At 66.0% G+C, this 44,970-nt stretch carries 44 protein-coding genes, 1 pseudogene and 1 riboswitch; of the genes and pseudogenes, 25 read left to right on the top strand and 20 right to left on the bottom strand.

What is annotated here, in order from left to right; translation table 11 throughout:
* The 3 genes from ACLQI9_RS22195 to ACLQI9_RS22205 form a co-directional block, all read left to right on the top strand.
* Positions 1-1,218: AMP-binding protein (locus ACLQI9_RS22195; protein WP_442392212.1), on the top strand; the 1,218-nt coding region annotated here is incomplete at its 5' end.
* Positions 1,219-1,244: 26 nt separating this feature from the next.
* Positions 1,245-1,844: a fatty-acid--CoA ligase gene (locus ACLQI9_RS22200; RefSeq protein ID WP_442384736.1), complete on the top strand. Its 600-nt coding sequence runs from the start codon at positions 1,245-1,247 to the stop codon at positions 1,842-1,844.
* 12 nt (positions 1,845-1,856) lie between these two features.
* Positions 1,857-2,042, top strand: coding sequence for a (2Fe-2S)-binding protein (locus ACLQI9_RS22205; protein ID WP_325677464.1), 186 nt, complete (start codon positions 1,857-1,859; stop codon positions 2,040-2,042).
* Between the two features lie 12 nt (positions 2,043-2,054).
* Here ACLQI9_RS22205 and ACLQI9_RS22210 read toward each other — a convergent pair whose 3' ends face one another.
* A complete protein-coding gene (locus ACLQI9_RS22210; protein ID WP_442392213.1) occupies positions 2,055-3,737 on the bottom strand; it encodes an alpha-keto acid decarboxylase family protein in 1,683 nt (560 codons plus the stop codon).
* Positions 3,738-3,805: 68 nt separating this feature from the next.
* Here ACLQI9_RS22210 and ACLQI9_RS22215 point away from each other — a divergent pair, with 68 nt between their 5' ends.
* From ACLQI9_RS22215 to ACLQI9_RS22225, 3 genes are read left to right on the top strand one after another with little or no spacing between them, the layout of a single operon-like run.
* Complete coding sequence (locus ACLQI9_RS22215) at positions 3,806-4,252, top strand: SRPBCC family protein (protein WP_442384665.1); 447 nt, start codon at positions 3,806-3,808, stop codon at positions 4,250-4,252.
* Positions 4,249-5,322 (top strand): CaiB/BaiF CoA transferase family protein, encoded by a 1,074-nt coding sequence (locus ACLQI9_RS22220; protein WP_442392214.1) that lies wholly within the window; start codon positions 4,249-4,251, stop codon positions 5,320-5,322. The genes ACLQI9_RS22215 and ACLQI9_RS22220 overlap by 4 nt, the downstream gene beginning before the upstream one ends.
* A 39-nt stretch (positions 5,323-5,361) precedes the next feature.
* Positions 5,362-5,808, top strand: coding sequence for an SRPBCC family protein (locus tag ACLQI9_RS22225; RefSeq protein WP_442384667.1), 447 nt, complete (start codon positions 5,362-5,364; stop codon positions 5,806-5,808).
* A 41-nt stretch (positions 5,809-5,849) separates the two neighbouring features.
* On the opposite strand, the gene ACLQI9_RS22230 is transcribed toward ACLQI9_RS22225, so the two are convergent.
* Positions 5,850-7,286: a wax ester/triacylglycerol synthase family O-acyltransferase gene (locus ACLQI9_RS22230; protein ID WP_442384669.1), complete on the bottom strand. Its 1,437-nt coding sequence runs from the start codon at positions 7,284-7,286 to the stop codon at positions 5,850-5,852.
* 63 nt (positions 7,287-7,349) lie between these two features.
* Between ACLQI9_RS22230 and ACLQI9_RS22235 the strand changes: the two genes are divergently transcribed.
* Positions 7,350-7,805: an SRPBCC family protein gene (locus tag ACLQI9_RS22235; RefSeq protein ID WP_442384671.1), complete on the top strand. Its 456-nt coding sequence runs from the start codon at positions 7,350-7,352 to the stop codon at positions 7,803-7,805.
* Here ACLQI9_RS22235 and ACLQI9_RS22240 read toward each other — a convergent pair.
* Positions 7,771-8,979, bottom strand: a complete 1,209-nt coding sequence (locus ACLQI9_RS22240; RefSeq protein ID WP_442384672.1) for a pyridoxal phosphate-dependent aminotransferase — start codon at positions 8,977-8,979, stop codon at positions 7,771-7,773. The two genes, ACLQI9_RS22235 and ACLQI9_RS22240, sit on opposite strands and share 35 nt — an antisense overlap.
* A 195-nt stretch (positions 8,980-9,174) precedes the next feature.
* On the opposite strand from ACLQI9_RS22240, the gene ACLQI9_RS22245 reads away from it, so the two are divergent.
* Positions 9,175-10,386 (top strand): acetyl-CoA C-acetyltransferase, encoded by a 1,212-nt coding sequence (locus ACLQI9_RS22245; RefSeq protein ID WP_442384674.1) that lies wholly within the window; start codon positions 9,175-9,177, stop codon positions 10,384-10,386.
* A 4-nt stretch (positions 10,387-10,390) separates the two neighbouring features.
* The gene (locus ACLQI9_RS22250; protein WP_442384676.1) at positions 10,391-12,535 is read left to right on the top strand and encodes a 3-hydroxyacyl-CoA dehydrogenase NAD-binding domain-containing protein; all 2,145 of its coding nucleotides are present in this window, start codon (positions 10,391-10,393) and stop codon (positions 12,533-12,535) included.
* Here the strand turns inward: ACLQI9_RS22250 and ACLQI9_RS22255 are convergent.
* The 3 genes from ACLQI9_RS22255 to ACLQI9_RS22265 all read right to left on the bottom strand — a co-directional run bounded on the left by ACLQI9_RS22255 (position 12,532) and on the right by ACLQI9_RS22265 (position 15,127).
* Positions 12,532-13,176, bottom strand: a complete 645-nt coding sequence (locus ACLQI9_RS22255; RefSeq protein WP_442384678.1) for a class I SAM-dependent methyltransferase — start codon at positions 13,174-13,176, stop codon at positions 12,532-12,534. The genes ACLQI9_RS22250 and ACLQI9_RS22255 overlap by 4 nt on opposite strands.
* A 105-nt stretch (positions 13,177-13,281) precedes the next feature.
* Complete coding sequence (locus ACLQI9_RS22260) at positions 13,282-13,899, bottom strand: class I SAM-dependent methyltransferase (RefSeq protein ID WP_442384738.1); 618 nt, start codon at positions 13,897-13,899, stop codon at positions 13,282-13,284.
* Between the two features lie 4 nt (positions 13,900-13,903).
* The gene (locus tag ACLQI9_RS22265) at positions 13,904-15,127 is read right to left on the bottom strand and encodes an FAD-dependent monooxygenase (RefSeq protein WP_442384680.1); all 1,224 of its coding nucleotides are present in this window, start codon (positions 15,125-15,127) and stop codon (positions 13,904-13,906) included.
* Between the two features lie 80 nt (positions 15,128-15,207).
* On the opposite strand from ACLQI9_RS22265, the gene ACLQI9_RS22270 reads away from it, so the two are divergent.
* Together ACLQI9_RS22270 and ACLQI9_RS22275 are read left to right on the top strand one after the other, a co-directional pair.
* Positions 15,208-15,762 carry a TetR/AcrR family transcriptional regulator gene (locus tag ACLQI9_RS22270; protein ID WP_442384682.1) on the top strand — a complete coding sequence of 185 codons (555 nt, stop codon included), beginning with the start codon at positions 15,208-15,210 and terminating at the stop codon, positions 15,760-15,762.
* Positions 15,763-15,773: 11 nt separating this feature from the next.
* Positions 15,774-16,763 (top strand): LLM class F420-dependent oxidoreductase, encoded by a 990-nt coding sequence (locus ACLQI9_RS22275; protein WP_442384684.1) that lies wholly within the window; start codon positions 15,774-15,776, stop codon positions 16,761-16,763.
* Between the two features lie 6 nt (positions 16,764-16,769).
* Here the strand turns inward: ACLQI9_RS22275 and ACLQI9_RS22280 are convergent, their stop codons facing one another.
* A complete protein-coding gene (locus ACLQI9_RS22280; RefSeq protein ID WP_442384686.1) occupies positions 16,770-17,063 on the bottom strand; it encodes a putative quinol monooxygenase in 294 nt (97 codons plus the stop codon).
* 131 nt (positions 17,064-17,194) lie between these two features.
* On the opposite strand from ACLQI9_RS22280, the gene ACLQI9_RS22285 reads away from it, so the two are divergent.
* The gene (locus ACLQI9_RS22285; RefSeq protein WP_442384688.1) at positions 17,195-17,608 is read left to right on the top strand and encodes a Zn-ribbon domain-containing OB-fold protein; all 414 of its coding nucleotides are present in this window, start codon (positions 17,195-17,197) and stop codon (positions 17,606-17,608) included.
* Positions 17,609-17,686: 78 nt separating this feature from the next.
* Positions 17,687-18,832, top strand: coding sequence for a thiolase family protein (locus ACLQI9_RS22290; RefSeq protein WP_442384740.1), 1,146 nt, complete (start codon positions 17,687-17,689; stop codon positions 18,830-18,832).
* Positions 18,833-18,846: 14 nt separating this feature from the next.
* Here ACLQI9_RS22290 and ACLQI9_RS22295 read toward each other — a convergent pair whose 3' ends face one another.
* Positions 18,847-20,496, bottom strand: coding sequence for a DNA repair helicase XPB (locus tag ACLQI9_RS22295; protein ID WP_442384690.1), 1,650 nt, complete (start codon positions 20,494-20,496; stop codon positions 18,847-18,849).
* 30 nt (positions 20,497-20,526) lie between these two features.
* Positions 20,527-22,791: a helicase-associated domain-containing protein gene (locus ACLQI9_RS22300; RefSeq protein ID WP_442384692.1), complete on the bottom strand. Its 2,265-nt coding sequence runs from the start codon at positions 22,789-22,791 to the stop codon at positions 20,527-20,529.
* Between the two features lie 110 nt (positions 22,792-22,901).
* Between ACLQI9_RS22300 and ACLQI9_RS22305 the strand changes: the two genes are divergently transcribed.
* Positions 22,902-23,102, top strand: a complete 201-nt coding sequence (locus tag ACLQI9_RS22305; RefSeq protein WP_442384694.1) for a hypothetical protein — start codon at positions 22,902-22,904, stop codon at positions 23,100-23,102.
* A gap of 48 nt (positions 23,103-23,150) precedes the next feature.
* Here ACLQI9_RS22305 and ACLQI9_RS22310 read toward each other — a convergent pair whose 3' ends face one another.
* Together ACLQI9_RS22310 and ACLQI9_RS22315 are read right to left on the bottom strand one after the other, a co-directional pair.
* Positions 23,151-24,266 (bottom strand): transglycosylase family protein, encoded by a 1,116-nt coding sequence (locus ACLQI9_RS22310; RefSeq protein WP_442392215.1) that lies wholly within the window; start codon positions 24,264-24,266, stop codon positions 23,151-23,153.
* A 9-nt stretch (positions 24,267-24,275) separates the two neighbouring features.
* Positions 24,276-24,482, bottom strand: a riboswitch (cyclic di-AMP (ydaO/yuaA leader).
* A gap of 308 nt (positions 24,483-24,790) precedes the next feature.
* A complete protein-coding gene (locus ACLQI9_RS22315) occupies positions 24,791-25,201 on the bottom strand; it encodes a YccF domain-containing protein (RefSeq protein WP_442384698.1) in 411 nt (136 codons plus the stop codon).
* Between the two features lie 153 nt (positions 25,202-25,354).
* Here ACLQI9_RS22315 and ACLQI9_RS22320 point away from each other — a divergent pair, with 153 nt between their 5' ends.
* From ACLQI9_RS22320 to ACLQI9_RS22330, 3 genes are all read left to right on the top strand, one after another.
* Complete coding sequence (locus ACLQI9_RS22320; protein WP_442384700.1) at positions 25,355-25,762, top strand: cold-shock protein; 408 nt, start codon at positions 25,355-25,357, stop codon at positions 25,760-25,762.
* A 135-nt stretch (positions 25,763-25,897) separates the two neighbouring features.
* Positions 25,898-27,835: an acyl-CoA dehydrogenase family protein gene (locus ACLQI9_RS22325; protein WP_442384702.1), complete on the top strand. Its 1,938-nt coding sequence runs from the start codon at positions 25,898-25,900 to the stop codon at positions 27,833-27,835.
* Positions 27,836-27,846: 11 nt separating this feature from the next.
* On the top strand, positions 27,847-28,851 hold the full coding sequence (locus ACLQI9_RS22330) for a glutathione S-transferase family protein (protein WP_442384704.1): 1,005 nt from the start codon (positions 27,847-27,849) through the stop codon (positions 28,849-28,851).
* A gap of 16 nt (positions 28,852-28,867) precedes the next feature.
* On the opposite strand, the gene ACLQI9_RS22335 is transcribed toward ACLQI9_RS22330, so the two are convergent.
* Both ACLQI9_RS22335 and ACLQI9_RS22340 read right to left on the bottom strand, forming a co-directional pair.
* Positions 28,868-29,377 (bottom strand): DUF2771 domain-containing protein, encoded by a 510-nt coding sequence (locus ACLQI9_RS22335; protein ID WP_442384706.1) that lies wholly within the window; start codon positions 29,375-29,377, stop codon positions 28,868-28,870.
* Entirely contained in the window at positions 29,368-31,041 is a 1,674-nt protein-coding gene (locus ACLQI9_RS22340) for an MFS transporter (protein WP_442384708.1), read from the bottom strand. Before ACLQI9_RS22340 ends, ACLQI9_RS22335 begins: the two co-directional genes overlap by 10 nt.
* A gap of 106 nt (positions 31,042-31,147) precedes the next feature.
* Between ACLQI9_RS22340 and ACLQI9_RS22345 the strand changes: the two genes are divergently transcribed.
* Positions 31,148-31,939 carry a DUF3027 domain-containing protein gene (locus ACLQI9_RS22345; RefSeq protein WP_442384710.1) on the top strand — a complete coding sequence of 264 codons (792 nt, stop codon included), beginning with the start codon at positions 31,148-31,150 and terminating at the stop codon, positions 31,937-31,939.
* On the opposite strand, the gene ACLQI9_RS22350 is transcribed toward ACLQI9_RS22345, so the two are convergent.
* A complete protein-coding gene (locus tag ACLQI9_RS22350; RefSeq protein WP_442384712.1) occupies positions 31,936-32,391 on the bottom strand; it encodes an SRPBCC family protein in 456 nt (151 codons plus the stop codon). The genes ACLQI9_RS22345 and ACLQI9_RS22350 overlap by 4 nt on opposite strands.
* Positions 32,392-32,419: 28 nt before the next feature.
* Positions 32,420-32,701 (bottom strand): DUF2530 domain-containing protein, encoded by a 282-nt coding sequence (locus ACLQI9_RS22355; protein ID WP_442384714.1) that lies wholly within the window; start codon positions 32,699-32,701, stop codon positions 32,420-32,422.
* A 323-nt stretch (positions 32,702-33,024) separates the two neighbouring features.
* Between ACLQI9_RS22355 and ACLQI9_RS22360 the strand changes: the two genes are divergently transcribed.
* The 3 genes from ACLQI9_RS22360 to ACLQI9_RS22370 are packed head-to-tail and all read left to right on the top strand — an operon-like array spanning position 33,025 to position 34,528.
* Positions 33,025-33,408 (top strand): MarR family transcriptional regulator, encoded by a 384-nt coding sequence (locus ACLQI9_RS22360; RefSeq protein WP_442392219.1) that lies wholly within the window; start codon positions 33,025-33,027, stop codon positions 33,406-33,408.
* A complete protein-coding gene (locus tag ACLQI9_RS22365) occupies positions 33,405-34,259 on the top strand; it encodes a TrmH family RNA methyltransferase (RefSeq protein WP_442392216.1) in 855 nt (284 codons plus the stop codon). The genes ACLQI9_RS22360 and ACLQI9_RS22365 overlap by 4 nt, the downstream gene beginning before the upstream one ends.
* Positions 34,256-34,528, top strand: a complete 273-nt coding sequence (locus ACLQI9_RS22370; RefSeq protein ID WP_442384720.1) for a DUF2537 domain-containing protein — start codon at positions 34,256-34,258, stop codon at positions 34,526-34,528. The genes ACLQI9_RS22365 and ACLQI9_RS22370 overlap by 4 nt, the downstream gene beginning before the upstream one ends.
* On the opposite strand, the gene sepH is transcribed toward ACLQI9_RS22370, so the two are convergent.
* Entirely contained in the window at positions 34,525-35,304 is a 780-nt protein-coding gene (sepH, locus tag ACLQI9_RS22375; RefSeq protein ID WP_442384722.1) for a septation protein SepH, read from the bottom strand. The two genes, ACLQI9_RS22370 and sepH, sit on opposite strands and share 4 nt — an antisense overlap.
* Before the next feature lie 321 nt (positions 35,305-35,625).
* On the opposite strand from sepH, the gene ACLQI9_RS22380 reads away from it, so the two are divergent.
* A complete protein-coding gene (locus ACLQI9_RS22380; RefSeq protein WP_442384724.1) occupies positions 35,626-36,951 on the top strand; it encodes an FAD-dependent oxidoreductase in 1,326 nt (441 codons plus the stop codon).
* 330 nt (positions 36,952-37,281) lie between these two features.
* Here ACLQI9_RS22380 and ACLQI9_RS22385 read toward each other — a convergent pair whose 3' ends face one another.
* Complete coding sequence (locus tag ACLQI9_RS22385) at positions 37,282-38,841, bottom strand: hypothetical protein (protein WP_442384728.1); 1,560 nt, start codon at positions 38,839-38,841, stop codon at positions 37,282-37,284.
* 91 nt (positions 38,842-38,932) lie between these two features.
* The gene (gene serC / locus ACLQI9_RS22390; RefSeq protein ID WP_442384742.1) at positions 38,933-40,051 is read right to left on the bottom strand and encodes a phosphoserine transaminase; all 1,119 of its coding nucleotides are present in this window, start codon (positions 40,049-40,051) and stop codon (positions 38,933-38,935) included.
* A gap of 208 nt (positions 40,052-40,259) precedes the next feature.
* On the opposite strand from serC, the gene ACLQI9_RS22395 reads away from it, so the two are divergent.
* Together ACLQI9_RS22395 and ACLQI9_RS22400 are read left to right on the top strand one after the other, a co-directional pair.
* Positions 40,260-41,309, top strand: a complete 1,050-nt coding sequence (locus ACLQI9_RS22395; protein ID WP_442384730.1) for an AurF N-oxygenase family protein — start codon at positions 40,260-40,262, stop codon at positions 41,307-41,309.
* Positions 41,310-41,322: 13 nt separating this feature from the next.
* The gene (locus ACLQI9_RS22400) at positions 41,323-43,035 is read left to right on the top strand and encodes an FAD-dependent oxidoreductase (protein WP_442392217.1); all 1,713 of its coding nucleotides are present in this window, start codon (positions 41,323-41,325) and stop codon (positions 43,033-43,035) included.
* 6 nt (positions 43,036-43,041) lie between these two features.
* Here ACLQI9_RS22400 and ACLQI9_RS22405 read toward each other — a convergent pair whose 3' ends face one another.
* Both ACLQI9_RS22405 and ACLQI9_RS22410 read right to left on the bottom strand, forming a co-directional pair.
* Positions 43,042-43,497 (bottom strand): VOC family protein, encoded by a 456-nt coding sequence (locus ACLQI9_RS22405; protein ID WP_442384342.1) that lies wholly within the window; start codon positions 43,495-43,497, stop codon positions 43,042-43,044.
* A 114-nt stretch (positions 43,498-43,611) separates the two neighbouring features.
* Positions 43,612-44,742 carry a citrate synthase 2 gene (locus ACLQI9_RS22410; RefSeq protein WP_442392218.1) on the bottom strand — a complete coding sequence of 377 codons (1,131 nt, stop codon included), beginning with the start codon at positions 44,740-44,742 and terminating at the stop codon, positions 43,612-43,614.
* On the opposite strand from ACLQI9_RS22410, the pseudogene ACLQI9_RS22415 reads away from it, so the two are divergent.
* Positions 44,741-44,970: pseudogene (locus ACLQI9_RS22415) on the top strand (hypothetical protein); the annotation flags it as partial. The gene ACLQI9_RS22410 and the pseudogene ACLQI9_RS22415 overlap by 2 nt on opposite strands.

Below are 44,970 nucleotides of genomic sequence, written 5' to 3' on the forward strand. Positions count from 1 at the left end.
GCGTTCGGGCTGATGACTGCGGGTGGCGTGCTGGTACCGGTCAACACACGGTTCAAGACGGACGAAGCGGCGGACATCATCACCCGCAGCGGAGCGAAGACCGTCCTGGTGCAGAAAGGATTCCTAGACCAGGACTACACCGCGCCGGCGGGGATACCCGCCATCGAGCTGAAATCCGACTTTCTTTCCAGTGGTTCGCCGTTCGAGCGCGCCGTGAACGGCACCGACATCTCGGACATCATCTTCACCTCGGGCACGACCGGCCGCCCGAAGGGCGCGATGATGAATCATCGCCAAACGCTGCGAATGTATGAGGAGTGGGCGACGCTCGCTGACCTACGCGAGGGTGACCGCTATCTGCAGATCAACCCGTATTTTCACACCTTCGGCTTGAAAGCGGGCCTCATTACGTCCTTCCTCCGTGGCGCGACGATGCTCCCGGTCGCGGTGTTCGAGGTGGACACAGTGGTGGAACTCATTGAGCGCGAACGCGTTACGATGCTGCCCGGTCCGCCGACGCTGTACCATTTGTTGCTGGCTGTTCGCGACAAGGCCAGGCTGTCGACGTTGCGGGCAGGCGTGACCGGTGCCGCCGACATCCCTGTCGAACTGGTTCGTCGCGTACACGGCGAACTGCCGTTCCAGACGCTGATGACCGGTTACGGGCTCACCGAGGCGGGCAACGTCACCTTGTCGCGGCCCGGCGATTCCTTCGAGGATGTGGCCACCACCGCGGGCCTGCCTTGCGAGGGGGTTGAGGTGCGCGTCGCCGAGGACGGCGAGGTGCTGGTCCGCGGCTATGGCGTGATGCAGGGCTACCTGGACGACCCGGACGCCACTGCGAAGGCGATCGACGACGAGGGCTGGCTGCACACCGGAGACTTGGGGAACTTCGATGCGGCCGGTCGGCTGCGCATCGATGGGCGTAAAAAGGACATGTTCATCGTCGGCGGGTTCAACGCCTACCCGGCTGAGATCGAGGGCTTCATGTTGGAACACCCCGCGGTTGCTCAGGTCGCGGTGATCGGTGTTCCCGATCAGCGGCTCGGCCAGGTGGGTAAGGCCTTTGTGGTGCCGAAAGTATCGGTGTCCGAGGAGGATTTGATCGCCTGGTGCCGCGATCGGATGGCTGGTTTCAAAGCCCCGCGGTATGTTGAGTTTCTCAACGAGTTGCCGCTGAACGCGACAGGCAAGGTGATGAAGGACCAACTTCGGTGAGCTCGATAGATCCGCAAGCGCATTCGATGGTCCTCGCGTCGGACTATCGCGTGCCCAACCCGGAGCGGGTCTGGCCGCTACTTCAACGCCGCAAATCGGCGCTCGCCGGTATCGGTGCGCACCAGGTACTGGTCTACACGTCGACACATGAGTACGGTCGCGTGCTGGTGACGATCCATGTGCGCAGCCGAGAGCCGATTGTGGAATTACTGCGGTCGCGAGTGTTCTTCGACTGGTTCGATGCGGTTGGCGTAGAAGACATTCCGGCGGTCTTCGCCGGTGAGATCGTCGAGCGGTTCGAGGCGTCGCCACCGTCGAGCCCGGCACCTCCCAGCGTGGTAGTCGCCGCGATCGCATCGGTCGATGACGTGTCCGTACTGACCCAGGAAGTGCGCGCGGGGCTGACCAGGTTCGCCGCGGCAGGTGTCCGAAAGACGTGGATCTTCCGGGCATTCGACGACGGGCACGAGGTGATGATCCTGCAGCATCTCGACGATGAGGATTCCGCGCGGCGCTGGATCGACCATCCCGACATCGCGGCCCCGTGGATATCCAGGGCCGGGGTGGGCGCTTACCCGCCAGTGTTTGTGGGCAAGTTCTTCGACATGATGCGGATCGACGAGTGAACGGACCACTCGGTGTTCGTCTGCCTGTGTAACGGCATCACCAGCCAGGTGGTGGCCGACGCCATCGCCAAAGGGGCATTGACGACCAATCAGATCGCCGCGGCGTGCGGGGCGGGCGCTGACTGCGGCCGATGCCGGCGCACGTTGCGCTCGCTGCTCGGCGCATCGACCGCGGATCGGGGTCGGTTGCGCGGCTGAGCGACAAGCAATTCAGCGACGCGGGCTGCCATCCGGAGATGTGGGTCGGGCCAGATCGTTCAACAGGTCCGGGGCGTCCAGGCGCGGCACGATCGCCTCGATGAGCACCATCCGGTCGCGGTGGTCAGCCGCCGCGACGAAGGCGTCGTCGAGCTCGCCGTAGGTTTGGGCCCGAAACGTGAGATGGTTGGTCACACCGAGCGCGTTGGGAATCTCGGCCCAACTCCAGCTCACGATGTCGTTGTAGGGCTCGTCTTTTCCGTGGATCATCCGTTCGACGGTGTAGCCGTCGTTGTTGACCACCACGATGACCGGCGACAGGCCTTCCCGGGAGAAGGTGCCAAGCTCCTGAACCGTCAGCTGCGCGGCCCCGTCGCCGATCAGCAACACCGGACGGCGATCTCGATGCGCGAGCCCCGCGCCGAGTGTGGCGGGCAGCGTGTATCCGATCGAACCCCATAACGGTTGGCCAATGAAGGTCACGCCGCGGGGAAGGCGGTGAGTGGCCATGCCGTAGAACGAGGTGCCCTGATCCGCAAGCACCACATTGCCGGGTGTCAATGCCTCGCAGAACCTGTCCCACAACACTTTTTGGCTGAGCGGCTCGTGGCGGTCACGGGTTTCCACGGACAGGTCGTCGGGCGTCGATACGACCGGTGGAGAGGTGATCCCACGGCGAACCATAATCGAGGTCAGCGCTTCCAGCGCGGCCTCCATCTCCAGCGGCGCGAACACCTGATTGCCGACCGTGCTCTGCTGTGCTGCGACGTCGATGGTCTTCGCCGGATCGATGCGCTGGCTGAAAAAGCCGCTCACCATGTCGGTGAACACGACTCCTGCGGTCACCAGTACCGGCGCTTCTTCGATCGCCCGGCGCACCGGTTCGGCGCTGGCCGCGCCGGCGTAGATACCCAGGAATTCCGGCGCGCTCTCGTCGACCAGGCTTTTGCCCCACATCAGCGTGGCATGGGGTACCACGTCGGCGGCCAGCAGTGCCTCGAGCTTGTCGACGGCATTCAGACGATGGACCAAGAGGTCGGCCAGCACGGTCAACCGGTGGTCTGCGATGAGTTCGGCTGCGGCTTCGGTAAACAGAGCAAGGGCCCGTGGGCTGGTACCCCCGGTATAGCGTGGCAACGGTGCGGTAGGCCGCTCGGTTTCGAAGCGCGCGACGTCGGTGGGCAGCAGAAGATATCCGGGCCGCCGCTGCTCCCGTACCTCGCTGAGCACCCGGTCGATTTCCCTGGTGGCCGTCGCTGGCATGAGATTGGCTTGGGCACAGGTGATTTCCCGGCTTACCCGGAGGAAATGCTCGAAATCGCCGTCGCCCAGCGAATGATGCAGAGCCCGGCGAGTGCCCTGCGCGTCTTTCGATGGTCCGCCGACGATGTGCACCACAGGCACATGCTCGGCGTAACTGCCCGCGATCGCATTGGCCGCCGAGAGCTCGCCGACTCCGAATGTGGTTACCACAGCTGACATTCCGCGCAGACGGCCGTATCCGTCGGCGGCATAGCCGGCATTGAGTTCGTTGGCGTTCCCGACCCACCGAATGTCGGGATGGGCGACGATGTGATCAAGGAATTCGAGGTTGTAGTCGCCGGGGACTCCGAAGACTTCGGAAACACCGAGCTCTACCAGGCGGTCGAGCAGGTAGTCACCGACGGTATACGCGTATTCACGGGCAGCGGTCACGACGACGACGGTACGCGTCTGCGGTCGAAAACGCCCTCCCCGCGGCGCGACCTCGCTATCGTCCGGACATGGCAATCAACGAAACCCGCGAGATAGTCATCGAGGCGACCCCGGCGGAGATCCTCGATGTCATTGCCGATCTAGAGTCGATGACCGAGTGGTCGCCGCCGCACCAGAGCTCTGAAGTTCTCGAGAGAGACACGGACGGACGACCCATCAAGGCCAAGATGAAGGTGAAGGCGGCCGGGATCACCGACGAACAGGTCGTGGCCTACGCGTGGAGTGATAACAAAGTGAGTTGGACGTTGGTCAGCTCTGCGCAGCAGCGTTCGCAGGATGCCTCGTACACGTTGATACCGGACGGCGACCGCACCAAGGTGAAGTTTCAGATCAGCGTCGACCCAGTGGTACCGCTGCCCGGCTTCGTCCTGAAACGCGCCATCAAAGGGACGATCGACGCAGGGACCGAGGGCTTGCGCCAACGGGTGCTGAGCATGGGTAAGGGCCGGGCTTGACCGGGCCGCTGGCCGGCGTGCGAGTTATCGAACTTGGTGGCATCGGACCGGGCCCACACGCCGCGATGGTGCTCGCGGATCTGGGCGCCGACGTAGTTCGGGTTCGCCGTCCCGGCGGACTGACGATGCCCGCCGAGGACCGCGACCTGCTGCACCGCGGAAAGCGAATCGTCGACCTGGACGTCAAGACGGATCCGCAGGCACTACTGGAGTTGGCCGCCAAGGCCGACGTACTGCTGGACTGCTTCCGGCCCGGCACCTGCGAGCGACTCGGCGTCGGCCCCGACGACTGCGCCGCGGTCAACCCGCGGCTGATCTTCGCCCGCATCACCGGATGGGGACAGGATGCTCCACGCGCCAACACCGCCGGCCATGACATCAACTACCTGTCCCAAACCGGGGCGCTGTCGGCGCTGGGCTACCGCGACCGGGCGCCGATGCCGCCGCTGAATCTGGTCGCCGACTTCGGTGGCGGTTCGATGTTCGGGTTGCTGGGCATCGTGGCCGCGCTGTACGAGCGAGAGCGGTCCGGGGTCGGTCAGGTGGTGGACGCGGCGATGGTCGACGGCGTCAGCGTGCTCGCGCAGATGATGTGGACGATGAAGTCGACCGGAGCACTGCGCGACGAGCGCGAAGCATTTCTGCTCGACGGCGGCGCCCCGTTCTATCGCTGCTACGAGACCGCCGACGGTAAGTACATGGCCGTGGGCGCAATCGAGCCGCAGTTCTTCGCCGAATTGCTCACCGGACTGGGGTTGTCCCCCGACGAGGTGCCGGGTCAGCTCGATATCGGTTCGTATACGCGAATGTTCGAGGTTTTCACCACGCGCTTCGCGAGCAAAACCCGCGACGAGTGGGCGGAGATATTCGCCGGCACCGACGCGTGTGTCACGCCAGTGTTGACGTGGAGCGAGGCCGCCGCGGATCCACACGTGACCGCACGGGCGACGGTGATCAACGCCAACGGTGTCGACCAGGCCGCCCCTGCGCCGCGGTTCTCCCGCACACCGGCCGGGCCGGTCGGGGCGCCGCCGCCCGCAACGACACCGCTGGACGAAATCGGCTGGTAATCAGCCCGTTGAGCGGGTCGCCTTGCTAGCTTTGACGTAGTGGCCGTACGAGCATCGCGAGAGATCTTCATCGACGCGCCGCCGGAGGTGATCCTAGAGGCGCTGGCCGACGTCGGGTCGCTGTCGTCGTGGTCACCGGTGCACAAACGGATCGAGGTTCTCGACTCGTACGCCGATGGTCGGCCCCACCACGTGAAGGCCACCATCAAGATCTTCGGGCTCGTCGACAACGAGATCCTGGAATATCACTGGGGTCCCGATTGGGTGGTGTGGGATGCCGACGACACCTTCCAGCAGCGCGGGCAGCACGTGGAATACAACCTGCAGCGGGTGGGCGTCGATAAGACCCGGGTGCGCTTCGACATCACCGTCGAACCGTCCGGACCGGTTCCCGCCTTCGTCGTCAAGCGGGCGAGCAAAATCGTGCTGGATGCCGCGACCAAGGGACTGCGCGAGCAAGTCATGGGCTTAATAGGTTCGACATAGGATCCGATCAGCCGAAATAGCCGGTATCAGGCTCAACCAGCTCAGCTCGCGCCGACGAGCAACCCGTGAAAGGCGTGCTCCATGCATTCGGCATACGTCGCCGGGTCCGGCAGGGCGTCGCGATCCGCAGTAGCGCTGATCGACAAAGTTCCGTTGTAGCTTGAAACGACATGGATCAGGTTCAAGCCGCCTATCAGCGGCCCGAGGCCGGCGGCGCGTACCAGTCGCGCACCGCTGAAGAAGATCGGTTCGGTTGGTCCTGGCACATTGGTCACGGTCGTGTTGGCGACGGTTGGGCCAGAGAACGGAAGCACGCTCGCGGCCCTTGCAGTCGCTCCGAGCAGTGAAGTTGGCACTGTTCCAATCAGATCGAGCAGTTGGGCCCCGGTCGACTTATCCGACCCCGAACGGCTCCCCGCGGTCGGCGCAGCGATCGAGGCAAGCCGTTCGAGCGGATCGGCGATGTCCGTACCGAGGCTTTGTAACCGGCCGAACAACGCGTTTCCCCGGCTGGTCTGGTCGCCCTTCTCGCGCAGTGACATTGGGCAGGCCGCGACGAGCGATTCGTCGGGAAGTTCTCCGTGGCCATCCAGATACTCGCGAAGGGCGCCTCCCACGTAGGCGAGCGCGACATCGTTGACGGTTGAGCCGGGCACGCTCGCCTTGATCCGCTTGAAATCGGCGAGATCGTGAAACCGGGCCTCGAAGACCCGGTGCGGTGACACCGATTGGTTGAAACGCGTCTTCGGTGGAAACAACGGCCCGCTACCCTCGGCAACCCTGGACACGACACCGCTGACCAGCTTCCCCGGCAGGCCGGCTAAACCGCGGACTGCCTTGGGAGTGCTCGACGCAAGCACTGCGCCCGCCCGCAAAGGATGGAGCGCCGCGTTAATCGCCGTGCGCGAGAGTAAGTTTGCGGCCGTTGGAAGAGGGGCGGGTCGCCAGGGACTATCGGGCCCAGCGGGGCGTGGGCTATCAGCGGCAAGGTCATGCATTGCCGCGATCATCGCAACGCTCGCCATGCCGTCGACCGCACAGTGGTGCAACTTCAACGCCAACGCGAACGAGCCCCTCGGCACTCCCGGCACGGAATTCAGTCCCTCGATGACAGTGATCTCCCACGGCGGACGTCGCAGGTCGATCTGTCGGGCGTGAAGTCGCGCAACCTGGATACAGAGCTGCCGCCAGTCACCAGGCTGCGGCAACCCGATATGACGGACGTGATACTCAAGATCGAAGCTGGGGTCATCTACCCAATAGGGCCTATGGAAACCGCCCGGCAGCTCGGTCAACCGCCGCCGAAAGACGTCCGCGAGATGCAGCCGGGCGTCGAGCTCGTCAAGAATCCCCTTGAAGGTCACCTTGCCGCCCGGGGCGGTCGACGGGTCATAGATCAGAAGCATCTGAATCTGTAATGGCGTCGCTGGTCTCTCCGCGCGCAGCATCATGTCATCGGTCCAACTCAGCTGCTGCACATACCCCAGGGTAAGCCGCTCAACCTGGTCCGCGAAGGCCGCTGCGTTGCTAACTTGCTAGTAGTGGCCGTACAAGCATCGCGAGAGGTTGTCATCGACGCGCCGCCGGAGGCGATTCTGGAGGCGCTGGCCGATGTCGGCTCGGTGCCATCGTGGTCCCTGGTACACAAACGGGCCGAAGTCATCGACAGCTATCCCGACGGTCGCCCGCACCATGTGAAGGTCACGGTCAGGATTGTCGGCATCGTCGACACCGAGGTGCTCGAATACCACTGGGGGCCGGACTGGCTGGTGTGGGATGCCGACAAGACTCTGCAGCAGCACGCCCAGCACGTCGAGTACACCCTGCAGCGCGAAACGGAAGACACGACGCGGGTGCGATTCGAGATCACCCTGGAGCCGTCGGCGCCGCTGCCGGAGTTCTTGGTCAACCGGGCCCGCAAGAAGGTCCTCTATGCCGCGACCGAGGGGTTGCGACGGCGGGTCATGGCTGCTGCCGGTTCGGATCGGCCGAGATAGCCGACCCGTCTCGCAGTCGCGCCAGTCGCCGTATCGCCTCGTCGAGCGTGTCGTCGCGCTTGCAGAAGGTGAACCGCACCAAGTGATTCCACTCCTTGTAATCCGCGGCAGCGGGATCACAAAACGCCGTCATCGGGATCGCGGCCACCCCGACTCGTTCCGGTAGCGCGGCGCAGAAGGCGGTGCTGTCGTCGTAACCCAACGGACGCGGATCGGCGCACAGGAAGTAGGTGCCCGAGCTGCCATGCACCCGAAAGCCGACCTCGGTCAATCCACGTGCCAGCCGATCGCGCCTGTCCTGCAACGAAGTTCGCAGCGCGGCCACCCAGGCTTCCTCGGTGTTCAGCGCATCCGCCACCGCCGGCTGAAACGGCGCGCCACCGACGTAACTCAAGTACTGTTTGGCCGCCCGCACGCCGAGAATGAGTTCGGCTGGCCCGCAAGCCCAGCCGATCTTCCAGCCGGTGCAGTTGAACATCTTCGCCGCGCTCGAGATGGTGATCGTGCGCTCGGCCATCCCGTCGAAGCTGGCCAGCGGTAAGTGTCGGCGGCCGTCATACACCAGATGCTCGTAGACCTCGTCGGCAATGACCAGCAACTCGGCGGCCACCGCGACCTGTGCGATGGCCGCCAACTCGGTCGCGCCGAGTACCGTGCCGGTGGGGTTGTGCGGCGAGTTGACGATCAATGCCTTGGTGCGTGGTGTCACCGCACGCCGCAGCGCATCGGTGTCGAGCGCAAAGCCGAGTCCGTCGGGCACCAGCGGCACGATGACCCGCCGGGCACCGGCCATCGCGACCACCGGGGAGTAGGAGTCGTAGAAGGGCTGGATCAAGATCACCTCGGAGCTGGGCTCGACCAGGCCGATCACCGCCGCCGCGATGCCCTCGGTGGCTCCGACCGTCACCAGTACTTCGGTGTCCGGGTCGTAGTCGACGCCGAAGTGCCGCCTGCGCTGGGCGGCGACGGCCTCGCGCAGCGCCGTGACACCGATTCCCGGCGGATATTGGTTGACGCCCTCGGCGATGGCGTCTTGGGCGGCCTTGAGCATGGCCGGCGGCCCGTCTTCGTCGGGGAAACCCTGCCCGAGATTCACCGCTCCAACCCGGGCGGCCAGCGCCGACATCTCCGCGAACACCGTGGTCGCATAGGGCTGCAGTCGCGACACCGTCATGGGTGTTGAGGGTATGCGTCGGCCTCGTCGAGCGTCACGCCAGCGTGACGGTCGGCAGCCAACGTCACTCCAGCGTGACGGTCGCACGGACCCGGCCCAACCAACAGGTTGATCGGGCGCCCTGTTAGGGTGGGCGACAGAGGACTAGCGTCCCAAGGACAGATCCGAAACCCACTTGTTGAAGAGGAATCACTCATGTCCGAAGAAGCCTTCATCTACGAGGCCATCCGCACGCCGCGCGGCAAGCAGCGCAACGGTTCCTTGAACGAGGTCAAGCCGCTGAACCTGGTCGTCGGTCTGGTCGACGAGCTCCGCAGGCGCTTCCCCGACCTCGACGAGACGCTGATCAGCGACATGATCCTCGGCGTGGTTTCTCCGGTCGGCGACCAGGGCGGCGACATCGCCCGGACCGCGGTGCTGGCAGCCGGGCTGCCTGAGACCACCGGTGGTGTCCAGCTGAACCGGTTCTGTGCCTCGGGTCTGGAAGCGGTCAACACCGCCGCGCAGAAGGTGCGCTCCGGCTGGGACGACCTGGTGCTGGCCGGCGGTGTCGAGTCGATGAGCCGTGTCCCGATGGGCTCGGACGGCGGCGCCTGGGCGACCGACCCCGAGACCAACTATCAGATCGGTTTCGTGCCGCAGGGTATCGGCGCCGACCTGATCGCCACCATCGAAGGCTTCTCCCGCGAGGACGTCGACGCCTACGCGCTGCGCAGCCAGGAGAAGGCCGCCGACGCCTGGTCGGGCGGCTACTTCGCGAAATCGGTCGTGCCGGTGCGTGACCAGAACGGTCTGGTCATCCTCGACCACGACGAGCACATGCGGCCCGACACCACGCCGGAAGGCCTGGGCAAGCTGAAGACCGCATTCGACGGCATCGGTGAGATGGGCGGCTTCGACGACGTGGCGCTGCAGAAGTACCACTGGGTCGAGAAGATCAACCACGTGCACACCGGCGGCAACAGCTCCGGCATCGTCGACGGCGCCGCGCTGGTGCTGGTCGGCTCCGAAGCCGCGGGCAAGTCGCAGGGACTGACCCCGCGGGCCCGCATCGTGGCCACCGCCACCAGCGGCTCAGATCCGGTCATCATGCTCACCGGCCCGACCCCCGCCACCCGCAAGGTGCTCGACCGCTCGGGCCTGACGATCGACGACATCGACCTGTTCGAGCTGAACGAGGCGTTCGCGTCAGTGGTGCTGAAGTTCCAGAAGGACCTCAACATCCCGGACGAGAAGCTCAACGTCAACGGTGGCGCCATCGCGATGGGCCACCCGCTGGGCGCTACTGGCGCCATGATCACCGGCACCATGGTCGACGAGCTCGAGCGCCGCAATGCGCGACGCGCGCTGGTCACCCTGTGCATCGGCGGCGGCATGGGTGTCGCCACCATCATCGAGAGGGTTTAAGATGATGACCGAGAACACGATTCAGTGGGATAAGGACGCCGACGGCATCGTCACGCTGACGATGGACGACCCGACCGGGTCGGCCAACGTGATGAACGAGCATTACGCCGAGTCCATGCACAAGGCCGTCGAACGCCTTGTCGCGGAGAAGGATTCGATCACCGGCGTGGTCATTACCAGCGCGAAGAAGACCTTCTTCGCCGGCGGTGATCTCAAGGGCATGATCAAACTCGGCCCCGAGAACGCCGGCGAGGCATTCGACACCGTCGAGGCGGTCAAGCGTGACCTGCGGGCGCTGGAGACACTCGGCAAGCCGGCGGTGGCCGCCATCAACGGTGCCGCACTCGGCGGCGGCCTGGAGATCGCGCTCGCGTGTCACCACCGGATCGCGGCCGACGTCAAGGGCCTGGTTGTCGGTCTGCCCGAGGTGACGCTGGGCCTGCTGCCGGGTGGCGGCGGCGTGACCCGCACCGTGCGGATGTTCGGCATCCAGAACGCATTCATGAACATTCTTTCCCAGGGCACCCGGTTCAAGCCGGACCAGGCCAAGGAGATGGGGCTCGTCGACGAGCTCGTCGGCTCGATCGACGAACTGGTGCCCGCCGCCAAGGCGTGGATCAACGCCAACCCCGACTCGCACACCCAGCCGTGGGATGCCAAGGGCTACAAGATGCCTGGCGGCACTCCGTCCAGCCCAGCGCTGGCCGGCATCCTGCCGTCATTCCCGGCGCTGCTCAAAAAGCAGCTCAAGGGTGCGCCGATGCCTGCGCCGCGGGCCATTTTGGACGCGGCCGTGGAGGGTGCGCAGGTCGACTTCGATACGGCCAGCCGCATCGAGAGCCGCTACTTCACTTCTCTGGTCACAGGCCAGGTCGCCAAGAACATGATTCAGGCGTTCTTCTTCGACCTGCAGCACATCAACGGCGGCGGTTCGCGGCCCGACGGCATTGCTCCGGTCAAGATCAACAAGATCGGTGTGCTCGGCGCGGGCATGATGGGCGCGGGCATCGCCTACGTTTCGGCCAAGGCCGGATTCGACGTGGTGCTCAAGGACGTCAGCATCGAGGCCGCGGAAAAGGGTAAGAACTACTCGGAAAAGCTTGAGGCCAAGGCGCTTCAGCGCGGCAAGACCACCGAGGAGAAGAGTAAGGCGCTGCTGGATCGCATCACGCCGTCCGCCGACGCCGCCGACTTCAAGGGCGTCGACTTCGTGATCGAGGCGGTGTTCGAGAACCAGGACCTCAAGCACAAGGTGTTCGAGGAGATCGAGGACGTCGTCGAACCCAACGCGCTGCTCGGCTCGAACACCTCGACCCTGCCGATCACCGGTCTGGCGACCGGCGTGAAGCGGCAGGAGGACTTCATCGGTATCCACTTCTTCTCACCGGTCGACAAGATGCCTCTGGTTGAAATCATCAAGGGCGAGAAGACTTCTGACGAGGCGCTGGCCCGCGTGTTCGACTACACGCTGGCCATCGGCAAGACCCCGATCGTGGTCAACGACAGCCGCGGCTTCTTCACCAGCCGCGTCATCGGCACGTTCGTCAACGAGGCACTGGCGATGCTGGGCGAGGGCGTGGAGCCCGCCAGCATCGAGCACGCCGGTTCGCAGGCCGGTTACCCGGCGCCGCCGCTGCAGCTGTCCGACGAGCTCAACCTGGAGCTGATGCATAAGATCGCGGTCGCCAGCCGCAAGGGTGTCGAGGACGCCGGCGGCACCTACCAGGCGCACCCGGCCGAGGCCGTCGTCGAGAAGATGATCGAGATCGGCCGGCCCAGCCGCTTGAAGGGTGCCGGCTTCTACGAGTATGTCGACGGCAAGCGCACCGGGCTGTGGCCCGGCCTGCGCGACACGTTCAAGTCGGGCTCGTCGGAGCCGCCGCTGCAGGACATGATCGATCGGATGCTGTTCGCCGAGGCGCTGGAAACCCAGAAGTGCCTTGACGAGAACGTGCTGACGTCCACCGCCGACGCCAACATCGGGTCGATCATGGGCATCGGGTTCCCGCCGTGGACCGGTGGCAGTGCGCAGTACATCGTCGGCTATGAGGGCGCGCACGGAACGGGCAAGGAAGCTTTCGTCGCGCGGGCTCGCGAGCTGGCGGCCAAGTACGGCGACCGCTTCCTGCCGCCGGACTCGCTGACCTAAGCGGCGCGCTCCAGCACATAGCAGTTCGCCACGAACCGGTTGCGGACAAACGCGATCGGTGTGTATCGGTTGGCTGGCCCTTTAGCAAACGCCACTGGTTCTTCTGCTGCCGACAGCACCGTCCATGCGGGCGTGAATCGTCGCTTGACCTCCGCCTCGTCGAGCCCCAGAAATCCAACCGGGCCACCGGGTTTGGCGGCGACGATCAACAGCCGCGCGTCGGGGGCGGCGGCCGCCGTGATCTCCTGGACGTAAAGGTCACGGTCGCCGTCACTCATGCCGTGTAGGCAGCCGTTGTCCACGATCAACTGAAACGTTCTATCGATCCCGGCGCGACTTAGATGTGTGACGTCAGCGTGCATGAAGTCGATCGGCACGCCGGCAGCACGAGCCTTGGCGCGGGCCTTGTCGAGCGCCTTCGGGACGAAGTCAACCGCGGTGACGTGCCAACCGTGCTGCGCCAAGTAAACCGACGAGTCTCCGGTGCCACACCCAACATCCAGCGCCGCCGCTGGCGGCAATGCGGGTGTGTCAGCCGTTCCCTCAATCAGCTCCCGCAGCGTTTTCGCATGCGCATGACCGTCCCACGGAGTAAAGCCGAAACCGTAAAAGACCCGGAACAAGTTGTGTCGAGAAGCCACTACTGCACGGTATTCCTCGGCGGCCGCGGATTGCTAGCTGACGACCGCTCCGGTGTAGTCCTTGTACCGCATTGAGTCGTACAGCCGCAGGCCCTTGGTATTCAGCTAGGCGGCGCGCTGGAAGAGGTAGTACCGCGTCGGGGTCTTCTCGCGGTCTAGCTCCTGCTCGTCGCCGGCGGACAGCAATGTCCAGCCGGATGCGAACCGTCGTTCCATCTCGGCGCGGTCGATGCCCCGCACGCCGAATCGTCCGCCGGGAACGAACGCGACGATCAGCAGCCGCGCGTCGGGCGCCGCCACGGCGGTGACTTCGCGGACGTAGGAGTCGCGGTCGTCGTCGTTCATGTTGTGCAGGCAGCCGTTGTCGACGATCAGCTGCAACGGGCCGGTGATCCCGGCTTGACGCAACTGCCTGACGTCAGCGTGGACGAAGTCGACGTTGACGTTGTCGACGCGCGCCTTGGCCCGCGCCTTATCCAGCGCGGCAGGCACGAAATCCACGGCCGTGACCTGCCAGCCCTGCTTGGCCAAATAGATGGAGGTGTCGCCGGTACCGCAACCGAGTTCGAGTGCGGCACCCGTCGGGAGTGCGGGTGAGCCGTTGGAGCCTTGAGCTTCTGAGCCTTCGACCAGGTTTTTCAGACTCTGCGCCAGCGGGTGGCCGTCCCAGGGCGTGAACCCAAGCCGGTAAAACAGCCGGAAGAGGATGTGCTTGGAGCCCAGAAGGTCAAGTTTCATGCCGGCTATTTTGCCAAACGTCGGTGTAGTCGGGCACCCGCATCGAGTCGTGCATCCGCACGCCCTTGGTGTTGAACTTCGCCACCGCACGGGTGAGCGACGCGGGCAGCAGCGAGACCAGCTGGACGGCCTGGCTCATTGCCCAAGCCGCGGCACGGGAGCCGGGAACGAGGCTTTTGGCGGCCCCGCGCGCAAAGGCGCGACTGCGCAGCACGGGTTCACGCATCGTGGATTCGTAGGCTGCGAAGGCCGCCGCGTAATCGCCACGTGCGCGGGCCAGTTCGCCGGCCAACACGTACGCGCCCACGACCGCGAGGCTGGTGCTGCCACCCACCGCTTGTCCGGGGCAGTACCCGGCGTCGCCGACCAGCGTGACGCGCCCGCTCGACCAGGTGTCGAGTTGCAACTGGGTGATCGAGTCGAAGTAGAACGTCGGCGTCCGGTCGAGCTCATCCAGCCAGCGGTCGACCTCCGGATCCATTCCAGTAAATGTGCCGCGCAGTAATTCCTTCTGCCGCATGACATCTCGGTGGTGGTATTGAAGTTCGTTCTTGCTGCGGAACATGAACAATGCACGCGCGTCGTCCAGGTGCTCTGCGCTGTAGATCCCCGCGAGGCGGCCGGCGCCGAAGTGCACGACCATCTCGCCGTCGACCGAGAGCGCTTTCGGCGCCGACACCACCGCCAGATACCCCCCGATGAACCGGCTGAGTCCGGCCTCGTCGCCGAAGATCAGACGCCGAACGTTGGAGTGCAGCCCGTCGGCGCCGACGACAACGTCGAATCTGCGGGGCGCAGCGTGCTCGAATGTCACCTCGCCGTCAGGGGAGATGGCCGTGATGGAGTCACCGAACAGATACTCGACGTCTTGGCGGCCGGCTTCGTAGTAGACCTCGCTGAGATCGTCGCGCATGATCTCCACGTGCTGATCAGACGCGGCGCCGACGATCTTGGTGAGATCGATCCGCGCCGGTCGACGCCCTTTGCGGTACAGCGTCAGCGTGTCTGTTCCGGTGGCGAGCGCCTCGATGCGCGGCAAGACGCCCATCTTCGCCGAGATCTCCATCGACGGCCGGAACAGATCGACGGCGTGGCCGCCGGTTTTGCGTAAGGTCGGCGCGCGTTCGACCACGGTGACGTCGAAATCGTGCCGGGTGAGCCAGTAGGCGAGCACCGGCCCGGCGATGCTGGCACCAGAGATAAGGATTCGCATCACGCACCTCCCTGCTTACTTAACGATCGGTAAGTTTATCATGCACACTTACCTATCGGTAAGTCAGATAAACTCGTCAGGTGAGCAGGCCCCGCTCCGACACCCGCGAGCGCATTCAGGACGTCGCCCGTGAATTGTTCGCGAGCCAAGGTGTGCAACGCACCAGCCTGCAGGACATCGCCGACAAGCTCGGACTCACCAAGCCGGCCCTGTACTACCACTTCACGTCCCGGGAGGACCTGGTCCGCAGCATCGTGCAACCGCTGATCGACGAGGGGGAGCGGTTCATTGCCAACCACGAACGCGCACGCGATGCGAGCCCACGTCAATTGCTCGAGGGGTACTTCGACTATCACTTTGCGCACCGCCGCGATCTGGTGTTGGTGGTCGCCGAGTTGACGACCCTCGCCGATCTCGGCCTGATCGATCAACTGCTTGCCTGGCGCGACCGGCTGGGGAAGCTGGTTTTTGGTCGGCGTCCCACGCTAGAGCAGTCAACCCGCGCGGTGATCGCCTTCGGCGGCCTGCAGGACTGCTGTCTGCAATTCCCGGACACGCCCTACGACAAACTGCGGCGCGCCACCGTCGACGGAGCGCTGGCCGCCCTTGGAATCGATCAACCGGCGTCGGGCTAGAGTCCGAAGCTATGCGATTCGGCCTCTTCATTCCGCAGGGTTGGCGTATGGATCTGGTCGGGATTGACCCGGCCAAGCACTGGGCGGTGATGCGGGACCTGGCGGCCCACGCCGACGACGGCGCGTGGGACTCGTTGTGGGTCTACGACCACTTCCACACCGTGCCGATGCCGACCGCCGAAGCCACTCACGAGGCGTGGTCGCTGATGTCGGCCTACGCGGCGACTACGTCGCGCATCAAGCTCGGCCAGATGTGCACGGCGATGAGTTATCGCAATCCGGTTTACCTGGCCAAAGTCGCGGCCACCGCCGACATCATCTCGGGTGGCCGCATCCAGATGGGCATCGGCGGCGGCTGGTACGAACACGAGTGGCGCGCTTACGGTTACGGGTTCCCGTCGGCGGGGGTGCGGTTGGGCCGGTTGGACGAAGGCGTGCGGATCATGCGCGACGCCTGGCGCGACGGCAAGGTCAGCCTGGACGGCAAGCATTACCAGGTCGACGGCGCGATCGTGGCCCCGAAACCTTTGCAGGACGACGGTATTCCGCTGTGGATCGCCGGCGGAGGCGAGAAGGTGACCTTGCGCATCGCCGCGAAATACGCGCAGTACACCAACTTCACTGGCGAGTCTGAGGGATTTGTGCACAAATCCGAAGTGCTTGCCGGGCATTGCCGCGACGTGGGCACCGACTTCGACGCGATCGTGCGCTCGGTTAACGTCAACGCAACCCTCGGCACCTCGGAAGCCGATGTCAAAGACCGGCTGCAGCGCATCCGGGACCGGATGATCGGCTATGTCCCGGAAGCGGCGGCCGATGCGATGATAGCCAGCGGCAGCGGACCGGATTCAGCCACCGGCACAACGGAACAGGTGATCGAGCGGCTGCAACATCTGCGCGGCTTGGGCTGCGAGTACGTGATCTGTTACTTCCCGGAGGCCGCCTATGACCGTTCCGGCATCGAGCTTTTCGAACGCGAAGTGGTTCCCGCGCTCAGCTAGACCGTCCTAGATATCGGAGGGGGTGTACCGCGTCTTGACCGGAGGTGCGGCCAGCAGCGGGGGCAGCTGCGTCAGCTTGCCTTCGCCGGCCCGAAACCTGCGGTAGGCCTCGTCGTGCTCGACCGTGTCCCAGAGTTCGTAGATGAGCCAGTGCGCTTCGTCATCCTCGTCGACCAGCACGTCGGTTTGCAGATTGCCGTCGAACGCGCGGGTGTCTTGCAGCGCCCAGCCCATGAGTTCGCGCCCCGCGGCGACCTCGTCGGGCTTGAATCTGAGTTCGAGTGTCACCGTGACCGCCATAGTCGCCAACCTAATGCAGGGCTGCCGTGTGCATGCTGGGAGAATGGGATTTCCACTTTTCGGAAGGCTGTTATACGGTTCAGTGAGCAATATTCTGGTCGCTGGACGGATGATCGCTGGAGGATCGCTCGATGCAGAAAGCACTTGCCCCCGACATCTCCACCTGGCCCGATGACAGCCCGCAGCTGATCGGCAGTCGATGCGGCGACTGCGGCGCCACCACCTTCCCAGTGCAGCAGCGGTGTCCACGCTGCAGTGGCGGCGAGATGAGCGAGCTGTTGTTGCCGCGCAGCGGAACTTTGGTGACATGGACCACCCAGGGCTTCCCGCCCGGAGCTCCCTACGCCGGCCCGGCCGGTGACGATTTCGTGCCGTTCGGCGTCGGCCTGGTCCAGCTCGGTGACGTGATCCGAGTCGAGGGCCGGCTGACCGAGAACGACCCGGCCAAGCTCAAGTTCGGCCAGCAGGTAGAGCTCACCATGGTGCCGTTTACCACCGACGCTGACGGCAACGAGATCGTCACGTTCGCCTTCCAGCCGGTCTAGTGGCGATCGCGAGCGCGGCGGAGCCGGGTGAAGCGGGTCACCACCATCTACCCAAGAGGAGCCAGCGGCATGAGTGACATGAGCAACCAAGTAGCCATCATCGGCGTGGGCCTGCATCCCTTCGGCAGGTTCGAGAAAACCGCGATGGAGATGGGTGCCGAGGCCATCCAATTCGCGTTGACCGACGCCGGTGTGGACTGGAAGGACATCCAATTCGGCTTCGGCGGCAGCCACGAGGTGTCCAACCCCGACGCGGTGACCCGCCTGGTCGGGCTGACCGGCATCACCTTCACCAACGTCTTCAACGCCTGTGCCACCGCGGCCAGCGCTATTCAGCAGACCGCCGACACCATCCGATTGGGCAAGTACGACATCGGCATCGCCATCGGTTTGGACAAGCACCCCCGCGGCGCCTTCACCGACGACCCCGCCAAGCTGGCGCTGCCGCAGTGGTATGCGCAGAACGGGCAGTTCGTCACCACCAAATTCTTCGGAATGAAGGCCAACAAGTACCTACACGACCACAATATCTCCCAGGCTACCCTGGCCAAGGTGGCCGCCAAGAACTTCCGCAACGGCGCACTGAACCCGAATGCGTTCCGCCGCAAGCCGATTCCTGAGGACCAGATCCTCAACTCGACGGTGCTGAACTACCCGTTGACGCAGTACATGTTTTGCGCCCCCGACGAGGGTGCGGCGGCGGTCGTCATGTGCCGAGCCGACATCGCGCACAAGTTCACCGACAAACCGGTCTACGTGCGAGCCACCGAGATCCGTACCCGCCGTTACGGCGCCTACGAGGTGCACGCCACCTTCGCGCCGTTGGACGAGGATGTTTCGCCCACGGTGTACGCGGCCAAAGCCGCCTACGAGGCGGCCGGCATCGGGCCCGAAGACGTTGACATCGCCCAGCTGCAGGACACCGACGCCGGTGCCGAGGTCATCCACATGGCCGAGACGGGGCTGTGCGCCGACGGCGAGCAGGAGAAGTTGGTGGCCGACGGCGCCACCGAGATCCACGGCTCGATTCCGGTCAACACCGACGGCGGGCTGATCGCCAACGGTGAGCCGATCGGCGCATCGGGGCTGCGGCAGGTGCACGAGCTGGTGCGTCAGCTGCGGGGCGAGGCGGGCGATCGTCAGGTGCCCGGCAATCCCCGCGTCGGCCTGGCGCAGGTGTACGGCGCCCCCGGTACGTCGTCGGCGACCATCCTGTCGCTCTAGTTCCAGCGCTCGCCCTAAATCGCCGGGCCCAGTAGGTCGTCGGCGTCGCGGATGATGTAGCCGTAGCCCTGCTCGGCCAGAAATCGTTGCCGGTGCGCGGCGTATTCGGCGTCTTGGCTGTCGCGGGCGACCACCGAATAAAACACCGCCCCGCCCCCGTCGGCCTTGGGCCGCAGCAACCGGCCGAGCCGCTGGGCCTCCTCCTGCCGTGATCCGAACGTGCCCGAAACCTGCACCGCCACTGCGGCTTCCGGCAGGTCGATGGAGAAGTTGGCGACCTTGGACACCACCAGGGTGTTCACCTCACCGCGGCGGAAGGCGTCGAACAGGGCCTCGCGCTCGGCGGTCTTGGTCGACCCCTGGATCACCGGGGCATCCAGCACGGTTCCGAGCTCGTCGAGCTGATCGAGGTAGGCGCCGATCACCAAGGTCGGCTCACCGGGGTGGCGGCTCAGGATCGACTTGACCACAGCGATCTTCGAATGGGCCGTCGAGCAGAGCCGATAGCGCTCCTCGGGTTCGGCGGTGGCATACGTCATCCGTTCGCTGTCGGTCAGCGTGACCCGTACCTCGATGCACTCCGCCGGCGCGATCCAGCCTTGTGCCTCGATGTCCTTCCACGGCGCGTCATAGCGTTTCGGCCCGATCAGCGAGAAGACGTCGCCCTCGCGGCCGTCCTCGCGGATCAGCGTCGCGGTCAACCCCAGCCGTCGCCGCGACTGCAGATCAGCCGTCATCCGGAACACCGGCGCCGGCAGCAGGTGCACCTCGTCGTAGACGATCAACCCCCAGTCGCGGCTGTCGAACAGCTGCAGGTGGCGGTACTCGCCCTTGGTGCGACGGGTGATGACTTGATAGGTGGCGATGGTGACCGGCCGAACTTCCTTGCGCTCCCCGGAGTATTCGCCGATCTCCTCGTCGGTCAGCGAGGTGCGGGCGATCAGTTCACGTTTCCACTGGCGGCCGGCGACGGTGTTGGTGACCAGAATCAGCGTCGTCGCACTGGCTTTCGCCATGGCTGCCGCGCCGACGAGTGTCTTGCCCGCTCCGCACGGCAGGACCACCACGCCTGATCCGCCGGCCCAGAACGACTCGGCGGCCATCTCCTGATAGTCGCGCAGATGCCAGCCGTCCTGCCGCAAGCTGATCGGATGTGCCTCGCCGTCGACGTATCCGGCCAGATCCTCAGCGGGCCAGCCGATCTTGAGCAGCGTCTGTTTGACTCGGCCCCGCTCGCTGGGATGCACGATGACGGTGTCGTCGTCGATCCGCGCACCCAGCATCGGCGCGATCTTCTTGTGGCGCAACACTTCCTCGAGCACCGCGCGGTCCAGGCTGACCAGCGTCAGGCCGTGCGCCGGGCTCTTGACCAACTGCAGCCGCCCGTAGCGAGCCATGGTGTCGACGATGTCGACCAGCAGCGGCTGCGGGACGGCATAACGGGAGTAGCTGACCAGCGCGTCGACCACCTGCTCGGCGTCGTGGCCCGCGGCGCGCGCGTTCCACAGCGCCAGCGGGGTGATGCGGTAGGTGTGCACATGCTCGGGTGCGCGTTCCAGCTCGGCAAACGGCGCGATCGCCGCGCGCGCCTCGCCGGCCAGCTCATGGTCAACCTCGAGCAGCACCGTCTTGTCGGACTGCACGATCAACGGCCCGTCAGGCACTCGCGGCGCTCCTGTTCGTCATAGACCCCATTATCCGTCGTCGACCGACAGCACCGAGGTGATGCGGTGGATGGCGAACTCACGTGCGCGGCCGGAGGCGGAATCAAACGCCACCAGCTGCCCGCCGGTCACCGTGATCGGCGACACCACCCGCTGAGTGGCCACGCCGGCGGCATCGACGTAGCCGATGACCACGGTGTCTTGCCGCTGGGCGGCGCGCTGCAGCAGCGACATGGCCACCGCCGGGTCAATGCGGACACTGCCGAAGGGCGCGGTGGTCACCTTGCGGAGTACCGCGACAACCCCGCTCAGGCTTTCGCCGCTCGGGCGCGGTATGGGCCGGTGCGGCCGACGGCGCTGAGGTGCCGGCACCCGCGCGCCGCGGGCCCGGATGTCGACGATGTTGCCGGTGGAGTCCTCGGCGGCCGGTGCGAAACCGGCGTCCTGCAAGGCCGCGAGCACTTCGCTGATCGGCGCCTGGGATATCGCCACCGTCGGCGCCAACACTCGCAGGCCCAGCGCTTGGGCTTTGGCGGAGGCCACCGCCTGGGCGAGCAGCGTTGGGTCTTCGCATCGCACGAACGATGCGGCCATGCCAATCCTCAGTTGCCCGTGCCGGCGTGCGACGTCGTCGATGAGGTAAGTCAGCCCTTGCGGCACAGGCGTTTTGGAGTGCTTGTCGAACAGCGAGTGCAATGCGTCAGCGGTTTTGCCGATATCCAACGCGTGCCGGATGGACGGCTCGCTGACGCGGTACACCATCGCCGTACCCGCGGACTCGACGGTGGCCACCGCGGCCAGCTCCTCGGTGAGATAACGTTCGAGCGGCCCGGGCACCACGACCGTCAGGTCGGCCTGCACCAGGAAGTGGTCGATCGGCGCGGGCAAGGCATGTGCCATCGCGTCGACGACGTCGGCGTCTCCGTCTTTTAAGCCGCCGTCAACCAACGCGCGGCCGGGCGTGCTGATCGCTCCGCGGCCCACCAGGCCGAGCAGGTGTGCCTCTTCTAGCAGGTCCGCCACCAGGTCCGGCTGTAGCCGCTTGGCCCAGCGCGGCCGCCGCCAGATCAGCGCTGCCGACGCTGTGGTCTTGTCCACTCCTGCACCGGGCGGCAGCTTGGCCAGCATGCCCAGCAGCAGCCGCCGGTCCAGCGGGGCTGCCGTCGAGTACAGCGAATCCGACAGCGCGGCATACGGTTTGGCGTCGGGCCCGCGGGTCCCGATCAACGCCGGACGGGCCGCTAGATCAAGCCAGGTAGTGGCCAGCAGGTGCCAGCGGTCGGCGGGGGAGGCTTCGGTAAACCGGTCGGCGGCCGCCGTCGGCGCCCAGTAGGGTGGCTCTCCGCCGGCCGGTTGCGGATCGGGTAGGCCGCTGGCGATCAGGCCCGCCGCGGCGGCCAGCTCGAGGATCAAACCCAGTCGGGCCTCGTCGATAGCGGTGATCTTCGCCAGCCGCCTGACCTCACGCACTCCTAAGCCGCCGCTGCGCAGCTCGGAAATCGGTGTCGCGCCGAGTGTTTCGAGCAGCACATCGAGCTCGCGCAGCAGGTCGATGACTGCGCCTGCGGCTGCGGCGTCGGCGTCGGCGGACGTGGTGGTGGCGACCACCGGATCCGGCGCGGCCAGTTGCGCGGGTCCGGGTTCCTCGCCGCGCAGCACCTGCCCGACGTGGCGCGGCAGGATCACCGTGTCGGCGTCGATTCGCCGCAGTAGTCCCATCGCGAGCAGCTGTGGCACCGGGCGATCCGCGGGAGCCCCGGGCGCGGCGTCGCGAGTGCGTCCCAGCGGCGACCCTTCCAGCAGCTTGTCCAGCACTTCCCGCTGTGCGCCGTCGAGGCCGTCGATCAGCTCGGCAATCTGATCACCGCTCTGCGAGGCGTCTTCCAGGGTCACCTGCCCCGGATGCCAGGGCAGACCGGCACCGGCATCGGGGGCCGCTCGTAATTCGGTGTCACCCCACACCAGGGCGCGTTCTCTGAGTTCATCGAGGGCGTCGAGCACCTCGGATTCGGGCGCACGACCGCCGATCAGTGCCAGCAACTTGGCAACGGTTACCGGCGCGGTATCCGCGTGCAGAACCAGCAGCGCGTCGATCACCGCCAGCCGCAAGAAGTCCAGTTCGTCGCTGGCGGCCTTGAGCGACTGCCGGGCCTGGGCGCGGGCGGCAAGGGCCGCGATGCTGCCCGGCGGTGGCTGGGCAAGGTCGGGTCGTACTTCCAGCAGGCGGATCAGCCGCTCGTCGGGCAAGTCGGCCAGCCAGGACCCCAGCGGGATGCCCGGGGTGTGTTCGGTCATTGCTGACCAGCGTAAAGCAGCCCGGCGAGTGGGACTTCCGAAGCGACGGCGTGAGACGAATCGGAGAGCCCAGCCGTCAAGAGCGGGCAGGACCTGTCAGAATGGGTCCCGTGGCTGACAACGCTGGCAAGAAGGCGCAGAAGACCCGTTATGTCGACAGGGGCTGGCCGACAGACAACCCAGACGACCACGCGGTGAGCGAACTGGCGACCGATCGGGTGGGCGCCCTGTCTCCCTACGGCGACGTCGTCTTCCCGCTGCCCGCCGACGAGCTGCCGTACGTGCATCCCGTCACGGAGATCAACCGCTAGGCGGACGATGTTCCCACCCCGCGCAGTTCGCGGGGTTGCTTGCGCCGGTCAGGCGAGCGAGGACAGGGCCGGGTTACCGCTCACGTTTTGTGACTGGATGGCTTTGAGCAGGTCTTTCACGTAGCTCGGGTCCATGTTTTGCGGCGGCGCGACGGGCAGTCCTTTTCTGGTATTGGGCAGGTTCGCCGGATCGAGCAAGGGTGCGAGCTGCGGGGGCACCTGAAGGTCGTGTATCGCGGAGCCCGCGGCAGCAGGATCGGTGGGCAGCCCTGGAACTGTCGGCAGGCCCGGGGCCGGATCGTCGGCGAAGGTCCAATGCGCCACTGTGGTGGCCTGGTGGACATCCGAGGGTTCGTCGGCGGGCGGGGCCGGCGGTGCCGATTCCTCGGCCGGCGGTGGAGCGTCTGCCGGTGGCGGAGCGTCTGCCGGTGGTGGAGCATCGAGGGCGGCCGGCTCGGCTGGTGCCGATTCCTCGGCCGGCGGCGGAGCGTCTGCCGGTGGTGGAGCGTCTGCCGGCGGCGGAGCGTCTGCCGGTGGTGGAGCGTCTGCCGGCGGCGGAGCATCGAGGGCGGCCAGCTCGACTGGTGCCGGTTCGGCCGGCGGCGCGGGGTCGGCGGGCGGAGGCGGGTCGAACGCGACCGGCTCGGCGGGTGCAGGCGGGGGCGGCGGCGGAGGATCGGCCGGCGGCGGGGGGTCGGCCGGTGGAGGCGGCATCGGCGCGTCGAACGCGACCGGCTCGACCGGCGCCGGTGGTGAGGGCGCGTCCGGTGCGGGCGCGTTGGCGAGGACGTTGCGCGGTGTCGCCGCCCCGAGTCCGTGGCCGCACACCGGCCAGGCGCCGCGGCCCTGGGTGGCCAGAACCCGCTCGGCGACCGCTATCTGCTGGCCGCGAGTGGCCTGGTTCGCGGACGGGGCGAACTCGCCGCCGCCGTGCGCCGCCCAGGTGCCCTGCGAGAATTGCAGCCCGCCGTGGTACCCGTTGCCGGTGTTGATGGCCCAGTTGCCGCCGGACTCGCATCCAGCGACAGCGTCCCATTGCTCGTCGGTGGCCGCGGACGCGTGGCCCGCGAGTGCGATGCCACCGCCACCGAGCACAGCACCGGTGAATGCCAGTTTGGCGACACTGATGTTAGAAGTGGTGGGCTTACGATGCCGTCCGCTCATACGCCGAAGACGTCCTCTCTTGATGCGCCCACGAGGTCAGCTGTCGGGTTCGGGCGGGAGAGGTCGCCCGGCCGCGCCGAGTCCCACGGGAACGGCGACGGCTTCACCCCAAGGAGCCGCGGACGGCTCCGGTCCGATTTCGGTGGACCAGTGGGTCCCCCGCCTCCATCCACGGGTTGGTTTGTCCCCGCCTATCGGATGGAGCTCGGCGCTATAGGCGAGAAGGCCCGCCGCTCAGTAAGACTCGGCAAGCTCCGGACGACGCTAGCGGGTGATCGCGGTGGAGTCATTTCATAGCGATTTCGGCGTTTCGTTTCCCGCGAACCGGGAAAACACCAGGAGGGCTCGTTGTTTGTGCAGCTCACTGGCTGCGATATCGAGCTGTAGCCGTGCTGTGATAATTCCGTTATGTGACCGAATTCACATCGGTTTTGCCGTCGAGGAACGGATCACAGTTGATCTTGGGGCCGGAGTGACGGCTGATCTTGGGGCCGGAGTGACGGCGCCGAGAAGCGTATCGGCGGTCAGTGGTACACCGGCAGGGATCCGCCTCGGTGTGCCTGATCGACGGGGACGATTTCCTTGCCCAGCGGCATCAAAGATACCGGGATCAATTTGAGGTTGGCCAGCGCCAGCGGAATACCGATGATTGTCAGCGCCATCGCCACCGCGCTTACCAGGTGCCCGATCGCAAGCCAGATCCCGAACAACACCAACCAGATGATGTTCCCGATCAGCGCGCCGCTGCCGGCACCGGGCTTGTCGATGATCGTCCGCCCGAACGGCCATAGCGCATAGGATGCGATGCGCAACGCTGCGAATCCGAAGGGGATGGTGACAATGAGCAGGAAGCAAACGAGCGCAGCCAGCAGGTAACCGAGGGCCAACCACAGGCCGCCGAAAATCAACCAGATAACGTTCAGGATCAGGCGCATTGTCTCCTCCAGGGGTAGTGCCAGCGTACCGAGAAACCGGGTGCTCGGCCGTGGGCCCTCCGAGTAGGATCTGTCGTCATCGCGTCCTGCGCAGGCGGGACGCTTCATTGTGTTGCTCGTTCTATTCATCCGTAAGACAAGCAGGTGAGACCGGTGCCGACTGGCAAGGTGAAGTGGTACGACGCTGACAAGGGATTCGGGTTCTTGTCCCAGGAGGACGGCGAGGACGTCTACGTCCGCTCCTCGGCGCTGCCTGCGGGCGTCGAAGGCCTCAAGGCAGGGCAGCGCGTGGAATTCGGCGTCGCCTCCGGGCGCCGCGGACCGCAGGCACTGAGCCTCAAACTGCTTGACCCGCCGCCCACCCTCACCCGCCCGCGCAGGGAGGCCCCGGCTGAACACAAGCACAGCCCTGATGAGCTGCACGGCATGGTCGAGGACATGATCACCTTGTTGGAGAGCACCGTGCAGCCGGAGCTGCGCAAGGGTCGCTACCCGGACCGCAAAACCGCTCGCAGGGTCTCCGACGTGGTCAAAGCCGTGGCCCGCGAACTCGACGCCTAGCTCGACCTGCGTCGCGCGCCGATGCCCGCGTCGGCGGTTGCGCGCTAGTTGCACAAACGCGTGTATCGGCGAGCTCTCGGGGGAACACTGGACACCGAAAGCTCCGCAGGAGTCGCTTCGAGTGAGGGAAGTTCGATGGCACAGCAGGCGCAGATCAGCGAAGAACAAGCGAGAGCCGTAGCTGAGGAATCTCGCGAAAGTGGTTGGGATAAACCATCTTTGGCCAAGGAGCTTTTCCTCGGCCGATTCCCGCTTGAGCTCATTCACCCGTTTCCCAGGCCCTCTGACGAAGAGGCCGCTCGCACCGGGAAGTTCTTAGCCCAACTGCGGGAATTCCTCGACAAGGTCGACGGCAGCGTCATCGAGCGCGACGCGCAGATCCCCGACGAATATGTCAAGGGCCTCGCCGAACTGGGTTGTTTCGGGATGAAGATCCCGTCGGAATACGGCGGGCTGAACATGTCGCAAGTCGCCTACAACCGGGCGTTGATGATGGTGTCGACCGTGCATGCCAGCCTCGGGGCGCTGCTGTCCGCTCATCAGTCGATCGGCGTGCCGGAACCGCTCAAGCTGGCTGGGACTGAGGAGCAGAAGCGGAAGTTTCTGCCGCGGTGTGCCGCAGGGGCGATATCGGCGTTTTTGCTCACCGAACCGGATGTGGGTTCAGACCCGGCGAGGCTGGCCTCGACGGCGACTCCGGTCGACGGCGGAGCCGCCTACGAACTAGACGGTGTGAAGTTGTGGACGACCAACGGCGTCGTGGCGGAACTGCTGGTGGTGATGGCCACCGTGCCCAAGAGCGACGGGCACCGCGGCGGCATCAGCGCGTTCGTCGTCGAGGCCGATTCACCGGGCATCACCGTGGAGCGGCGCAACAAATTCATGGGATTGCGCGGTATCGAAAACGGTCTCACCAGGCTGCACCGAGTCCGAGTCCCTGCGGAAAACCTGATCGGCCGAGAAGGCGACGGCCTGAAGATCGCGCTGACCACCCTGAACGCCGGCCGACTCTCGATACCGGCGATCGCGGCCGGCTCCGCCAAGTGGTCGGTGAAAATCGCGCGGGAGTGGTCCGGTGAACGGGTGCAGTGGGGCAAACCCGTCGGCGAACACGGGGCCGTCGCAGAAAAGATTTCGTTCATGGCCGCAACCACCTATGCGCTCGAGTCGGTGTTGGAGTTGTCCGGTCAGATGGCCGACGAAGGCCGCAACGACATCCGGATCGAAGCGGCACTGGCCAAGCTGTGGTCGAGCGAAATGGCCTGCGTGATCGGCGACGAACTGCTGCAGATCCGCGGTGGCCGCGGCTATGAGACCGCCGAATCGCTGGCCGCGCGCGGGGAGCGTGCCGTGCCGGTGGAGCAGGTGGTCCGCGACCTGAGGATCAACCGCATCTTCGAAGGATCCAGCGAGATCATGCGGCTGCTCATCGCCCGCGAGGCGGTCGACGCCCACCTGAGTGCGGCCGGTGATCTGGCGAACCCGAAAGCCGATGTTCGCCAGAAGGCGAAGGCGGCGGTCGGCGCGAGTGGGTTCTACGCAAAGTGGTTGCCGCAGTTGGTTTTCGGTGAGGGGCAACGGCCAACCGCGTATCGCGAGTTCGGCAAGTTGGCCATGCATCTGCGATTCGTCGAGCGCTCCGCGCGCAAGCTGGCCCGTAACACCTTCTACGGGATGGCGCGTTGGCAAGCCGCGCTGGAGCAAAAGCAGGGATTCCTGGGGCGGGTAGTGGATATCGGCGCGGAACTGTTCGCCATCGCAGCGACGTGTGTGCGGGCCGAGGCGCAGCGAGTTGCCGATCCGGCCCGCGGTCAACAGTCCTACGAGTTGGCCGAAGCTTTTTGTCAGCAGGCCACCCTGCGGGTCGAGGCGCTGTTCGACGCCTTGTGGACCAACACCGACAGCACCGACGCTGCGCTGGCGCGCAACGTGCTGAAAGGTCGCTACACCTGGCTCGAAGACGGGATCGTCGATCAGTCCGAGGGCACCGGACCGTGGATCGCGCATTGGGAAGCTGCCGCCTCCACCGAGACCGATTTGGCTCGGCGGTTCCTGACCCTTGCCGAGTCCTGACCGGGGCAACCATGGCTTCGTACGTCGCCGAGGCCGGCGAATTCACCCGCGACACCAACTACATCGCGACCCGTATCACCGCCGACGGCCGTGACGGCTATCCGGTAGAGCCGGGCCGGTATCGACTCATCGTCGCGCGCGCCTGTCCGTGGGCCAACCGCGCGATCATCGTGCGACGGATACTGGGACTGGAAAGTGTTATCTCCATTGGGTTTTGCGGCCCGACCCATGACAAGCGCAGTTGGACTTTCGACCTCGACCCGGGTGGTGTCGACCCGGTGCTGAAGATCCCGCGGCTGCAAGACGCGTATTTCAAACGTTTTCCCGACTATCCGAAAGGCATCACCGTCCCCGCGATCGTCGACGTGCCGACCGGCGCTGTGGTCACCAACGATTTCGCGCAGCTGACGTTGGACTTCTCAACGGAATGGACTGCCTACCACCGCCACGGCGCTCCGCAGCTATATCCCGAGCCGCTGCGCGGTGAGATCGACGAGGTCAACAAAAGGGTTTACACCGAAATCAACAACGGTGTTTATCGCTGCGGCTTCGCCGGCTCGCAACAGGCGTACGACGCGGCCTACGACCGGTTGTTCACGGCATTGGACTGGGTCAGCGATCGGCTGGAGAACCAGCGTTACCTGGTGGGGGAGACGATCACCGAAGCCGATGTCCGGTTGTTCACCACGTTGGCGCGCTTCGACCCGGTCTACCACGGGCACTTCAAGTGCAATCGAAGCAAACTATCCGAGATGCCGGTGTTGTGGGCCTACGCCCGCGACCTGTTCCAGACACCAGGCTTCGGCGATACCGTCGACTTCGTCCAGATCAAGCAGCACTACTACATCGTGCACGCCGACATCAACCCGACCCGGATCGTGCCGAAGGGGCCGGTCCTGGCCAACTGGCTGACGCCGCACGGCCGAGAAGCATTGGACGGCGGGCCCTTCGGTGATGGCACCCCGCCCGGACCGCCACTCGAAGCCGAAAGGGTGCCCGCCGGCCACGGCGCGTAGCTTCGTGTAATTGAGCTCAGCCCCACACGGTGCGCACCGACCACTCCGCGTGCGGGACACCGTGCAATCCGCCGGCCCGGTCGACGACGACCGTCATCAACTCGATGGCGATTCCCGTCAGCCGCCCCCGTTTCGGATCGACCGTGGGGATGGTGACTGCCAGCCGGCTGCCCGGACGGTAGGAGGTCGTCACGGGGTTGACCGCATCCTCGTAGACCCGCAACAGCCACCAGGGTGCCCGCCCGATCGCCGGTGGCACCGAAAGTTGCACCGGATCAAGCGCATTCACCCGCAGCTCGCCCTGCGCATCCGGGGTTTCGCAGTCGTCAAGGTCGAGCACTTTGCAATATCGGTAGGGCCCCACCCGGGTCAGCTGGCCATGGGAATACGCGCTGATCTCGGGGTGTAGCGGAGCGCGCCCGCGCTCGAGCGCCCAGGCGCCGACTCCCGCAGCCGCACATGCCAGCACCACCAAAGCCGCGAGCAGCACAGCGACGCCTGACTTCGCCGTCGGCTTTACTCCCACGAGACCGCCGCGGCGTCCGGGGCGCTGAGGCCACCTTCCTGCTCGACCATCACCGGCCGGTTGCCTCCCAGACCGGGGATCAACGAGTCACCGCGGAAGCTGACCACCGTCTGCGCCAAACCGAGGATCAGCACAGCCCCGACGACGCTGAAGCCAACCCACAGGTCGGTGTAGAGCAACACGCCCAGCGCGCCGCCGAGGACCCAAGCCAGCTGCAGCGTCGATTCCGACCGCCCGAACGCCGACGCGCGTGATTCCTCGGGCAAGTCGTCCTGTAGCGATGCGTCCAGTGCGGCCTTGGCAATCGCGCTTGAACCCGCCGTGATCAAGGTTGCGATGGCGGCCGTCACGAGATTGCCGGCCACCGCCGCCGCTAGTGCCGCCGCGGTCACCGCCACGGTGCAGCGCACCGCGAGCACCGCGGGCCTGCCCAACCGAAGCCGCGCACTGGCGAAGTTGCCGACGAAGTTACCGGTGGCGGCGGCAGCGCCGATCAGCCCCAGCATGCCAAGCTGCACCCATCCACTGGCGGCGTGCGCCTTGGCGACGAAGGCTGGATACAAAAACAGGAATCCCACCATGACCTTGATGGTGGAATTGCCCCACAACGCCGTAATGATATTGCGACCCAACGGCTGTCGAAGCGCACCGCTGAACTCCTGGGACCAGCTTCGGCCCGGTGGGCGGCTGCGATAGCTCAAGGTAGTGGGAACCTCACCCGCGGTCACTTCGACCCAGCGCGGAATTCGCATGGACAGCCAGGCACCGGCAACCGTGACGGCGATGACGACGAATAACGCTCCGGGCCAATGGAACATGCGGGTAAAGGCGTACTCGATGCCGCTTGCTATGCCACCGCCGATGATGGTGCCGCCCAGCAGCCCGAACATGGTCAGCCGCGAATTGACGCGCACCAGGTCGATCGTCGGCGGCATCACCCGTGGCGTCACCGCGCTGCGCAGAACGCTGAACGACTTCGACAGCACCATCATTGCCAGCGCGCACGGGTACAACACCCACGACGGGTAGCTTCCGGTGGCGCCGTCGTAGTTGCTGATCAGCAGCACCGCCAACCCGGTGCGCAGCGCGAACGACGCCGCCAGCGCGACCCGTCGGCCGTGCTGTAGCCGGTCTAGCGCCGGACCGATCAGCGGCGCGACCACCGCGAACGGCGCGATGGTGATCAGCAGGTATAACGCGACCTTGTCCTTGCTTTCCCCGGTGGCCGCGGCGAAGAACAGCGTGTTGGCGAGTGCGACGGCCATCGCGGCATCGGTGGCGAAGTTGGCTACCACCGGCCAGGTCAGCGCCGTCAGCCCGGACTTGTCGGCGCCGTCGGCGGTGGCGGCTCGCTGCACCAACCCGTACATCCGCGAACCCATCTCGCGGCTGCGCTGCGCGGCGGCGCGGGTGACCGTGACACGCTCGCCACCCGCGCTGCCACGCGGCGGTTCGCTGCGGCGGTCGGGCTCGGGCTCGCGGTTCAGCGGCGGCAGATAGCGGTTGGCGCTGGGCATCGGCGGCGGTCGGCGCGGCCGGCGATAGCCCGGCTCGTCTGCCGGGTAATTGGCCATTCCGGGATGCTCGGCGGCGGGTTCGCTACGGGTGCGGCGGCCGGCAGACGCCCGGCTCGTACCGGGGTGATCACGCCGCCGTCCAGCCATGCCTCAATTCTCACAGATCCCGGCCGATGCGATGTGCAGGCAGCCGGTGTGGCCGGACGCCACGGGTCTACGGCACTATTAATGGCGTATGGAAACAGCGGACAACGTGACCAGACCGACCCCGGAGTCGGCTGCGGCGACCACGGCGGAGTGGTTGCCTGAGTTGGCGACGGTGCTCACCGAAGCCGTCGAGCCGGCGCGGGCGGCCATCGTCGAGTTCAGCGGCGCCGATACGGTAGGCGACTACCTCGGCGTCAGCTACGAGGATCCGACCAGCGCAACCCACCGTTTCCTGGCCCATCTGCCGGGTTATCAGGGGTGGCAGTGGGCCGTCGTCGTGGCCGCTTATCCCGGGGCCGACCACGCGACGATCAGTGAGGTGGTCCTGGTACCGGGGCCGACGTCGTTGTTGGCGCCGGAATGGATGCCCTGGGATCAGCGGATCCGGCCGGGCGACCTAAGCCCGGGAGACCTACTGGCACCACTGCCGGACGATCCGCGGTTGGTGCCTGGCTATCTGGCCTCCGGTGACCCGCAGGTTGACGAGATCGCCGCAGAGATCGGCCTGGGACGGCGCCGCGCGATGAGTGCCTGGGGCCGTTCCGAGGCGGCCCAACGATGGCACGACGGCGACTACGGTCCGTCGGCGCAGATGGCGCAATCCACCAAACGCGTATGTCGCGATTGCGGTTTCTTTCTCCCGCTTGCGGGGTCGTTGGGCACGATGTTCGGGGTATGCGGCAACGAGTTGTCCGCAGACGGGCATGTCGTCGACTTTGAATACGGCTGCGGTGCGCATTCCGACACCCCGGCTCCCGCCGGCAGCGGCTCGCCGATGTACGACCCCTACGACGACGGAGTGCTCGACATCGCCGAGACACCCGCGGAGCCCAGCTAGCTGTTCTCGGCCGCGGCTTTGATCTTGGCCAGCGAGGCGTTCATGCCGTCGACGAGTTCCCGCTCGAAGTTCGCGGTCCCGCCGAAAAGCGCGTTCACCGCCATACTCGACACCGGCTTGGTGCCGTTCTCCGCGTGCCGGCTCTCGATCACCCGGGTGCCCTCGGCGATCGGCTGCAGTTCGTAGCTCCAGATCGTGTTGTTGGTGTTGACCCGGAATGCCAGCTTCTGGTCCGGGATCATCTCGACGACGGTGCATGTCGTCGCCCAGAACAGATGGTTGCGGCGGTTGACGTTGATGGTGCGGGTGCCATGGCGGACCGGGCCGAGCGGCCGCATGTACCGACACTGCGGGCTCCACTGGGGCATTCGGCGGAAATCGCTGACCAACGCCCAGACTTTCGAGACCGGTGCCTTGATATCAACCTGCGCTTGCAACAGCGGCGCTGCCATTGGACGCGTACCTCCTAGCTCAGGACCCTCATTCTCGGTCGGGATTGGGTTGATGGTTCAATCCGGTCTGTGCGCCCCGCGCGCCACGACGGGCGGCGTCACGCTGCCACAGAAAGATAGTGGTGCCCAGCACCCCGACACCCAGCCCGGCCAGTGTCAGCGGTCGCCAAGTTTCCAGGGCCGGTACGACGAACGCCGCGACAGCAGCAACCAGCCAGGCCAGTGCGCCGACGGCGATGACCGGCCATACCTCCAGCAACGCGGCGGGCAGCATCGGCGGCTCGAGGCTTTTGCCAGGCTCGACAGACATCCCGTCCAAGATAGCCCGACGACGATGCCAGCCGGAACCGCGGCAGGAGGTGGGGGCACGCCCCCTCGCCGCTGCGCGGCTGGAGGTACCCCCACCCGCTTGCGGGGGCGAGTTGGGCAATTGGGCCGGGCCTGACGACGATGCCGGCCGGAACCGCGGCAGGAGGTGGGGGCACCTCCCGCTTGCGGGGGCGAGTTGGGCAATTGGGCCCAGCCCGAGTCCGGACTCGGTGATTCGTTGTCGACGAACGGAAGTTCTGTCGTAACGTCGCGGCTGTGATCGAGGGTGATAGCCGGTTGGCCAGTGACCTGTCGCTGGCGGTAATGCGGCTCTCCCGGCAGCTGCGGTTCCGTCGGCCGCAGTCCCCGGTGTCGTTGTCACAGCTGTCGGCGCTGGCGACATTGGCCAATTACGGCCCGATGACGCCGGGTGCGCTGGCCATCAGGGAACGGGTTCGCCCGCCGTCCATGACGCGGGTAATCGCCTCGTTGGCCGATTTGGGTTTTGTGGACCGCGTTGCGCACCCCGACGATGGCCGCCAGGTCTTGGTCTCGGTGTCCGATGCCGGCGCCGAACTGCTGGAGGCCGAGCGGCGAGCGAGCCAGGAGTGGCTGGCCCAGCGGCTCGAAAACCTGGGCGGAACCGAACGCGATACGCTGCGCGAGGCCGCCGACCTGATCCTGGCGCTTGTCGACGAAAGCCCTTGACCCCAAGCGGTTTTGACCACGCCGATGGCATCGATGGTGTGGTCGTCAGCGACATCACCGATCCCGACGACGCGCGGCTCGATCACTTTCGGGATTTGAACAGCATCGACCGTAGGCCCGACCTGCCGAGCGGGAAGGGACTGGTGATTGCCGAGGGTGTGCTGGTGGTGCAGCGCATGCTGGCTTCGCCGTTCACGCCGTTGGCTTTCCTCGGCACCGATCGCAGACTCGCCGAGCTCAGGGCAGATCTGGCCGGCAGTCCCGCGCCCTACTATCGGGTGTCCGCAGAGGTGATGGCCCAGGTGGTTGGCTTTCATCTCAACCGCGGCGTGTTGGCCGCCGCGCGTCGGGCGCCCGAGCGCAGCCTCGCAGAGGTGGTCGACGGCGCCCGCACCGTCGCGGTGCTCGAGGGGGTCAACGACCATGAGAACCTGGGCGCCATCTTTCGCAACGCCGCGGGGCTCGACGTCGACGCGATGGTGTTCGGTAGCGGCTGCGCTGATCCGCTGTACCGCCGCGCGGTGCGGGTCTCCATGGGACACGCCCTGCTGGTGCCCTATGCGCGGGCGACCAACTGGCCGGCTGACTTAAAGACATTGCAACAGAAGGGGTTTCGGTTGTTGGCGATGACCCCCAACACCGACGCGGCACCGTTGGCGGAGGCAATGGCGGCAGTGCATGATGAGCCGGTCGCGGTGCTGGTCGGTGCCGAGGGGCCGGGCCTGAGCCGTGCCGTGATGCAGGTCAGCGATCTGCGGGTACGCATCCCGATGTCACGCGGCACCGACTCGCTCAACGTCGCCACCGCGGCGGCGCTGGCGTTTTACGAGCGGGTTAGGGTTGGCTCGTGACCGACGAATCCACGCCGTGGGCAACGGGTTTGACCGTCGCCGGATTTGTCGCCGCGGCCACCGGGGTCGCTGTCGTGGTGCTGAGTTTGGGGCTGATCCGGGTGCATCCGTTGTTGGCCGTCGGGCTCAATATCGTCGCGGCCGGGGGGTTGGCGCCGACGCTATGGGGGTGGCGGCATACCGCGGTGCTGCGCTGGTTGGTGCTGGGCGTCGGAGTGGGTGTGACAGCTGCCTGGCTGACCCTGGTCGCGATGACGCTGTTGCGCTAGCGCTGCCCTCCGGAACGGACACCCAGTAACACGTCTTCCCACGCGGGCACCGGCGGCTTGCCGCGGCGCCTGCGCGCCGGCTCGCTCTTGGGTTCGGGTGTCGGGCTTTCCACCGGCGCGGGTTCCGGCTCGTCGAAGTCGAGTTCCGCGACCGGCGCCACGGGCCGTAGCGGACGGTCGAAGCTCGGGTTGATCAGCTCAGTGGCGGTGTCATCGACGGCGGTGACGGTGCCGCCGTGCGCGCCCGGGCAGAACCGGAAATGCGCGAGGTTGTCGGAACGACCGGCCTTCCAGCCCAGCTGGACCGTCCAGCGGCCATCCTCGTTACGCCAGGCGTCCCACGTCGTGTTGTCCGGGTTGAGGCCGCGCGCCAGCAGCGACGACGTGACAGTCTCCAGCAGCGTCAGCACCGCCGGGCCGTCGGCGAGAACGGGATGGGCGGCTGTTGCCAGCTCGGCGGCGCGGGAGCGCTCCAGCAACACCGGGTGAGCGAACCTCTCCACCCGCTCGACGTCGACCCCGGCGGCCGCCGCCAACTGCTCGACGGATGCGCCAGCGCGGATGCGGGCCTGAATTTCCTTGGGACGCAGCATGCTGGTGACCTCGATGTCGATATGGGTTTGACCCACCCGGGCCCCGTCGCCGCGCACCGCTGCCCTCAGCCGGTCGTCGACTCGTATCTTGAACTTGTCGCCTGGGTCCCCGTTGTCTTTGGTGCTTTCGCAGATGATGTGTTTGCCATCGACATCGAGTCCGACGATCGTGAGTTCCCGCATGGCGTCTCCTCGCGGGCCGCTTGCAGACCAGCGTGCCAGGCCCGTCAGCTGCGCACTTTAGTGCAGCGAACAGCCACAACCGTGTTGACACGCTGGACACAATGGGCCGGGCTCAGGTATGCCCGCATCGTCGCCGGGCCCATATGGATGGTGTTTTGTCAAGGCGGGAGGGTGAAGCGGCGTGATCGATTACGCAGCAGGTGGTCCTTGCTGTGAAGTCCCGGCTGCAGGTGCATTGAGCACGGGGAGCTAGTGGGCGACGAACATCGGCCGAGAGCGGAGTCAATACCGTGCCAAAAGGCGTTGCGTTAAGTTCCACGGGTGACCCCGTCAGTCATCGTTCTGGGCGGCGGCCTGTCCGGTTGCTCGGCGGCATACGCCCTGGCGCAGGCCGGACTGTGCGTCAGGGTGGTCGAGCGCGCCCCGACCCTGGGGGGCCTGGCCGGCAGTTTCGAGCGCGAGGGCCACTTCTACCCGCTGGGCTACCACCACATCCTTCGTCGCGACCGGACGCTGCTCTACTTCCTCGAGCGGGTCGGCGCGCTCGAGGAAGTGCGCTGGCGGCGCATCCGGATGTTGTTTCGGGTTGGCGACCAGCTGTACGACCTGGCGAACCCGGTGGACTTCCTGCGTTTCCCGATGTCTCTCGCCGATAAGGCGCGCTTCGCCGTCCTCATGCTGCGGGCCTTCCGCAAGAACGACTGGAACGACTGGCTGGACAAGAGCGCCGAGGACCTGCTCGACGCGTGGGCCGGACCTCGCGTGCGCCAAGCGCTCTTCGAGCCGCTTACCCAGCTGAAGTTCGAGCTGCCCTGCTCGGAAGTGAGTGGCGCCTGGCTGGGAACGCGGCTCCACTTCCGCGAGGGCTCGACGGCCCTTGGTTACATCCCAGGGGCGAACTGGACGCAGGTGCTGTGCGACGGTGTGGCGCGGCTTCTCCGGGAGTCCGGCGTCGAGGTGCGCTTGGGCACGAACGTCGCGAAGCTACATGCGGACGGCGAGCGTGTCCACGAGGTTGAGCTGGACGGCGGCGAGCGCCTTCCCGCGGACATGGTTGTGAGCAGCATCCCCACGGAGGGCTACCTCCGTCTCGCCCCCGACGACACCACGCCGCGGCTCCGGGAGATCCGCTACAGCGCCCTGCTGTCGATGGTGTGCGCCTCGAACAAGCCGGTCAGCCCAGACTTCTACTGGATGAATCTCGCCGACCTCGACCGTGCGGCGTGCGGCATCTTCCTGCTGAACTCGCTCAACCCGACGATCGGCGCGCCCGGCCAGTCGTGCGTCAACTTCGTCACGCACCTCAACAGCCGGACGCGGCCGTTCTTCATGAAGTCCGAGGACGACATCCTCGCGGCCTATCTGGAGGACTTCAGGGCGGTCTTCGGTTTTGACCTCGACCCCTTCTGGGTCAAACTCTCGCGAATCCCGATGTACTCGCCGGTCATCACCCGCTCCTACCGGAACCCGCCGGTGCGCAGCGCCCGCTTCGACAACCTCTACTTCGCGGGTAACTACCGCACCTTTCCCTCGGTCCTCTCGACCGGCACGGCCCTCGCCTCCGGCCTGCAGGCCGCTCGGGCCTTGCTGCGCGACCGAGGCACCGACACCCCGCTGCCCGACGAGGTCGCCGCCTTCCGACGTTAGAGTCTTGGGCGCATTGGCGAAGCCAACACCGTCGTCGCCACGGTGAGCGCTTCGCCGTATGAGGCGCTGCGGCCCGGCTCGTTCTGTGACGGCGATCGACGCGCAGCCCGCACTGACCGGCGAGCACCACATCGACTGGGACGTCTACCCAGGTCTGGAGTTCATCACCGACGCCATGCCCGATTCTTGCCGAGCCTCAACTTCAGCGGCCACGGCTCCATCAACAGGATGTCCGACCTCGTCGCCTATTGCGAAGGCCGAGGCGTGACCGACATCGTCGTCGGCGGGGACTGGTACGAAGACGCCCGCGGATCGAGCGTCGAGCAACAATCATGACCCGCGCCCAGCCCGCCGCCGGGCTGACCGTTCCACGGATTCACCCGCGATCGCCCTGGAGGAGGCTGCCGGTCTCGGTTCGCTCGACGCAGATGCGCTGCAGGCATCCGCTGAGGTGCCGGAAGCCGGTCTTCGTGCGTAGGAGACGATGATCACCGTGCACGCGACGAGCCAGAGGACTGGCAGCAGGTCCGCCGTGCTGGGGACGACCGGCGTGGTGCCGATGACTCCTATGGCTCCCAACTGCCCTGGAATGTCTACTTGGATCGGTGGAACCGGCAAAGCGATCTGGGCGATGGTGAGTGCCGCGGTCAGGCTCAGGCAGACACCGAGCGCGCGACGGCGGTCGCCGAGGATGTCGAGCCGGTCGAAGATCCCCAAACCGGGTGGGACGACGGGGTCGCGGACCACCAGGGCGGCGATCGGTAAGGCGAACAGCAGGTAGTAGCGGTACGACAGGCTCGGGAAGAGCGAGGCGGTGGCCAGCAGCGCGATGCCGACCATGACCGGGGGGATGCGTCGCCCGAGGGCCAGGACGCAGCCGACGACCAGGGCGAGCACGACATACCCGATCAACGACCGGGGGCCATCGAGAAAGCCACTCGGCAGAGAACCCCGCTTCTGGGTTTCGATCATGTCCGGGATAAAGAAGATTCCCCTCCCGAAAGACGCGTTTTGCAGCCAGACACGCTTTACCGGCGAACCGTGGTGGAGGGCGTTGTGGATCGACTGCAGGATAGTTCCCGGAAAGTCCCGTGGCCACAGCAGATAGGCGGCGAGGTTGGATATGACGACCGCGCCGACCGCGACGCCGCCCAACCGCCATTGTCGGGCTGCAAACAACGCGAGCGCGAGGATGGCGAACTGCGGTTTCACCAGCGCGGCCAAGACCACCATGATCGCCACCAGCCCCCACCGCTGTCGGCGCAGCGCCACCACGAAGACCAGCGCGATCGGCGCTACGAACCCCGCCGAGTTGCCCCGATCGATCACCGCCCACGCCGGGATGGCCGCGGCGCCTAACACCACAAACACGACCACCCGTTCCAGACCGCGAGCGCCCCGCGCCGCCCAGACCGCAGGAGTGAGGACCGCGACCGTCAGCGCGAGCAGGTAGCCGATCAGCCCAAGTCGCGGCATGCCGAGCCATTTCGCGGGAAGCCCGAACAACAGGTGCGGCACCATCCCCGCCGCCAGGTAGTCGTTCTGGTCCGCCTGGTAGTTGTTCCAGGGCAGGAACAGTGCATAGGGCTCCCACGGATTGGGCCGCATCCCTACGCCCAGCGCCCATGGATAGTCGCCGAAGCAGTGCCGGCCGACCTGCGTGCCCCAATCAAGCCAGCAGTCCTCGGCGGGGTTAGCCAGAAGAGAGGACAACACGTCGATGCCGTAGTACCGGGCGAGAACAAAGCCTGTCGCCGCTGACACCGTCGATGCAAGCAGAATGGTGCCGAGCAGGAGTGTGCGCTCAGACTGGTCGGCGACTGCCGAGAGCTGGTGGCGGATCGCGGTCACCACGCCCCGCACCACCTCGACAGGTCGATTCACGGACATTTCCCTCGTTCGGATCGCAACTCCGGCACGAGCAGGGCGCCAAGCTTCGTCGGCGGGAGATTACCAGCTCGCCAGCGGGCTTAGACGTGGTCTAAAGCCGCTCCACCACCCAGTCGATGCACTCGGTGAGCGCGCTGACGTCGTCCGGTTCGACGGCGGGGAACATCGCGACCCGCAACTGGTTGCGGCCGAGTTTGCGGTAGGGTTCGGTGTCGACGATGCCGTTGGCGCGCAGCACCTTGGCCACCGCTGCGGCGTCGACGTCATCGTTGAAGTCGATCGTGCCCACAACTTGGGAGCGAAGCCGTGGCTCGGCAACGAATGGCGTCGTGTACGGCCGGTCCTGGGCCCAGGCGTACAACCGTTGCGACGAGTCCGCGGTGCGTTTGACCGCCCATTCCAGCCCGCCGTTGCCCAACAACCAGTCGATCTGTTCGGCCAGCAGCACCAGCGTCCCGATGGCCGGAGTGTTGTAGGTCTGGTTCTTCAGGCTGTTCTCCACCGCGATCGGCAGCGACAGGAAGTCCGGAACCCATCGCCCGGACTCGGCGATGGCCTCGATCCGGCCCAGCGCCGCCGGGCTCAAAATCGCCAGCCAGAGGCCACCGTCGCTGGCGAAGTTCTTCTGCGGTCCGAAGTAGTAGGCATCGGTGTCGGCGATGTCGACCGGAAGGCCGCCGGCGCCGGAGGTGGCATCGATGACGATCAGCGCATCGCCGGAGCCGTCGGGCCGCGTCACCGGCACCGCGACCCCCGTCGAGGTCTCGTTGTGCGCCCATGCGATCACGTCGACCGACGGGTCGCTCTGTGGTTCGGGCGCGCTGCCGGGATCGGCTTTGATGACGATCGGTTCGCCGATGAACGGGTTCTTGGTGACCGCGGAAGCGAACTTCGAGCTGAACTCGCCATAGCTCAGGTGCAACGACCGCTTGTCGATCAGCCCGAACGGCGCGGCGTCCCAGAACGCCGTTGCCCCGCCGTTGCCCAGCACCACTTCGTAGCCGTCGGGCACCGAGAAAAACTCACGTAACCCGTCGCGCACGCGTCCGACCAGATCTTTGACGGGCGCTTGGCGGTGCGAGGTGCCGAAAAGTCCGGCGGCGGTAGTGGTGAGCGCCTCCAGTTGCTCAGGTCGGACCTTCGACGGGCCGGAGCCGAAGCGGCCGTCACGGGGTTTGATGTTGTCGGGAATCGTCAGCGGGTCAGCCATGATCACCAGGTTAGTGATCGGGCCGAGCGTGACGATCACGCGGTCGGCCATACTCGTCACATGGGACCGGATGTGACGTAAGTCACAGTGTACACATGTTCACGGATGGGCCACAGCGGCTGTCAAGGGTCTAGATAGCTGCCGATACCTGCGGTACTGTCGTTGGACATAGCGCGTCCAAATGTAAACCTCATTGGGGAGGCTGGGAATGGCCCAGGCGGGAATAGCCAAAAAAGAAGCCCGGACCAAGATGGTGCGACGTTGGCGTCGCAACATGGATGTCCTGGACGACCCGAAGTACGTGGAGATGCTCACCACCCTGTCCGAGGGGTCGGTGCGGCGCAATTTCAACCCGTACACGGACATCGACTGGGAGTCACCCGAGTTCGCGGTCATCGACAACGACCCGCGCTGGAAACTGCCGGCGACCGACCCGCTGGGCCGGCACTCCTGGTACCAGGCGCAGTCCGAAGAACGTCAGATTCAGATCGGCATGTGGCGTCAGGCGAACGTCGCCAAGACCGGTCTGCACTTTGAGTCGATCCTGATCCGCGGCCTGATGGAGTACGCGTTCTGGGTGCCCAACGGGTCACCGGAGTACCGGTACTGCCTGCACGAAGCGGTCGAAGAATGCAACCACACCATGATGTTCCAGGAGATGGTGAACCACATCGGCGCCGACGTGCCCGGCATGCCGCGCATGCTGAAATGGATTCAACCGTTTATTCCGCTGGTGGCCGGGCCACTGCCGATTCCGTTCTGGTTCGGCATTCTCGCCGGCGAAGAGCCGATCGACCACACCCAGAAGAACGTGCTGCGCGAGGGCAAGGAGCTGCACCCGATCATGGAGCGGGTGATGGCCATCCACGTGGCCGAGGAGGCCCGCCACATCTCGTTCGCGCACGAGTACCTGCGTAAGCGCGTGCCGGAGCTGCCGCGCCGCAAGCGGTTCTGGCTCTCGCTGTACGTGCCCGTCACCATGCGCATCTTGTGCTCGGCGATCGTGGTTCCGCCCAAGGCGTTCTGGAAAGAGTTCGACATCCCGCGCGAGGTCCGCAAAGACGTGTTCTTCCGTTCGCCGGAGTCGCGTCGAATGCTGCGTGACATGTTCGGCGACGTCCGGATGCTCTGCCATGACACCGGTCTGATGAACCCGCTCGCCAAGCTGATGTGGCGGATCTGCAAGATCAGCGGCAAGCCTTCCCGCTACCGCAGCGAACCGCAGCGCCAGCACCTGGTCGTCGCACCGGCTGCCTAGAGAACCGGTTTTTATGCCGCACGTTATTACCCAGTCGTGCTGTAGCGACGGGTCCTGTGTCTACGCCTGCCCGGTGAACTGCATCCATCCGTCTCCGGATGAGCCGGGCTTTGCCACCGCCGAGATGCTCTACATCGATCCGGTGGCCTGCGTGGACTGCGGAGCCTGCGTGAGCGCCTGTCCGGTGGGTGCCGTCGCGCCGGCTGCCCAGCTGGCCCCCGAACAGCAACCGTTCATCGCACTCAACGCGTCGTACTACCCGGAGCATCCGGCCGACCAGAAACTGCCGCCGACGTCCAAGCTGGCGCCGGTGATCCCCGCACCACAGGTGCGCGGGAATCATCGGGGCCCGCTGACCGTCGCGGTCGTGGGGTCCGGGCCGGCGGCGATGTATGCCGCCGACGAACTGCTCACCCAACACGGTGTGCGGGTCAACGTCTTCGAGAAGCTGCCCACCCCGTACGGGCTGGTTCGAGCCGGGGTGGCACCGGACCACCAGACCACCAAACGGGTCACTGCGCTCTTCGACCGGATCGCGCGTCGCCGCGAATTCCAGTTCTTCCTCAACGTCGAGGTCGGCAAGCACCTCAGCCACGACGATCTGCTTGCGCACCACCACGCGGTCGTCTACGCCGTCGGCGCGCCCAATGACCGCCGGCTGGACATCAACGGCATGGGCTTGCCGGGAACCGGCACCGCCACCGAGACGGTGGCCTGGATCAACGGCCATCCCGACTTCACCGACCTGCCAGTCGATCTCAGTCACGAGCGGGTCATCGTCGTCGGCAACGGCAACGTCGCACTGGATGTGGCCCGCGTGCTCACCGCCGACCCCGACGAGCTTGCCCGCACCGACATCTCCGATCACGCACTGCAGGCGCTGCGCGCCTCACGAGTGCAAGAGGTAGTGATCGCCGCTCGACGCGGACCGGTGCACTCGGCGTTCACGCTGCCCGAGCTGATCGGGCTGACGACGAAGGCGAATGTCGTACTCGCCGCCGCCGACCACGAGCTGGTGCTGCGCGATCTGGCAGGCGTCTCTGACGCCGTGACCAAGCAGAAGCTGGAGATTCTGACCAAGCTCGGCGATGCCACCATGGCGGCGGGCCCGCCGCTACGTCCGCGGATCCGGTTGGCCTACCAACTGACGCCCATCCGGGTGCTGGGCGAGCAGCGAGCCAACGGTATGCAGTTCTGCGTCACCGGCACCGACGAGGTGTGCCAGCTCGACGCAGGTCTGGTGTTGACTTCGATCGGATACCACGGCAAGGCCATTCGTGACTTGCCCTTCGACGACATCGCCGGAGTCGTGCCGAACAACGGCGGCCGGGTGATCGACCCGAACTCCGGTGAACCGGTGCATGGCGCATACGTGGCGGGGTGGATCAAGCGCGGCCCGACCGGATTCATCGGCACCAACAAATCGTGTGCACTGCAAACCGTGCAGCGGGTGGTGGACGATTTCAACGCCGGACTGCTGCGCGATCCGATCAGCAAGCCGTCGGCGTTGGACACCCTTGTCCGGACGCGTCAGCCCGCCGTCGTTGATGCCGCGGGCTGGCAGGCCATCGATGCCGCCGAGATGTCGCGAGGCAGTCTCAGCGATCGGCCGCGCAACAAGTTCACCTCGATCGCCGACATGCTGGAGGTCGCAGCCAACGCCCCTGAGCCGCCGCTGCGACGGCGACTGGCCGACCGGCTGCGCCAATTGGCCGACCTGGCCTAACCCGGCCTAGCCCGGCTGCTGGCCGGTGAAAGCCGCAATCTCGTCCGCGCTGACCTCGCGCACGGGCTGACCCAACGACCAGTGGTGACCGAACGGATCGGCAAGCACGCCGTAGCGGTCGCCCCAGAATTGGTCCTCGAGCGGGACGACCACGGTGGCCCCGGCATCGAGCGCGCGCTGGAACTTCGCATCGACATCGGCCACCGTCAGGTGGATGGTGACCGGAGTTCCGCCCAGCGACGTCGGGGTCGTCGATTTTCCGCCGGACATCTCCGGGAAGTCATCGTTGAGCAGCACCGTGAAGCCGTTGATGCGCAGTGCGGCGTGGATGAGCTTTCCGTCTGGGCGGGGCACACGTCCGACTTCTTCCGCGTCAAAAGCCCTGACGTAGAAGTCGATCGCCGCTGCGGCATTGTCGACGACGAGGTGTGGGGACAGTGCGGGTTCGACGGCGATTGCCATCATGGCCTCCTTGGTGTCGGTACGTGGCCCGGTCGGGCTTATGGGTACGACCCGTTTGACTCGAGCCGCGATGAGATCTCATCACCGGCCACCGACACCGACGCCGTGTTGATGTCAGCCGTTGGCGATGTCGTCCCAGCCTTCGACGGATTCCGGGCCACGCGGGTCCGGGCCGACGTAGATCGCCGACGGGCGGACCAGCTTGCCGAGCCGCTTCTGTTCGAGGATGTGGGCGCACCACCCGGCGGTGCGGCCGCAGGTGAACATCGCCGGCATCATGGTCGGCGGCACCCGCGCGAAGTCCAGGATCACCGCGGCCCAGAACTCGACATTGGTCTCGATCGCCCGGTCCGGACGGCGCTCGCGTAGCTCGGCGAGCGCTGCCTGCTCGACCGCCGCCGCGACTTCGTAGCGCGGTGCGCCCAACCGCTTGGCGGTCGCCCGCAGCACGCGTGCCCGCGGATCTTCTGCGCGGTACACGCGGTGCCCGAAGCCCATCAGCTTCTCGTGGTGGTCCAGAATCCCCTTGACCAGACCGCGCGCGTCACCGGTGCGCTCGACCTCTTCGAGCATCGGCAACACCCGCGCCGGCGCACCGCCGTGCAGCGGGCCGCTCATCGCCCCGATCGCACCCGACAGCGCTGCCGCCACGTCCGCGCCAGTCGATGCGATCACCCGTGCGGTGAACGTCGAGGCGTTCATCCCGTGCTCAGCGGCCGAGACCCAGTACGCGTCGACGGCCTCGATATGCCTGGGATCTGGTTCGCCCTGCCACCTGGTCATGAAACGCGCTGTGACCGTTTGGCATTCGTCGATAACCCGCTGAGGAACCGCCGGCTGGTAGATACCGCGGGCCGATTGGGCGACATAAGACAGTGCCATCACCGAGGCCCGGGCAAGCTGGTCGCGGGCGGTGGCCTCGTCGATGTCGAGCAGCGGCTGATATCCCCAAATCGGCGCCAGCATCGCCAGGCCTGCCTGGACGTCGACCCGCACATCCCCGCTGTGGATCGGCAGCGGGAACGGCTCGGCCGGCGGCAGCCCGTGGCCGAACTTTCCGTCCACCAGCAAAGCCCAGGCGTCTCCGAAGGTGACCCGTCGGCCCACCAGGTCTTCGATGTCGACGCCGCGGTATCGCAGGGCGCCGCCGTCCTTGTCGGGCTCGGCGATCTCAGTGGTGAAAGCGACCACACCCTCGAGGCCGGCGACGAAATTCTCCGGGATCTTGTCCGGGATGACAGTCATGGCTGAATTCTGCCACGCCGCCCGCGACCAGTCGCTACCGGCCGGTAACCAGCGACGGGTCGCCCGGGGTAGCGTTGGCATGATGGCAGAACCAGACAACGAGCACCTGGCCGCGATGCGGGTCGAGTACGGCTCGGTCGAGAAGGACGGTAGCCCGGACCTCGACGTCGACTGGCTCGCCGATGGCTGGCTTGCATTGTTGCGCAAGTGGATTGGCGACGCCGAGCG

Origin of the sequence: Mycobacterium sp. (assembly GCF_052143115.1) — a bacterium.
Classification (GTDB): domain Bacteria; phylum Actinomycetota; class Actinomycetes; order Mycobacteriales; family Mycobacteriaceae; genus Mycobacterium.

Coding starts and splice junctions, on each gene's coding strand:
- ACLQI9_RS22325 (WP_442384702.1), top strand. CDS start 25,898: ATGGCACAGCAGGCGCAGATCAGCGAAGAACAAGCGAGAGCCGTAGCT.
- ACLQI9_RS22285 (WP_442384688.1), top strand. CDS start 17,195: ATGCAGAAAGCACTTGCCCCCGACATCTCCACCTGGCCCGATGACAGC.
- ACLQI9_RS22300 (WP_442384692.1), bottom strand. CDS start 22,791: ATGACCGAACACACCCCGGGCATCCCGCTGGGGTCCTGGCTGGCCGAC.
- ACLQI9_RS22395 (WP_442384730.1), top strand. CDS start 40,260: ATGGCCCAGGCGGGAATAGCCAAAAAAGAAGCCCGGACCAAGATGGTG.
- ACLQI9_RS22200 (WP_442384736.1), top strand. CDS start 1,245: ATGGTCCTCGCGTCGGACTATCGCGTGCCCAACCCGGAGCGGGTCTGG.
- ACLQI9_RS22400 (WP_442392217.1), top strand. CDS start 41,323: ATGCCGCACGTTATTACCCAGTCGTGCTGTAGCGACGGGTCCTGTGTC.
- ACLQI9_RS22250 (WP_442384676.1), top strand. CDS start 10,391: ATGACCGAGAACACGATTCAGTGGGATAAGGACGCCGACGGCATCGTC.
- ACLQI9_RS22290 (WP_442384740.1), top strand. CDS start 17,687: ATGAGCAACCAAGTAGCCATCATCGGCGTGGGCCTGCATCCCTTCGGC.
- ACLQI9_RS22340 (WP_442384708.1), bottom strand. CDS start 31,041: ATGGCTGGACGGCGGCGTGATCACCCCGGTACGAGCCGGGCGTCTGCC.
- sepH (WP_442384722.1), bottom strand. CDS start 35,304: ATGCGGGAACTCACGATCGTCGGACTCGATGTCGATGGCAAACACATC.
- ACLQI9_RS22240 (WP_442384672.1), bottom strand. CDS start 8,979: ATGACGGTGTCGCGACTGCAGCCCTATGCGACCACGGTGTTCGCGGAG.
- serC (WP_442384742.1), bottom strand. CDS start 40,051: ATGGCTGACCCGCTGACGATTCCCGACAACATCAAACCCCGTGACGGC.
- ACLQI9_RS22215 (WP_442384665.1), top strand. CDS start 3,806: ATGGCAATCAACGAAACCCGCGAGATAGTCATCGAGGCGACCCCGGCG.
- ACLQI9_RS22410 (WP_442392218.1), bottom strand. CDS start 44,742: ATGACTGTCATCCCGGACAAGATCCCGGAGAATTTCGTCGCCGGCCTC.
- ACLQI9_RS22405 (WP_442384342.1), bottom strand. CDS start 43,497: ATGGCAATCGCCGTCGAACCCGCACTGTCCCCACACCTCGTCGTCGAC.
- ACLQI9_RS22280 (WP_442384686.1), bottom strand. CDS start 17,063: ATGGCGGTCACGGTGACACTCGAACTCAGATTCAAGCCCGACGAGGTC.
- ACLQI9_RS22245 (WP_442384674.1), top strand. CDS start 9,175: ATGTCCGAAGAAGCCTTCATCTACGAGGCCATCCGCACGCCGCGCGGC.
- ACLQI9_RS22315 (WP_442384698.1), bottom strand. CDS start 25,201: ATGCGCCTGATCCTGAACGTTATCTGGTTGATTTTCGGCGGCCTGTGG.
- ACLQI9_RS22275 (WP_442384684.1), top strand. CDS start 15,774: ATGCGATTCGGCCTCTTCATTCCGCAGGGTTGGCGTATGGATCTGGTC.
- ACLQI9_RS22310 (WP_442392215.1), bottom strand. CDS start 24,266: ATGAGCGGACGGCATCGTAAGCCCACCACTTCTAACATCAGTGTCGCC.
- ACLQI9_RS22385 (WP_442384728.1), bottom strand. CDS start 38,841: ATGTCCGTGAATCGACCTGTCGAGGTGGTGCGGGGCGTGGTGACCGCG.
- ACLQI9_RS22330 (WP_442384704.1), top strand. CDS start 27,847: ATGGCTTCGTACGTCGCCGAGGCCGGCGAATTCACCCGCGACACCAAC.
- ACLQI9_RS22265 (WP_442384680.1), bottom strand. CDS start 15,127: ATGCGAATCCTTATCTCTGGTGCCAGCATCGCCGGGCCGGTGCTCGCC.
- ACLQI9_RS22355 (WP_442384714.1), bottom strand. CDS start 32,701: ATGTCTGTCGAGCCTGGCAAAAGCCTCGAGCCGCCGATGCTGCCCGCC.
- ACLQI9_RS22360 (WP_442392219.1), top strand. CDS start 33,025: ATGCGGCTCTCCCGGCAGCTGCGGTTCCGTCGGCCGCAGTCCCCGGTG.
- ACLQI9_RS22350 (WP_442384712.1), bottom strand. CDS start 32,391: ATGGCAGCGCCGCTGTTGCAAGCGCAGGTTGATATCAAGGCACCGGTC.